A 57,671-nucleotide genomic window follows, 5' to 3' on the forward strand; every position below is an offset into this window, starting at 1 on the left:
ATGTGATGACCGATGAGTTTGCAGGAGGATGTGGTCAACGCAAACCGGAAGATTTTGCTTCGTCTCTTTCTCCGGATATGTTGGATAATCTCTCTTCTTTTGACCTCGAAGCAAAGAAAGTAAGGCCTGTTTGGGTAACAGTGCGTATTCCAGAGGATGCAAAGCCGGGAAACTATACAGCAAAAGTACAAGTGAAAGCGATTGACGTACCTACGCAGGAACTGGATCTTTCTTTACAGGTCATTGACCACGTTCTGCCGAAGCCCTCGGAATGGACTTATCATTTAGATCAATGGCAGCATCCTTCTGCGGTGGCACGTGTAGAAGGACTCGAAATATGGTCTGATGAACATTTTAAGGCACTGAAGCCGCAGATGCAGATGTTAGCTGATATAGGACAAAAGGTAATTACGACAACGCTTAACAAAGATCCTTGGAATGTGCAGACATTCGATCCTTATGCAAATATGATTATTTGGACGAAACAAGAGGACGGCTCTTGGAAATATGATTACAGCGTTTTTGATCGCTGGGTACAATTTATGCTGGATCTCGGTATTAATAAGATGATAAATTGTTATTCTATTATTCCTTGGAATAATGAAATTCATTATCAAGATAAGATAAGTGGCGAATGGGTAAATGTAGAAGCAAAACCAGGTACGCCCGTATTTGAGGAGTTCTGGACACCGTTCTTAAAAGATTTCGTAGAACACCTCCGGGAAAAAGGTTGGTTGGAAAAAACAAATATCGCTATTGACGAACGTACCAAGGAAGAAGTGGATGGAGCTTTGTCTTTGTTGCAAAAAGTATCGCCAGAATTGGGCGTCTCTTATGCGGATAACCAAAAAACTTACCAGCGCTATCCAAATAGTGATGATATTAGCATTGCATTAGGGCATCCGTTCTCGGAAGAGGATCTCAAAGACCGTCAATCACGTGGATTGAATACGACGTTTTATATCTATTGTGGTAATGCATTTCCCAATCAGTTTACTTTTTCTGATCCTGCAGAATCTGTTCTCCTCGCATGGTTTGCGGAAGCCGCACATTTTGACGGTATGTTGCGTTGGGCATTCAATTCTTGGGTAGAAAATCCATTGTTAGATTCCCGTTTCCGTACCTGGCCAGCAGGGGATACTTATATTGTATATCCGAATGCCAGAAGTTCGATTCGTTACGAGCGCTTACTCGAAGGGCTCCAAGATTATGCAAAGATTCAGGTGGTGAAGCAGGCGCTGGAGCACAAGGGAGACCGGACAAACTTGGATCGGTTGGAAACCGCCATCCAGAAATTGAAGATTACGAAGCGCAACGACACGTGGAATCAAGACCTCAATTATGCAAAAGCATTGCTTAACGAACTTTCGGTTCAATTAACACAATAAATATTTTCATAAAATAACTGGGGATCTTATGGCGCATAAGATTCCCTGCTCTATTTTACAGCTTCTCGAAATTTGATTAACCGTAAATAAGCAGGACATTTTTCTAAATCTTTTTTCCAGGCTTCCGCTTCGATAAACTGTATCTTCAGGAAGGTATCTACATCTACTACTACCTGTTCTTGTGAAATCTCTACTCGTTCAGGAAAAGATTTTCCTAAAAGTTCGTTTTTCAATTCCTCTATTGTGATCATAGAGCCAAAAATAGGAAACTTTGGCTATTAATGAACACATTATGTAGTCATTAACGCTTTTTTAATAAAGAAAAAAAATAGCATTAAATTTTTGATTTTTAAAAATGTATTTCGATATTAGTGTCATACTAACGACGTTTATATATTATTTCGGTAACGTAACCGGAGTTTTTGTAGGCCGAAAAATAAAAGAAATTTTAGAAGCAGAGCATAATAAAAAATAACATAACACACGATTAAATTGACGCTTTGTAATTGTTAATCAAAAAAGGTGTATTTCGAGCGATTAAAGATTAACTAAAATAGCATTCATATTGTTCCGGTAACGTAACCGAATATATTAGAACAAGGAAAAAGAGTACCTATTCAGATAAGAAAAATTGCATACTATTAATTTTTATAACCTTGAAAAAATGAATATATATGACTTTAGAAACCAATCCTAAAATTTCTTTTGCCCTAAAAAGAAAGTTGGCGATGATGAGGTGGATAGCCGTTATTGCCCTTAATTTTCTCTTGTTTCATAGTGTGCTAGCACAAACGAGAGTAGTGTCCGGTAAGATTACGGATGCGCAAACGAGAACCGCTATGTCCGGCGTAACCGTTACCGTCAAAGGCGGATCACAGGGAGTCAGCTCTGGCCAAGATGGTACATACAGCCTACAAGGAGTGACTGACCAAACTGTTTTAGTCTTTTCGATTTTAGGCTATAGCACCCACGAGATCAACATTGGCGGACGATCTGTCCTTGATATTTCCTTACAAACTTCGTTTAATGAATTGGAAGAAACGGTGGTAGTGGGTTATGGCCGTCAGAAAAAACGAAATTTAACAGGGTCTATCGTTTCCGTAAATAATGAGGAAATTGAAAAAACAGCGCTACAGGACCCTATATCGATTTTACAAGGGCGTGCTGCAGGTGTGCAAATTACGTCCAATTCCGGTGCACCGGGAGGGGAAATGACCATTCGGGTTCGAGGCAATTCTTCCTTGAATTCGGGGAATAATCCACTCTTCGTAGTCGATGGTATTCCGATAGAATCGGGATCGCTATCCAACCTTAATGGTACAGAAGGCTTTGGATTAAATCCATTGGCGGCCATAAATCCCGGAGATATTGAGTCAATCGAGATATTAAAGGACGCTGCATCCACGGCCATATATGGCTCTCGAGCAGCCAATGGTGTGGTCATGATTACGACCAAAAGAGGAGCTGAAGGTAAAGCCACTGTTGACGTGAATTTTACGACGGGCGTAAGCGAATTGCCACGGAAACTAAGCGTTTTGAATGCCACACAATATCGCCAAGCTATTATAGACTCCTACAATAACATGGATAATCCTGAAGAACCTTTTTGGACAATTCTGGATTCGTTAAGTGCGATGAATAATGGAGATGTAGATTGGCAGCGTGAATTAATGCGTGTGGCACCGCAGTATAAAGTAGATTTATCTGTACGAGGAGGCAGCAAAACAACGCAGTATGCATGGAGTACGTCCTATTTAGATCAAGATGGTATCATTCTGAATTCTAATTTTAAGCGGCTAACTTCCCGATTAAATACCGATTTTAATCTGACAGATAAATTGAAAATTGGACAAAGTATTGCCTACACAAATAGTTTGAATAATAGAATTAATGCTGCAGGCGCGGGCAATCTGAGTGTAATCCGGGAATTATTGATACGTCCGCCCATTATGTCTATGTATTTGCCGGACGGTTCACTAAACGGATATAGTCTGGGAAGACGAAATCCGGTAGGAATTGCAAAATATGCTACCAATTTAAACAAAAGTAACCGGATAATAGGTAGTCAATACCTGGAGTACGAAATTATACCCGAGTTAACGTTTAGAAGTAATTTAAACTTCGATTTCACCTCCATGAAAGAAGAGGAATTCATGCCGACAATACTGGATTATAGAGAAGGTTACAACACAGGTGCGGTCCGGAGTATCACGAACATGACCTGGAGTAGTGAAAGTTTCTTGCGTTATGCAAAGACATTCAATCAAGATCATAATTTCGGGGCTTTATTGGGCTTTAGTTTACAAAACTGGCGCTATGACCGTACGGGATTGAACGGATCGTTTTTCCCAAGTGATAATATCAGAACACTGAATGCCGCAGGAACAATTTCCAATAAGGATTCGGATGGCGTAGATATCAATGTGGCTTCTGAACACGCGATGATGTCTTATTTTGGTCGTGCGTCATACGATTATCAAGGAAAATATCTGGCGGAAGTCAACCTCCGTGCTGACGGTTCTTCTAGATTTGGTAGGCAAAAACGTTTTGGTTACTTTCCTTCGGCATCAGTTGGCTGGCGCTTCTCTCAAGAAGATTTCTTTACTATCGGTGCAGTTAATGATGGTAAAATACGTTTCAGTATGGGTAAAACAGGTAATGAAGCCATCGGAGACTATACTTCTCAGGGAGAATTTATGGTGGGAGCCAATTATTTGGATTTCTCGGGAGCCGCTCCGACAGTAATGCCTAACGAGGGACTGACCTGGGAAACGACAACGCAATATAACGCTGGTTTGGATTTAGCATTTCTGGGAGATAAGATTACGTTTACAACCGATCTCTATATTAAGAATACAGACGATTTATTATATAACGTTCCTATTCCTACCACGACAGGATTTAGCAGCTTTATGCAGAATATCGGTAGTATACAAAATCGTGGTGTTGAGTTTTTATTGACCACAAAAAATATTTCCCGTGATGTGTTTTCTTGGGGAACAAACTTGAACATCAGTTTGAACAGAAATAAGGTCTTATCGCTTCCAGAGGAACTTTTGACAAATGGATATATCCAAAATGGAAGCTACCATATTTTACAGGAGGGGCTGCCTATCGGCGTTTTCTATGGATGGCGATTTGATGGCGTATACGCCCGTGATGTACATAATGTGAATGCGATCACGCATGGTGCATTAGGGCCGGTATTTAAAGGTGGTGATCCTATTTGGCACGATTTGAACGGTGACAATATTATTAATCCGGACGACCGCCAGATCATTGGTACAGCAGAGCCGAAGTTTTTTGGAGGTTTTGGTAATGACTTCACTTACAAAAACTTTTCATTGAATGTGTTTTTTCAATTTTCTTACGGCAATGATATTTACAGTTCCATTAATCAAGAACGAAATTCAATTGTACGTTACAACAACTTGTCGGCCGATGCACTAAATAGATGGCGGGAACAGGGTGATATTACAAATTATCCGAAACCGGTTCGGGACGATCCTATGCAGACCGATAGTCGGGTGTCCAGTCGGTGGGTTGAAGATGGTTCTTATATCAAATTAAAGAATGTTAATTTAAGATATACATTCCCCAACAGCTGGATTAACCGGATCGGTTTGCGCAAGGTTGATGCATTTGTGACGGGGACTAATTTGATCACTTGGACAAAGTATACCGGATTTGATCCCGATGTTAATTCATTCTCCGGGCTGCGTGTTGGTGTGGATCAAGGTTCTTATCCACAAAATAGGATGTTCATTTTTGGGTTAAATATTGGACTTTAATAGATGATATTATGAAAAATACGAATATAAAATTTCTGCTGTGCACACTGATTGTTCTAATTAGTTCATGTGCAGACTCGTTTTTAGATAAAGAACCGATCAGCGGTTTTTCGGCGAAAGGGTTCTACAAAAATCCAAGTGACGCGCAGGCGGGTGTATATGGCATCTATAATTCCATGCAATCGGCCTTCCGTCAGAATTTCGCGCTATGGGGTGAAGGGAGAGCAGATGCGGTGGCAACGAATCATGCTGAAGATCCATTTGCGTTGACGCAAAACAGACTTACACCAGTCATTCAATCCGCTCGTTGGGATAATCTGTATACCGTTATCAGCAGAGCTAATTATGCGATCAAGTATGTTCCCCAAGTCTTTGAATCGGAAGAAGGAGGATTGCGTAATCAGCTGATAGGACAGGCAAGAGCATTACGTGCTATCGCTTATTTTTATGCTGTACGTGTATGGGGTGATGTCCCACTTATTCTCGAGCCGTTTGAAAGTGTTCAGCAAAATATTTTTTCGGAACGGACAAACCAGGAAACGGTATTGGATATGATTGAGGAGGACCTGCTATATGCATCTACCTATTGTGCCGATAATTATACAGGTGCACGAAACCGGGTGATATTGACCAAAGGAGCTGCTGAAGCATTTTTGACACAGGTGTACATGTGGCGTAAAAAATATACAGAAGCCATCGCGACAGCGGAAAGTGTTATAGAAAGCCCATTTTATTCCCTGGTATCTATGCAGGACTGGAATAAAATATTTACGGACGGAATGAGCAACGAGAGCATTTTTGAAATCGGCTACAATGAAATCCAGACCAATTCTTTACGGGTTATCTATGCATTGGGCTCAGACAGCTATTACTTTCCCAGCTTGAAATTTAGAGATGAATTTGAAGAAGGCGATCTTCGGAAAACCCGTATTTATGATATTACGCAGAATGAACCTCGTAAGATATGGAAGTTTTTTGGGGAAGGATTTAATGATGAAAGCCCTGATCCGTCTTCCAATAACATTGTCATGGTCCGATTGGCTGATATTATTTTGTTGAAAGCGGAAGCCCATGCTCATCTTAACGAACCCGATTTAGCACTCCCTTTATTGAATGAAATAAGAAGACGCGCAGGGCTGCCAAATCTAGACCTGTCAGATGCCAACGGTATGTACGGTGATTTGGTATCTGCCGTTTTACATGAGCGTGCCGTCGAATTATGTTACGAGGGCCATCGCTGGTTTGATTTGGTTAGGAACGGAAAGGTTATTGAAGTCATGGGACCTATTAATTCCATCAGCGATACCCGAAATTTTGTATGGCCTATTCATGAAGACGTCATTAACCGAAACCCAAATATTGTTCAAAATGAGTTTTACAAATAGCCATTTCAATTGGTATAAAAATATGACGAACATGAAAAATATGAAAACAATAAGACATCTTCTTCTGTTCTGCTGTGCGATTTTAGGATTAATGAGCAGCTGTGAAATACAAGAGGATTTTAAATATCAGCCGTCTAATGTTGATGGTAAATTAGATGTGGATGCTTGGACGTATATCCAACAGTATGATTCGCTGTCTTTCTTACGGCAGGCAATTGCTTACGCAGAAGTTCAGTCTTTATTCCAAGGCTCGGACGCTCGGACGTTCATCTTGCCAAACAATGCGGCATTTAGAGCTTACTTAAAAGAAAACCGATATAGCAACGTAGAAGAGATTCCGCTTCCGATATTACGTAATATATTGCGTTATCATGTGGTCAAAGATCGGGTTATTTTTACCGATCCGGCCTTGGCACCAAGTAATAGCCCAATAGCTTACGATACGGAGAATGGCCAGATTATGTATCTTTCACATAATACCAGTTATATAGGGCTTATAAATGAGGGTACTAATGTAGAATGGCAAATTCGTACATCCAATATAGAGCCTACCAATGGGGTGATTCACATCGTGAATTCGGTGGTGTATTATTCGGCACCTACAGGGGATGCCGAGGCACCGAATCCGAACCTTATTCGGGATACGATTTATGCACTTCATGATTCTTACGTGAATGGGCCGCCATCGGCATCACAGAATTTTGGTACTGCTACAACTTTACGGGTTAAAAATGTAACAGGCAATAGTGAAGTAGATCGCCGCGCTTACCTGATGTTTGATTTTAATGATTTCAAGAAAGAAGGGGTAGTTACCGATATGCAATTAAAGATACAGACCGTTTTTACACACGGTAAAGGTATATTTACCTATTTGTATGATATACCTGGATACAACTGGACAGAAACGGCGATCAATTTCAACAATGCCCAAAAACCTCCTGTAGGAAATAGTCCTGTTGCAAGTTATATGGCAGTTGCCGGACAGCCCTTTGTATTTGATATTACAGACTTCTATAAATCAAATGCAGAACAAGGGCGTGTGACATTTATGCTGGATGCCCAAGCGGGTTCGGACGAAACGACAGATCTTGCGTCAAAAGAACACGATACGATGGATCCACCTATGTTGATTTCCATTTTGGCATCAGGCGAGAGTACGTTGACGCTGGACGCCAATACTGGTATCAACGTATCTAATGGAGGTGTGTTTGTGCTGGACAACGAAGTCTTGGAGGTCAGTGGATCGGCCGCAGCCGATATTGTTTACACGGTTGATGCAATATCACCAAACGGATGGCTAATCAAAGGGGCGAATATACTACGAGCGGGAGATCGATTTACACAGTTGGATATTGACTTGAAAAATATTCTCTTCATTCATGACGGAGAAAACAATGCATCGAGCACGCTACTATTATCTGCCAGAGATCGGTCTGGAGGGCTTATTGAAGATATAGAGGTGGCTATCGATATACAATAATAGATAACCGTAAATATTTATGATGTCAAGAAAATTTTATTTCAGTTCGTTATGCTGTATCCTGTTGTGTTCCGGTATGGTATGGTTTAATGCATCCTGTTCTAAAGGTGCTACCAATGAACCAGATCCAGATACCAATCCAATAGACCGGATCATCTCTTTTTCAGGCTTTGATTGGATTGTGCGCACGACTGGGGAGGCAAAGCAAGGGCCTGGGCCAAATTTGTTTTCCGATGCCCAAGAAAATGTATGGGTAGATGAGCAGGGACGGTTACATTTGAAAATTGTACAAAAAGGTGGGTTATGGTATTGTTCCGGTGTGATTTTACGTCGGAGCATGGGGTATGGTAAGTATGTGTTTTATATTTCGAGTGATGTGAGCAAGCTGGATAAACAAGTCGTAGCTGGACTGTTTACCTATAAGAACGATAACGAAGAGATTGATATTGAGTTTTCGCGCTGGGGAGTAGCAGACAATCAGGATTCGCAGTTTGCTGTGCAACCATCTGAAAAAGCGGGAAATAAAGAACGCTATGATCTCCAGCTATTAGGTGTCCAGTCCACACATGCCTTCAATTGGCAACCGAATAAAATTGAATTTATCAGTTTACAAGGGCACGGGCTAACATCCGGTGTTGAAAATATAATACACGAATGGGCATACATTGGAGGAGATATTCCTCCGGAAAACGAAGAACGGTTACGTATGAATTTATGGCTGTTCCGTGGTGTCGCTCCATCGGATCTCAAAGACCAGGAAATAATTATAGAAAAGGTAGAATTTATTAAAAACCCTTCTTAGTTTATACGGATTGATCAAAGAAAGTTTGTGTTTAAGAAAACTAGAAGGTGCTTTTAAAATAAATAAAAAGAAGATGTCAGAATATTTGAAGAATGTCCATGTTTTTTCATCGGTTAAGCAGGCGGGTTATGCTGCAGGGCAGGCGATTGAAAAAAAAATTATACAGTTACAGGAGCAGCAGCAGCATATCCGAATGATATTTGCAGCGGCACCCTCACAAGATTATATGCTGGAATACCTTACCCAGTCTGAAAAAATCCAATGGAACAAGATAACAGCGTTTAATATGGATGAGTATGTTGGTCTTGCTGACAACGCTCCGCAGTTGTTTTCTCAATACCTCGAAAGAAATCTTTTTTCGAAAGTAGCGCTAGCGGAAAAATATACAATATCGACAAATGGAAACGTTCAAGATGAAATAAAGCGTTTTTCTAAATTGATCGAAAATCATCCTATTGATATTGTATGTTTGGGCATCGGCGAAAATGGCCATCTGGCATTTAATGATCCGCCAGTGGCCAATTTTAATGATCCTGATATGATCAAATTGGTAGATCTGGATATTGTATGTCGGCAACAACAGGTGAATGATGGTTGCTTTTCGAGGCTGGGCGATGTGCCGTTAACAGCTTTGACCTTAACCATACCTACCTTACTACGGGGCAATGCCTTATTTTGCGTTGTCGTAGGAGCACATAAAAGGGAAGCTGTCAAGCAGGCGTTATTGGGTGCGATTGATGCTTCTTGGCCGGCAACGATATTGCGCAAACATCCGAACTGTCAGTATTTTTTCGATAAAGAAGCGTATAGTGAGGTCGCTATCGTGAAGGCTTAGTATTATAGTTGTTGTTAATTCGTGTAATATGAAGAGCAATTTATTGATATTTAATGGGAAATTAATTGGTCGGGAGGTTATTCAGGAGAATTCCTATCTCTATGTTAAAGATGGTGTTATATGCGACATAGGTATCGGAAAGCCCACCCATGTAGATGAAGAAATCTTGTCGATCGACGCGACAGGTTTATATATTTCGCCGGGTTTTATTGATATGCACGTGCACGGTGGTGGAGGGCATGATTTTATGGACGGAACTGTGGAAGCCTTTTTGGGTGTAGCAGAGACGCACCTTAGATACGGTACGACTGCTTTATGCCCTACCACGTTGACCAGTACAATGGAAGCGTTGTTTCGGACATTAGATGCTTACAAGACAGCAAAAGAAATCAATACCCAAGGCGCACAATTCATAGGCGTTCATTTGGAGGGGCCATACTTTGCTCTTAGTCAAAAAGGCGCGCAGGATCCCAAATACATTCGTCATCCGGATCCTGCGGAATATGAAAGAATCTTGGCATACTCAGATGATATCGTACGATGGAGCGCCGCGCCTGAATTGCCCGGAGCCATAGCGTTCGGCCGATATGTTAAGTCCAAAAATAAGCTATTAGCTTTAGCACATACAGATGCCATATATGAAGAAGTGCAGACGGCGTTTGATAATGGCTACACGCTGGCTACCCATTTTTATTCTGCGATGTCCGGAATAACGAGGCGAAATGCCTACAGATATGCCGGCGCGATAGAAGCGGGATATTTGATAGACGGGATGGACGTCGAAATTATAGCCGATGGCATTCATGTGCCTTCGCCCTTGCTTCGTCTGGTTTTCAAGATTAAAGGTACGGATCGGATAGCTTTAATAACAGACGCCATGCGCGCCGCAGGCATGCCTGAAGGAGAAAGTATATTAGGGGGCAAACAGGAAGGTACAAGGGTTATCGTCGAGGATGGTGTAGCAAAGTTAATGGACAGATCTGCTTTTGCCGGAAGTGTAGCTACCGCAGATCGCTTGGTGCGAACAATGATGCGGGAAGGAAATGTAGCTCTCTTGGATTCCGTACAAATGATGACATCTACTCCAGCTCGGATTATGGGGCTGGATAAAAAAGGACATTTGGCGATAGGTATGGATGCTGATATTGTGTTATTTGACGAGGATATCCGCGTGATGGCTACGATAGTTGCCGGCAAGCTAAAGTATAAAAAAGAGGATTAAACAGGATATTTTTTAATACGTTTTTAAGTTTTATATGGATGAATAAATATATAAGTCTACTTTTGGGAATAGGATTCCTCATCATATCAATGTCATTGTTCGCGCAGAACAATAAGCTTCAAGATTTTAAGGTAAAGGGTTTTCATTTAGACCTCAGGATTCAGGTGATGACCGTTCCGGCTTTAAAGGACTTCGCTAAAAAGTTGAAAGATAACGGGTTGAATACGTTAATTATGGAGTGGGAGGCGACTTATCCATTTCAAGATCATCCTCTTATTCCCAATAGATTTGCTTATACGAGAGAAGAGGTTGTGGATTTTATTGCTTATTGCGATTCGTTGGGGCTTGATGTGATACCTTTGCAACAGAGCTTTGGTCATGTCGAGTATATCCTTCGGCACTATCGATATAAAGATCTGCGGGAAGATCAAAAAGATTATTCGCAAGTTAATCCACTTCGGGAAGAATTAAACAAAGAACTCTTTACGAGCCTGTATAAGGATTTGATTTCCACACACACGTCCGAATATATTCATATCGGTGGAGATGAAACCTATTTGTTGGGACATTCTGCCGAATCTAAAAAGAAAGTGGAGGCAGTAGGCAAGGGAAGACTCTATGGTGACTATATCAAACTGCTCTGTGATATTGTGGTCGGTCTAGGTAAACGTCCTGTACTCTGGGCAGATATCGCCTTAAAATATCCCGATGCATTGGAGGGTTTACCCAAAGAGACGGTTTTTGTTGATTGGAACTATGGATGGGATATCAATATGTTTGGCAAGCATGACAATTTATTGAAAAGTGGTTTCGAGATATGGGGTGCACCGTCAATAAGAAGTCATCCGGATAATTATTTTTTGACACAATGGGAAAAACATTTTCATAATATACGGGATTTTATTCCATTGGCCCGTGAATTTGGTTACCAGGGTATGATTATGACTTCTTGGTCTACATCGGGATTGTACTCCCCGCTCTGGGAATCCACCCGCGATATTGTAGACTTATATACAATCCGTCGCGTGTATCCAATTTCAGGATTTAACCTATTAATTGATGCTTACTTTCAGGGCGTTAATCATATTGAAGCATTGGATGTTTATACGTTTGTAACGTCTTATGCGAAACAACAATATGGTTTTGATGATCAGCAGGCCATACGGTTTTGGGAAGCATTGCGAGCTATACCATATGAAATTAATCAAGGGAAAATCAGTAAAGAAGGGCTCGATATTAACGTTTTATTAGATAGCGCGCAGATCGTTTCAAAAACTTTTTACGAACTACGGCCGCGTAAAAATCCAGAAGAATTTGAACACTACCGCTTGATGGCTGATATTCGGTTACAATACTTAACATATATGGACATCGAAATAAGGGCCAATGCATCAAATTTCAAACAGGAAGATGTACAGGCGTTATTAAAAGAGCTGGAAGCTATCGATACAGCGTCGTTGGACAGACGATTCGCAGCCCTGAATAGATATTTAATGTATGATGCCGAAATAGCGCAAGAAAATGAATTAAGAAACAATAAGATCCGGGTACTATATGAGCGGTTGGCCCGGTATAAGCAAAACAAATGGCATGTCGTACACAAATAATCAACTGATATCATGGCACAGGGCAAGACGGTAGCAGTATCCTCTTTGAGTAAAAGAGATACGATCATCTCTATTACGATCATCGGGATGCTATTCTTTATTTTCGGTTTTGTAACATGGGTCAATGCTATTTTGATACCCTATTTTAAAATAGCTTGTGAACTCAATCATTTTCAGTCATATCTTGTCGCTTTTGCTTTTTATATCGCCTATTTAGTCATGTCGTTGCCAGCCGGTTATCTCTTGAAAAAGATAGGGTTTAAAAAAGGAATGATGGTGGGCTTTTTTATTATGGCGCTGGGTGCAGGGCTTTTTGTTCCTGCAGGATTTTCGCGCGCTTATCCGATTTTCTTGACAGGTCTTTTTACGTTGGGCGTTGGATTGTCTATTTTGCAGACCGCTGCAAATCCCTATATTACGATTTTAGGCGATAAAGAGCGGGCAGCACAGCGATTTAGTATTATGGGGATATGCAACAAACTGGCCGGGATTGTCGCCCCGTTGTTGTTTGCTGCTGTAATTCTGCGTTCTTCCGATAACGCGTTATTTGAACAGATTAGTTCAATGCAAGGTGCTGAAAAAGAGCAGGTGTTGGATGAATTGATTGCCCGTGTAATTGTGCCTTATGCTGTAGTCGCAACGGTTCTGTTGTTGCTTGGTCTCTTCGTCCGTTATTCGCCTTTACCCGAAATCGATACAGAAACGGAAGATGAACAGATGGCGATATCAAATGCGAGCAAGAATAGTATTCTTGAATTTCCCCATCTCGTATTAGGTGCTTTTGCGATTTTTTTCCATGTCGGATCACAGGTAATTGCCGTGGACAGTATCATTAACTATGTTGCCAGTACAGGAATTCCTTTTTTGGAAGCCAAAGTGTTTCCTTCCTATACATTGACGGCCACTATTATTGGATATCTGTTGGGAATAGCGTTTATCCCAAAACTTATGAGCCAATTGACGGCCTTGAGGGTCTGTACTGTCTCTGGATTGATCTTGAGTATGCTGGTTATATTGGTGGAGGGCAAGATACATTTATTAGGGCACGATACCGATGTTTCTGTTTGGTTCATCGTGTTATTGGGGTTTGCCAATTCGATGATCTGGGCCGGGGTCTGGCCTTTGGCGCTGGATAATTTGGGTCGGTTCATCAAGATAGGAGCCTCTCTATTGATTATGGGGCTGTGTGGAAATGCAATTATGCCTTTAATATACGGGTATCTGGCGGATACGCATGGATTGAAAGAGGCCTATTGGGTGTTGGTTCCCTGCTATCTGTATTTGATATTCTATGCCTATCGCGGATTTAAATTGAAAACCTGGAAAAAATAATAAAATTGAATTTAATAACAAGATATTATATGAAAAAACACGCGGTCTTAGCCATTATTGTTCTGTTTGGTATGATGGCAGGAAATCTATCTTATGCGCAGTCACAAATAAATATCATACCTTATCCGAACACTGTTTTACGACAAGAGGGATTCGTTGATTTAAATATAGTGGTCAATATCAGGGGTAATTCAAGCCAAAATGGTTATTTACAAAAGCTACTTGCTGAACGAGGAATTAGTGTAAAGAAGGATAAAAAGAGCTATCCGATTTACTTGCAATTAACAAACGATACATCGGAAAATAGCGAATCATATGCATTATCGGTGACCAAAGATAAAATAGAAATAAAAGCGCCGACGGAGACTGGTCTATTTTATGGAATGCAAAGTTTAAACCAGTTGTTATTGGAGTCTATTCAACTCCCGCTTTTAACGATTAAGGATACGCCTGCATTTAAATGGCGTGCTTTTATGTTGGACGAATCCCGTCACTTTCATGGCGCACAGGCCGTGAAGGATATTTTGGATGAAATGGCTCTTTTGAAACTGAATACGTTTCATTGGCATTTGACGAACGATCAGGGCTGGCGCATTGAAATCAAGAAGTATCCATTATTGACTGAAATTGGTTCGAAGAGAGATTCTACGCAGATCGGTACATGGCCGACCGGGACGAAAAGTACAGTGTATGATAGGAAGCCTTATGCGGGATTTTATACACAGGAACAAATAAAGGATATCATACAATATGCGGCAGAACGGCATATTACAATTGTGCCGGAAATAGCGATGCCGGGACATGCGAGCGCAGCCATTGCCGCATATCCGTGGTTGGGTGTCAAGAAAGACACGATCATTAGCGTCCCGGCAAAATTTGGTGTCATGTATGATATCTTTGATGTGAGTGATGAGCGGGTCAGAAACTTTTTAAAGGACGTACTCGAAGAAACCATGGCTCTATTTCCGTCAAAAGTTATTCATATTGGTGGGGATGAAGTTCGTCATAACCAATGGAAGGAATCGAAGCAGGTAAATGACTTTATGAAAGAAAACGATATTGCCTCTTACGCCGAGCTTCAGGTTTGGTTTACAAATGAGATTTCAAGGTTTGTAGAGCGTAAAGGAAAGCGCGTAATGGGCTGGAATGAAATTATGGGCGTTAAGCTACATGATTATGTTAATAGTGATGATGTTTTGGTTAAACAGCCGTTAGCTAAGAATGCAATTGTACACTTTTGGAAAGGGGATGTTGACTTAATTACGGACGCCGTAAAAAAGGGACACGATGTCGTGAATTCCTATCATAATTATACTTATCTAGATTACGATTATAACAAAATACCGCTTTCGAAGTCGTATAGCTTCGAACCGATACCAGCAGGGCTTCCGCTGGAATATCAGGATAGGATATTGGGTTTAGGATGCCAGATGTGGAGTGAATGGACCCCCACGGTAACAGCTATTAATAAGCATATTTATCCGAGATTGGCTGCATATGCCGAGGTGGGGTGGACTCGTCTTGAAAACAAGGATTTTCAACGCTTTGAAAAAAATATACAAACGCTAGTTACCTATTGGAATGCTAAGGGCTTATACCAGATTAGCGAATCTACCGGCTCCAGATGAAAACAGCTGAGCCACGCTTATGATGACACATCCAAATGAATGTGAGATATTCACTATATTTGATTTTCCGTATTAGCATAATACACTATAATATGAAAAAGGGTGAAAAAGAACTTGTTGGTGTAAAAGAAATTGCACGTAGGGCAAACGTTTCTATTGCAACCGTGGATAGGGTGTTAAATAATAGATCAGGTGTATCGGAGAAAACCAAACAAAAGATCAATGAGATTATTAAAGAGCTGGATTATAAACCCAATATTCTAGCTAGAAGATTGGCATCGTCCAAAACGATGAATCTGTATACGCTTATTCCAGAAGTTTCTGAGGAAACAGATTATTGGGCGGTGCCATTACAGGGAATAATACAGGCAGAAAATGAGATTATGCTTTATAATGTCAAAATTGAAAAATTGTTTTATGACATGAACGATAAAGACTCGTTCGTGAAACAAACAGAAGTAATCTTGAAATCCGAATCTGTAGATGGTGTTTTAATCGCCCCGGCATTTATAGAAGAAGCTATAACGTTTACAGATGCGTGTCAAAAAAGGAAGATTCCGTTTGTATTTATGAACTCAAATATTCCGAACAGGAAGAATATCAGCTATTTCGGGCCAGATCTTTTTTATAGTGGGTATACGGCGGCGCATTTGGTAGATTACCTCGTAGGCGAGTCGGATCAGATATTGTTAATGAACATAGCCAAAGATATTGAATCAGATTATCATATCCTTAAAAAAGAAGAAGGTTTTACAAAATATTTTACCGCAAATAACCCGAACAGAATCATAAAACGAAACCTGTATGATACCGATTATCAATCAGTAAAGAAGTCTGTTGCGGCCGCATTAAAAGGTTATCCAGACATACGGTTGATCTTTGTGACGAACTCGCGGGTTTCATTAGTAGCAAGATACCTGTTGGAAATGAAAAAAGAAGATATTCTGTTGGTAGGCTACGATTTTCTGCAACGCAATATTGATTTTCTCAATAAAGGTGTGATTGATTTCTTAATCTGTGAAAAACCACAGGAACAAGCTTATCGTGGGGTAAAAGCGCTATATCGATACCTTATGTTTGAAGAAAAACAGGAAAAGGAATATTTTATGCCTATCGATATCATTCATCGAGAGAATCAACGATTCTATCGTAACTAATTGTTTCCTTTAAACGCAAAATACTTTCTGTTATCTTCACAGTATGAAATTTACCTTGCTCTTTTCCGAAGATTCAAACTTTAGAAAAGAGCAAGATTCTCATTAAAGTACTACACGACCTGGATATTCTTCTAAGGCTTTTTCGAGACAGGCCAACGCATGGCGTAAATCTTCCTGTTTAAGTACATAGGCCAAACGTACTTGGTCAGTTCCGACATTTGGTGTGCTGTAAAATCCAGTCGCCGGGGCCATCATGACGGTTTCATTGTTATACGAAAATTCTTCTAATATCCATTGACAAAACCTATCTGCATTATCAATGGGGAGTTGAGCTACTACATAAAATGCCCCTCCTGGAACTGGACAAAAAACACCTTCTATCTTGTTTAATCCCTCAACAAGGGTGTTGCGACGGGCTGTATATTCTTTAGATACAGCTTCGAAATAGCTGTCCGGTGTATCTACTGCTGCTTCAGCAGCAATCTGTCCTTCCAAAGACGGACTTAAACGTGTTTGAGCAAATTTAAGAGCCGTCTGATACAATTCTTTGTTTTTGGTGATTAAGCAGCCTATTCTTGCGCCACATGCCGAATATCGCTTGGATACCGTGTCGATAATGACCACATGCTGTTCAAGACCCTCCAAGTGCATGGGTGAAATAAATGTATTTCCATCATAGCAAAACTCGCGATAAGCTTCGTCTGCAAATAGATACAGATCATATTTTAGACACAATGCTTTCAGAGATTCTAATTCTTCGCGTGAGTAGAGATAACCTGTAGGATTATTGGGGTTACAGATTGCAATTGCACGCGTCTTATTGGTAATTAATTTTTCAAATTCCGCAATCGGTGGTAAAGCAAAGCCCGTTTCTATATAAGATAGAATAGGTTTTACTACAGCGTCTGCCGCACAGGCAAATCCATTATAATTCGCGTAAAATGGTTCGGGAATGATAATTTCATCGCCGGAACTAAGGCAGCTTTGCATCGCTATAGTAAGCGCCTCCGATCCACCGTTGGTTACTAAAATATCTGTCGGTGAGATGTTGTAACCCAATTTGTTGTAATACGTCGCCAATTTCTCCCGATAGGAAGCAATACCTTCTGATGCGGTGTACGCCCATATCGTGAAATTGATGTCTTTTAAAGCATTTATCATGACTTCCGGCGTTTCGATATCGGGTTGTCCTATATTTAAATGATATACTTTCTTCCCTTCTTTTTTGGCTTGTTCTGCAAAAGGCGTAAGCTTTCTAATGGGAGAAGCGGGCATATCCAAACCCCTTTTTGATATTTCTGGCATTACCTTGTACGTTTTTAAGTATACTGCAAAACTAATAAAAAAAGCCGTCAATTGACGGCTTTGCTTAATCTATAATCTTCTCCCTAGAGGGAATAAGAGTTATTCCACATTCCCTTTAATTGTTAATGTTTTTATAGGAGTCTTTGTGTTGGACTTAATGGTGAATTGCTTCGTGAAAGGTCCGGTGGCTGCAGCATTATAGGTTACCGTTACGGTACCTCCCTCTCCAGGCTTAACTGGAGTTTTCGTAAATTCGGCCACAGAGCACCCACAAGAAGGTTTTACTTCGTTGATAATAATAGGGGCGTCACCGGTATTCGAAAACTTAAAATTATATGATGCTGGCTTATTTTGGGGAATAGTCCCAAAATCATGGGTTTCATTTTCAAATTTGAATTCACCAATAGCCGTAGTCATGGACATAAAACCAATGATAGCTATAAACGTTGCCAATATTCCTAATGTTCTTTTCTTCATCTTATTAATACTTTAACCTCACATGATAATTATCAAAAGATACGCCAAAGTTACAAATAGCACAAAGTATATAGGCTTATTTTAAAGAAATAAACAAAAATATTACAGAAATAACTAAATAATGCCCTCTTTCAATAGATCCTGTATATGGATAATACCGGCGTAATGGTTCTCTTGAATAACAAGCAGTTGTGATATATTGTGTTGTCGCATACTATGGAGGGCATCTGCTGCTAGTGCTTCTCTTTTTATGACTTTTGGGTTTCGTGTCATCATGTCATTTGCCGTTAAATGTGCTAGATCTTCATATTTTTCGAGCATTCTACGGATGTCGCCATCGGTGATAATGCCTACAACCTTGTCTGCATCGATGACAGCAGTCGCGCCTAAACGATACTTCGTAATCGTAATGAGTACTTCCCGTACGCTTGCCAACGGAGAAACTTCGGGTTTGCCATTATGGTCGGACAGGTCGCTGACTTTTAAATATAACTGTTTTCCGAGAGCACCTCCAGGGTGATATTTAGCAAAATCACGATCTGAAAACTGGCGGCATGTTTGTAGGCAAACTGCTAAGGCATCTCCCATGGCTAATTGTGCTGTCGTGCTTGTCGTGGGAGCCAAGTTATTCGGACAAGCTTCTCGTTCGACAGAAGTGTTCAAAATAAAATTTGCGTGATGTGACAAAAAAGAATCCATATTACCTACCATAGCAACTAGCGTATTGCCCGTCTGCTTCAAAAATGGTACTAAAACTTTAATTTCAGGCGTATTTCCACTTTTAGAGAGGGCAATAATAAGGTCGTGCTTTTGGATAATACCTAGGTCGCCATGAATGGCGTCAGCTGCGTGCATGAAAATGGCAGGTGTACCGGTAGAATTAAAGGTGGCTACTATTTTTTGTGCAATGATAGCACTCTTACCAATGCCTGTTACAATAATTCTACCCTGTAGATCTAATATTTGATTAACAACCTTAATGAAATCGTCATCAATGAATTGTGCAAGGTTATGAATTGCCGCGGCTTCTAGTTCTAATGTGTCTATTGCAGTCTTTTTGATATCGATGTTGTGTATCACAGAAAAAATAGTTAATTTTATTTTAATTAACTACAAAAGTAGGTTATTTAGCGCTCAAATGAGCCACGGATCCATCTAATTTTTGTCTTGAGGTCAATGGAAATAGAAAAATCACTATTTGACAATTTACAGGAGTTTTTCGGCTTTGATACCTTTAAGGGGGATCAAGAAGCTATAATAACGAATATATTGAATAAAAAAGATACGTTTGTTATTATGCCTACGGGAGGAGGGAAATCCATCTGTTATCAATTGCCGGCGCTGATGAGCGAGGGTACGGCCATTGTCATCTCTCCGCTTATTGCACTTATGAAGAATCAAGTAGATCAACTACGGGCGTTCGGTGGGAATGATAGCATTGCACATTTTTTAAACTCCTCACTTAATAAGGGAGAGATTACAAAAGTTAAAAAAGATGTAACGGAGGGTAAAACGAAGTTGCTCTATGTAGCACCGGAATCGTTAGCAAAAGAAGAAAATGCACTTTTTTTACGGCAGATTAAGGTTTCTTTCGTCGCTGTAGACGAAGCCCATTGTATATCAGAATGGGGACACGATTTTCGTCCAGAATACCGCAAAATAAGACAAGTTATTAATGCTCTAGGAGAAAATATTCCTATCATCGCTTTAACGGCAACCGCTACACCGAAGGTGCAATCGGATATTCGTAAAAATTTACAGATGAATAACGCGACGCTGTTTAAATCTTCTTTTAATCGGTCAAACTTATATTACGAGGTCAGACCTAAAAAGAATGTCGTAAAAGAAATTGTGAAGTTTATTCGGAACAATGCTGGGAAAACGGGTATTATATACTGCCTCAGTCGCAAAAAAGTGGAAGAGGTCGCAGAAGTTCTTAATATCAATGGAATAAAGGCATTACCATATCATGCTGGATTGGATGCGAAAACCAGAGCAGATACACAAGACAAGTTTCTGATGGAAGATGTCGAAGTTATTGTAGCAACTATAGCGTTTGGGATGGGGATAGACAAACCGGATGTTCGATATGTCATTCATCATGATATCCCCAAATCAATGGAAGGGTATTATCAGGAAACCGGCCGTGCTGGGCGTGATGGGGGCGAAGGTATTTGTTTAGCATTCTATTCTGAAAAGGATATAGAGAAGCTAACTAAATTCATGAAAGACAAGCCTGTTTCGGAACGAGAGATCGGTACGCAAATATTAAAAGAAGTTATAGATTATTCAGAATCGTCCGTATGTCGTCGAAAACAGATTTTACATTATTTTGGTGAACAGTTTGATGAGACAGGTTGCAATAACATGTGCGACAACTGTCGTACACCGAAAACCTATTTTGATGCCGAGGAAAATTTACTGGAAATACTGCGTTTTATAGAGAAAGAAGGAGAGAAGTTTGATGATCATCATATCATTAATGTAATGATTGGACAAAATAATCAACCGGTATCTTCTTATAAACATGATCTACACCCTCTGTTCGGAAAAGGTAAAAGTTTAGGTGTAAATTATTGGAAATCACTGATTCGACAAGCCGAATTAAATAATTTCTTGAAAAAGGATATTGATCATTACGGTTTGCTAACCCTTACTGAGCATGGTAAGAGATATTTAGCTAATCCTTATAGCATTAAATTTATTCTAAATAGAATAATGGAAAAGGCAGATGAGGATGGTACGGAGGAACTTGTACAGGGATCTGGAACATTGGACACGGAATTGTTGAAAATGTTGAAAGATCTAAGGAAGAAAATAGCAAAGCAGAAATCCCTGCCGCCCTTTGTGATATTTCAAGACCCATCACTGGACGAAATGTGTACACACTATCCGGTTAGTTTGGATGAGCTGAAGCAAATGCATGGTGTGGGGGCAGGCAAAGCCCTTAAGTTTGGAAAACCATTTGTCGAGTTGATTAAGCAATATGTGGATGACAACGATATCGACCGACCGTTGGATCTTGTCATTAAGAGCACAGCAAATAAATCGGCATTAAAAGTTTCCATTATACAAAATATAGATCGAAAGATTGGTTTAGAAGACATAGCCTCCGCTAAGGGAATCAGTTATGAAGATTTGCTTAAAGAAGTGGAGTCTATTGTCAACTCTGGTACAAAGCTTAATATTGGATATTTTGTGGATGAAATGATTGATAGTGATCGTCAAGAAGAAGTATATGATTACTTCCGCACGGCCGAGGTCGATTCTATCCAGGAGGCGTTGAAAGAACTTGGTGAAGATGATTATACGTATGAAGATATCCAATTAATGCGGATTAAATTTATGTCTGAATTAGGAAATTAATAACCAAATATATGATTCAACAATATTTACCTACCATTAAACACGGGGAGTCTGCCTGTTTTTTTCTAATGGCGGGACCTTGTGCTATTGAAGGAGAGGAAATAGCTTTGCGCATTGCAGAACGGATTGTACAGATTACCGATAAATATCAGATTCCATACATCTTCAAAGGATCTTATCGAAAAGCCAATCGTTCACGTTCAGATTCTTTTACAGGAATAGGAGACGAGAAAGCGTTAAAAATACTGGAAAAGGTCGGGCAAACATTTGGCGTTCCGACAGTAACGGATATACATGAGAGCCAAGAGGCGGCTATTGCTGCGGCTTATGTTGATGTGCTACAAATACCGGCATTTCTATGCAGACAAACGGAATTGCTGGTTGCTGCAGCAGATACTGGTAAGGTCATTAATATTAAAAAAGGACAGTTTTTATCTGCAGCGTCGATGAAATTTGCTGTCGATAAAGTAAAAGACGCCGGCAACGAAAAGGTGTTTCTGACCGATAGGGGAAATACATTTGGATATCAAGATTTGATTGTAGATTTTCGCGGAATGCCGGAAATGCGTGCTTTTGGTGTCCCAACGGTAATGGATTGTACACATTCGCTACAACAACCTAATCAAACATCGGGTGTTACCGGTGGAAAACCGGAGCTTATTGAAACGATCGCTAAAGCTGCCATTGCTGTAGGGGCAGATGGATTATTTATAGAGACACATCCAGATCCAGCAAATGCGAAATCGGATGGAGCAAATATGCTGCATTTGGATTTGCTGGAAGGGTTACTCGAGAAATTAGTTCGGATCCGCGAAGCGGTTTTGTGAAATGTAGAAAAAAATTAGAGCGTCAAGGTATTAGAAAGGTCTAACTTTCCAATACCTTGACGCTCTAACAAATTATAAATTAATTTTTTATAATAAACTTATTGTCGCCTTCGACAACAATGTTAACCAGGTTTTTTTGGCGTAGGCTTTTTGTCGCCGTATCCCATTTTTTTCCACTCAATCCGGTTGCCTGCTTCACGTCTGCCAAGATATTACGTTCTTCCGTAAGTTGTGCCAATAATAGCTTTTCATCCTCCGTCAATTCTATAATGACTTCTTTTTTCTCTGGGCGCATCTGTGGGAAAAAGAGGACTTCCTGAATAGAAGCGTTATTGGTTAGGAACATAATTAAACGATCCATACCGATGCCAAGTCCCGAAGTAGGCGGCATACCATATTCCAACGCGCGTAAGAAATCTTGATCGATGAACATCGCTTCATCGTCTCCTTTTTCGGAAAGACGAAGTTGATCTTCAAAACGTTCGCGCTGATCTATCGGGTCATTCAATTCCGAATAAGCATTAGCAATTTCCTTTCCACATACCATGAGTTCAAAACGTTCCGTCAACTCTGGATTGTCGCGATGTTTTTTTGTCAACGGCGACATTTCGATAGGGTAATCTGTGATAAATGTAGGCTGAATATAATTACCTTCGCATTTCTCTCCGAAAATTTCATCAATCAGTTTACCTTTTCCCATCGTATCATCAACCGCTATACCCATGTTTTTTGCAGCTTCACGAATTTCTTCTTCTGTTTTTCCTAAGATATCAAAGCCTGTGAATTCTTTGATGGCATCTGCCATGGTTATGTGTTTGTAGGGCGCTTTAAAATCGATTTCGTGATTTCCGAAAGTAGCTTTGGTTGTTCCATTGACAGCAAGCGCACAATGTTCGAGTAAGCGTTCCGTAAAGCTCATCATCCAGTTGTAGTCCTTGTACGCTACGTATATCTCCATCGCGGTAAATTCCGGATTGTGCGTGCGATCCATTCCCTCATTACGAAAGTTTTTCGAAAACTCATATACCCCGTCGTAGCCGCCTACAATAAGACGCTTTAAATAAAGTTCGTTTGCAATACGTAAATATAGTGGAATGTCTAATGCATTGTGATGTGTCATAAATGGGCGTGCTGCGGCACCACCCGGGATGGATTGAAGAATAGGCGTCTCCACCTCCATATAGCCTGCATCGTTGAAGAACGTCCGCATGGCATTAAATAATTTAGTTCGTTTGACAAATATTTCCCGGTTTTGTGGGTTAACGATTAAGTCGACATAACGCATGCGGTAACGTTGCTCCGGATCAGTAAAGGCATCATACGTTTTACCATCTGCTTCTTTCACAATAGGCAAAGGACGCAAAGATTTCGTCAATATGGTGAGCTTTTCGACATGGATGGAGATTTCACCAGTTTGAGTTGTGAAAACATATCCGTCAATGCCTACGATATCACCGATATCCAATAGCTTCTTAAAAACGGTATTATATAAGGTTTTGTCTTCACCAGGACATATGTCGTCACGTTTTACGTAAGCCTGAATACGTCCCGTAGCATCCTGTAATTCCATAAACGATGCGCTCCCCATAATACGACGGCTCATCATTCGTCCGGCAAAACGGATGTTTTTATAATTTAATTTATCTCTTTCGTAATTTTCCAGAATATCTGCAGCAGAGACATTTACTTTAAACTCATCCGCTGGATAAGGGTTAACACCTAAGTCGATAAGGGCTTGAAGGTTTAGTCTACGCTGTTGTTCCTGTTCTGATAATACAGTGCTCATGTTGATGATTCAAAGTGCTAAATGAGAACGCAAAAATAGGAAAAAAAGTGGAAAAGAGGTTAGATAATTTGTACATTAGCGACATAACTAATGCGTAATTGTCAATCTTAAATGCGACTTCTGTATAAATTTTGTTTATGCTGTTTTATATTAGGGATGAATGTCTCTATAGCTGAATCCCAAATTCAGCCTTCCTATTATTTTCACAATCTGAATATCAATAATGGTCTCTCTCAAAATACCGTAAATGCTATTATCCAAGATGAGAGTGGATTTATGTGGTTTGGAACAAAAGACGGTCTGAATCGATACGACGGAATATCTTTTAAAACTTATAGAGATCATAAAGACAGTAATAACGGGCTGAAACATGGTTTCATAACGACTCTATATGAGGGACAGAATCATTCGATTTGGGTTGGTACTGATTTAGGTGTTTATATTTATCATCCCAATGAAGAATATTTTGACCATTTTTCGATTCCAGCACAGAATGGGCGGATAATGGATAAGACTATAAATAAAATTGGTCGGGGTATAAATGGTTCTACGCTGTTTGCGGTAGATGGGCTTGGTCTCTTTGTGTATGATGAGCAACAAAAAAAACTTCGTAACTATCCATTTTCCACCTTGGGTTCCGTACGGGAGTTTCAACTTGATAGAAGCGGTCGAATCTGGATTACCTTTTACAAAGGTTTATATTATACAGATGATAATTTCAAAACGGTGGAACCTTATCGATGGAAAGACGGTACAGAACCATTTAAGGACGAATCAATTACGACACTTTATTTGGGGAAATCAGGTTTTGTTTTCATGGGGTCGGAAAAAAATGGTCTCATCGAATTAAACCTAAAGGCACAGGCAATGCGTAGATTACCGCTTTCACTACGTGCTTACGATCCTATTTTTGTGCGCTGCTTGCAACCTTATTCAGAGGACGAATTGTGGGTTGGAACAGAAACAGGTGTTTATATCTATAATCTATCAAATAAAACCTCTCGACAATTACAGTATACACCATCGGATCCCTTTTCCTTATCAGATAATGCGATATACTCCTTATACAAGGATAGAGAAGGAGGAATGTGGATAGGTTCGTATTTCGGTGGTGTAAATTACTATCCTAAACAGACAACCTATTTTGAGAAATATTACCCTACCAATGATAGTAAGACCCTACAGGGCCAGCGCGTGCGGGAGATTTGCAAAGGTAATGGACAGGATCTCTGGATTGGAACAGAGGATGCCGGACTTTTTCGTTTTAATACACAGACTAAAGAATTCAAACATTTTAATGCGAGTGCTAGTTTTTCTAACATACATGGGCTGTGCATGGATGGTGATGAACTGTGGGTTGGAACATTTTCAAAAGGTGTGCGTGTTATCAATACAGTCACAGGGCAAGTAAAATCGTTTACCGTTGAGGACAACCCTGGTACGATTGCGGACAATTATGTGTTCTCTATATGTAAAGTTTCTGATGGAGATATTTATCTCGGGACGTCTTTGAACCTGATGAGATATGATAAAAAGAGAGAAACATTTGAAAAGATACCAGAATTGGAACAGAATCTGGTGTATGATATAAAAGAAGACTTTTATGGGAATATATGGGTGGCAACATATAGTAATGGACTCTATCGACGTGATCATATAAGTAAGAAATGGGAACATTTTCAACAATCCGAAAAAAAAGGGGGTCTTCCTTATAATAAAATTTTGAGCATATTCGAAGATAGTAAAAGGCAAATATGGGTTACTACGCAAGGAAAAGGTTTTTGTAAGTACGATGATGCTACCAAAACTTTCGTTCAGTATCAAGACCAGACTAACCTGAATTATGGCGTCGTCTACCAGATAATAGAAGACGATCAGGGCTTCTTTTGGTTAACGACGAATAATGGCTTAATTCGGTTTCAGCCAGCGGATGGAACTACCAAAACGTATACTGTAGCCAGCGGACTCTTGAGCGATCAATTCAATTACAAATCCGGTTATAAAACAGCAGAAGGAAATATTTTATTTGGATGTATCAGTGGTCTTATATCCTTTAACCCCAATACTTTTAGCGAAAACACGTATGTTCCTCCTGTATACATTACCGATTTTTTCTTGTTTGGAAAGGCTGTTAATGTCGCCGACGAAAAATCTCCTCTAGAACAGAGTATTCTATATGCAGATTCGATAACGCTTCGGCATGACCAGAATCACTTTTCCCTTCGGATTGCGGCACTGAGTTACCAGGCACCCAAAGTGAATGCTATACAGTATAAATTGGTAGGGATTGGGGAAGAATGGCAAAATGTGACCGAGTCTTCGTTGATCAGCTATTCGAACCTGAGTAGTGGTAAATATCTTTTTAAGCTACGTGGTTCAAACAATGATAAGCTGTGGAATCCGGTAGAAAAAGTGCTTTATATTGAGATTTTACCTCCCTTTTACTTAACATCTTGGGCTTATACGATTTATTTTGTGCTTCTCGTTGGTATAATTCTATTCTTTTTTCAGTTTTTCAGGAATCGCCAGCAGCTTAAGCAAAAATGGTTTATGCAGAAACTGGAACAGAATAAGGAACGTGAATTGCACGATGCTAAAATTAGCTTTTTTACTAATATAACGCATGAGATACGGACGCCACTCACGCTTATAAAAGGCCCCCTGGAACATATTATCATAAAAAATAATATCGAAGATCCTGATGTCTTGGAAGATTTGCATATTATGAAGAATAATGCCGATAGATTACTGGACTTAACCAACCAACTGCTCGATTTTAGGAAATCCGAGCGAGAAGGATTCTTATTAAGATTATCGGCATATGATATACCAACTATTCTAAAAGAAATACAGCAAAGTTTTTCTCCTTTAATTAAAGAATATGATCGTGAGTTTACCCTGAATGTGGAGCAGGAGACGTTCTCAGCTTTTATAGATAAGGAGGCATTTGTTAAAATCATCTCTAATCTTTTTAGTAATGCTATCAAATATGCAGATCGATATATTCATGTGCGTTTACAAATCGATAAACAGACAGACCTCTTTGAGATTCATGTAGAAAGCGATGGTATGGTGATACCAGATGAACAACATGAAGAAATATTTAAACCTTTTATACGGCTTCATGAATGGAGCCAAACGAATGTACCCGGAACAGGTATAGGTATGTATTTGGCGCGGACCTTAGCGGAATTACATAATGGGAAATTGCTGTTGCTGACCACGGCAAATAAAAATATATTCTCTTTAGTTATTCCAATATATCATCAATCTAATGCGGTAGAAATAAAAGACGAAGTACATGAATTTAGCGAAACCAATATAGACACCTCTGCCAAGTCCCACACCATATTGATTGTGGAAGACAGCTTAGAGATGCAACGTTTTATCAAAAAGGTATTACCCGAAAAATATAAAATACAGGTTGCGTCGAACGGAGAAGAGGCTTTGGCGTTATTAAAGACAAGTTTTGTTACCTTGGTTATTAGCGATGTCATGATGCCTGGAATGAGTGGTGTTGAATTGTGCCGACTTATTAAATCAGATGTTAATTATAGCCATACTCCAGTAGTATTGCTAACGGCTAAGACAGCCTTACAGTCAAAAATAGAGGGAATCGATGTTGGGGCAGATGCATATGTAGAAAAGCCATTTTCACCAGATTACCTTTTAGCGATTATAGCTAATTTAATTAATAACAGAGAGAAGCTTCGTGAAGCATTTATGAAGAATCCGTTGACGGTCTCCAATACCATGGTAAATAATGAAGCGGATATTGTTTTTTTGAATACATTACGAGACGAGATTCATCGAAATATAGGTAACGCTGACCTTACAATAGAGGAAATAGCGGAAGCGTTGAATATGAGCAGAGCTAGTTTTTATAGAAAGATCAAAGGTCTGTTGGATATGAAACCCAACGAATATATTCGGTTAGAACGATTGAAAATGGCTGCACATTTGATAAAAGAGAATAAATACCCCATTGGAGAGATTTGCTATATCGTTGGTTTTAACTCGCCATCCTATTTTGCCAAGTGCTTTTGTGAACAATTTGGGGTATTACCTAAGGATTACAATTAATTTACTGTTAATAAGTTTTTTATGTATTTTTCTTATGCAAGAATGATACGAATCTTCCATTTATTGAGACTTTTTTTCTAACAAGAAAAGTGTTCGCACACTACATTTGCCAATGCAATTGATACATTGATTAGTATCGATTGCACACCAGGTACTATTATAAACTTTAATTTAAATCTAATGGAAAATTCTCGAATGAAGATTTTTGTAAACCGGATTGGCTTGTTCGCGTTGCTGGTCTCGGTTTACCTCGCCGGATGTCGTCAAGACACCAAAGTTGAACCCGTAAAAGATCCGGTAGTTACCAGTTATACTCCGGAAGCTGGGCGCGCCGGAACGGAGATTGTTATACAAGGAGAGAACTTTGGAAATGAAATAACCGATGTGAAAGTATGGGTTAACAGCTTACAGGCACAGGTTGTCAGTGTAGTTCCAACACGGATATACGCTGTTGTTCCCACTGCGGCTGGAAGTGGGGCTGTCAAAGTATCCATTCGCGAAAAGGAGTTTGAGTTGTCTAGTCAGTTTACATTTCAGTTTACCCGTAACGTATCCACCTATAGCGGCAGTGGTACCGCGGTCAGTGTTGATGGAGCACTTCGGCAGGCTAGCTTCAACAGACCTTATTGGTTGGCGTATGATAAAAAAGATGATGCATTATTTGTTTTGGAAGAAGGACGACGTGTTAGACGGATTAAAGATGGAATGGTGAAAACTGTTGCTTCCCTTTCAGGATCGATTAATAACCCAAGAAATATCACGATGTCGATAACATGTGATACCCTATTCATTGGTAATGATAATGCTGGAAATGCGAATAATGTTTCGGTCGCCATCCTTACCAGAGACACTGATTTTAGCACCCAGCAGAATTACGTGATGTCGGCTCCATCAAACCATGTTAATTTCGCTGGAGTACATCCGCTTGATGGTACACTTATTTTTTATTGTTGGCCAAGAAAACTGTACAAATGGAATAAGTCTACTAATCGCGCAGAATTATTATATGATCTAGCGACGGTTCCTGGCATCAATGGTGATTTTTATGCAAATTTTGCCTTTTCGCCCGATGGAACATCAATGTATGTTGTCGCTAAATATCCCTTTATTGGCATACTTCGCGCAGCATATAGCCCATTCACAAATGAAATTGTAGGCAATTTCCAGCGATTTGCAGGTACCGGATCCTGGGGCCAGTCTGATGGCAATGGTACAAATGCAAGTTTTGATCAACCTGCGCAGGTTATGGTAGATACAAAGGGTACATTATATATTGCGGAAAAGTTTAATCATTGGATACGCACGGTGTCTCCTTCAGGAGATGTGTTGCGATATGTAGGAGACGGAGGGCCAGGAAACCAAGGGTTTGCGGATGGACAAGGAGGCAATGCTAAATTCAATGAACCAGAAGGTATCGCGATGGATAAAGACGGGAATATATACGTGGCCGATTTGGTCAATTCAAGGATTAGAGTGATAAAAGACGAATAAATTATATCGATGAATAAAAAACAAAATAATATCTATTGTCTGTTGTTATCCGGATTGCTGCTGCTGTCATGCCATAACAACCAGAACTCGGCCAATGGTCAAGGTAACAAAGAAAACATATATTCCGTCGCAAAGGAAGAAGAAATGTTGAATGCTATACCCTTAGCAGATCCATTTATCCTTTATCATGATCATGTATATTATGCATACGGTACGAGTTCAGATAAAGGGTTTGAGGTGTTTTTGTCTGATGACTTGCATGAATGGAAAAAACATCCAGAGATGTTGTTAAAAAAAGAGGACTCTTTTGGTGGGAAATGGTTTTGGGCACCGGAAGTTTACTACAACGAAGCAAAAGGCAAATTTTATTTATTTTATTCTGCTGAAGAACATATCTGTGTGGCAACTTCTAATTCGCCATTAGGGCCATTTCGCCAAGAAATTAAAAAACCGATGTTGGCGGAAAAAGGGATAGATTCTTCGCTCTTTATAGATGATGACGGTACGCCATACCTATATTTCGTCCGGTTTACCAATGGGAATGTAATTTGGGTGGCTGAATTGGAAGATGACTGGGAAACCATCAAAGAAGAAACACTTACCATGTGCATAGAGGCTTCGACTGAAGGATGGGAAGCCACTTTGGGACGTGTAACCGAAGGTGCCTCTGTACTTAAGCGTGACGGTTTATATTATATGTTGTATTCCGGTAATGATTTCAGAAGTTCCGATTACGGCGTGGGATATGCTACGTCTTCATCACCAAGAGGCCCTTGGCAAAAATCGGATAAGAATCCCATTCTTCAGAATCCACAAAAAGGTTTAACCGGCACCGGACACGGAGCGTATTTTCAAGATCAAGAAGGAGCATATAAATATGTATTCCATGCTCATCATGATACGACGACGGTGCATCCTCGATTTATGCATATCGCCAATCTCTCGATAGAAGACAAGGCCATAACAATAGATGAAAACTCCATATGGAGTCCTAAAACCAACAAGGAATAGGGAGGGGAACAAATTAATGATATAAAAACATATAATTATGATAAGGATATTTTTGATAATAACGCTTGTTGTCACGTCGATGATGACTTATGGACAACAAGCACAGGTAAAAGGACGTGTCGTTGATGAGGATAGACAAGGTGTTTCCGAAGTTACTGTTCGGATAAAAGGTGAGCAACGTGTTACCTCTACCAATACAAAAGGTGATTTTGTAATTAGTGCTGCGATCGGTGATGTGCTGCTATTTTCTAAAATAGGGATGGTTGGACAGGAGATGGTGTTCAGTGGACAAACTACAATAGATATAATCATGATGGCCGAAGATCAACAATTGGATGAAGTGGTCGTCATCGGTTATCAGACAATTAGAAAGGCAGATCTTACAGGAGCTGTTTCGGTATTCAAACCAGATGAAATGAAGAATACGACTGTTACAGGTACCGTAGGCGATGCATTGGTGACGGTGCCGGGTGTAAACGTCCGGACAGCAGGTGCACCGGGACGGGAAGGAAAGGTCGAAATCCGGGGAACCGGCACATTTGGGAATAGTAATCCGCTGTATGTTGTAGATGGTGTGATCTCTGGTGCAAATAGAGACTTCAATTTTAATGATATCGAAAGTATTCAAGTTCTAAAAGACGCTTCGGCGGCAGCAATTTATGGCTCCCGAGCAGGAAATGGGGTTATTATTATCACGACTAAACAAGGAGCGGAAGGAAAGATGAAAATTGATCTTTCTTCTAGACGCTCTTTACAATGGTTGCCGAAATATAACTTAACTGATCGGGCGCAATGGATCAAGTTAAATGATTTGGCGTTCATGAATACAATTGCAGATGGAAACCCTAATATCAATGGGCTGGCAAATCATTTCGAAGGGGATACAGATTGGCAAAGTGAAGTGTTCAAGACAGGAATTGTGGATGATCACAATGTCTCGTTTTCAGGAGGAGGCCGTGAAAGTCGCTATTTTATTTCTGGAAACTATCAATCGAATTCGGGAACAGTTATCGGTACGCAAAGTAAACGTTATACACTCCGTTCAAATGCATCTGCCAGTCGAGATTTTGGAGAACATGTTAAATTTACCATAGGCGAGAATATTGTCTTAAGTCATTACGGTATTGACGAAATGGATACGAATCCTATTGTTGATGTTTACCGTATGTTGCCGACGATATCGATCTATGATCCTAGAAACCATGGAGGGTATGGATATGGGAGTGGACCATATAATATTACGTTTGGTACTAATCCATTCGCAAAAGAAGATTTTACAGATACTAGAAATAGTAATTTGAGGGTTCGCGGAAATGCTTTTGCCTCTTTAGATCTTTTCAGCTTATTCAAATACAAATTTAGCTTTGGATTTGACTTTAGTAATGACAATCATCGTTATTTGCGTAAGGTTGGCTCCTGGCAAGTTAACCAACCTATTGATCCGTCGACATTAACGAGACGTCAAGCACAGTATAGCGAATTTGTTTTTGACCATACGTTGGAGTTCAACAAACAATTCGATAAGCATTCCATATCTTCCGTAGTCGGTGCTAGTTACCAACCATATAGCTATCAGCAAGTTTGGGGAGCAAAAAATGATGTTTTAGTAAACAGTCAAACCGACGCATATTTTGAACATCTGGATGCTGCACTGAGAGACCCAAGGACTGGTGGTTTTCAAAACTTAGCAAAGCTATTTTCGGTATTCGGACGAGTTAACTACAATTATGCGGACAAATACCTGCTAAGCGGTACTATACGCAGGGATGAATCTTCACGCTTCTCGCCACAATATAATGTCGGTTATTTTCCATCAGGATCATTAGGCTGGCGTGTAAGTGAAGAATCTTTTTTTAATGCGTCTTGGATAGATGATCTAAAAATAAGAGCGAATTATGGTATTTTAGGAACCTCTAATATCGGGTTTTGGGATTGGGTCGCGTTGATCAATACTTTTCCACAAGCATCTTTTGGAGATAATAGCAGCTCCGTTCCCGGTATGACACAAATTCAATTGTCCAACGCCGACCTGCGATGGGAAAAGTTATCGCAAATGAATGCGGGCTTTGATGCTGTTTTTCTAAAAAACCGTTTTAATGTGACGTTTGAATATTTTATTAAAACGACAAAAGATGTGCTTACTCCTATGCAAATCTTGTTGTCTACGGGGAATAATGGCGGGAATCCTTTTGTTAACGCAGCTACCCTCGAAAATAGAGGGGTAGAATTGGCATTAAATTGGAAAGATAAGATCGGTAGTGATTTTAGATATAGTTTGGACGTCAACGGTTCTTATTTGAAAAACAAGATTGTTGAATTGGGATACGGACGTCAGGAATTTAACCAATGGGACACAAAATCTGTTGTAGGTAGCCCAATAGGAGAGTGGTATTTGATTAAAACCGACGGACTGTTTCGCTCCATGGAGGAAGTCATGTCACACCGGAATAGTGAAGGTGCACTGATTCAACCTAATGCTAAGCCCGGTGATGTAAGATACCTGGATTATAATGATGACGGGCAGATTACCGATGCCGATAGACAATATCTCGGATCGACTATTCCAAAATATTATTTAGGAATGAATATGTCTTTTGAATACAAGGGTTTTGATATGCAAATCCAATCGACCGGTGCTTTTGGCCATATGGCTTTCAACGGTCCGCGATCTGCATTTGACCGTTTTGATGATAACTCGAACTATAGGGCTGATTATGATCCTTGGACTCCGGAAAACACTAATGCAGCAGATCCAAGGCCGATTTTTGCAGACTCCAGAAATGCGCGTCCCGATCAGGATAGATGGTTAGAAAATGGAAATTATTTACGGATTAAGCAGATAGCAATAGGATACAACTTACCCAAGTCTTTGCTTGGTCAACATATTAGAGGCGCACGGGTTTACGTGAATGCGCAAAATTTGGTCACATTTACATCCTACAGAGGGCTTGATCCGGAGTTTTTGAATACCAATATTTGGGATCGCTCATATGATGGTGGAGCATTTCCTAATCCAAAAGGTTTTACGTTTGGTGCACAGTTATCATTCTAAATTATAAATAAATGAAAAAGCTATTTTATATATTTTTAAGTATATGTATGCTTAGTGCATGCAAGGTGGAGGTAGAGAATCCAAATTCGATCACTTTGGAAAGTTTCTGGAATACAGAATTGGATGCAGAATACGGTGTCAATGCCATATATAATATGTTCTACAAACCCGGCACGTATGCCCGGTGGATGTGGTTTAGGTTTGACCTGACTTCAGATGAAGGGTTTAGCCAAAGTCCATGGGCAGAATTGCGCGAATGGACGCAATTTATTTATAATAACTACAATTTTTCAGAAGGCAATGGGATGACCTATGCCGAATGCTATCAAGCCATTTTCAGAGCCAACCAAGCCCTATTTCACATTCCTGATATTGCGTTTGAAGATGAAGAAAAGAAGTCTCGTCTCCTTGGGCAAGCCTATTTTCTGAGAGGTCTTTATTATTATAATTTAGCGGTATTATGGGGTAGCGAGAATAAGAGCGTACCTATTGTGCTCGAACCTTCTACACCGGGTATGCAACCTAATGGAAATACAGAAACTGAAATCTATCAGCAAGCTATCGACGATCTTACCGAAGCTCAAAATTTGCTTCCGGAGGCTTGGACAGGTCAAAATAAAGGTAGGGCAACCAAGGGCGCTGCTTTAGCGCTTCGTGCGAAATGTTATATGCAAATACATCAATGGCAGGAAGCCCAATCTGATTTGCATTGGCTGGTAGAAGGAGAAGGAAGAAGTTATTATGATCTGGTGTCAAATTATGCAGATAATTTTACGTCGGCGACGGAAAATAATATCGAATCGGTGTTCGAAATACAATACTCGGATGTAAACAAAGCTCCGGCAGGAGATGGCCCGAATTCAATAGACCCTAATCTAGGTCTCCATAGAGGACAGTTTTTCGCACCTCCAGGCATCGGATGGACAGACGGTGAGCTGCGTCCTTGGCTTGTTACCGAACTTAAAAAAGAACGTAACCTCACCAATGGATTTGATATTCGACTGAAGTATACCGCTTTCTATCAAGGAATGGAAAACGATTTTCCAGATAATAATCGAATTTATTCGTTGACCAGTAACAATGCGCTTTGGCAACAAGGTAATTGGCAGGGAAGGGTATTCTTCCGCAAATATTCTTCCACAGACAGAGGTTTTGACGATTATTACAACCCGACTAATGTAAGGGTTATCCGTTTTGCCGATGTGTTATTAATGTATGCAGAATGTATTGCGGAAGGGGGGGGAAGCTTAGCTGACGCCGTGCTACACGTAGATCGGGTTAGAGCTCGCGCAAATATGCCGCCACTTGCTACAAACCATTTCGTAGCGACGACCGATCGGGCGCGGTTTCTCAAAAGGCTACAAACAGAGAGGGTATTGGAATTGGCGAGCGAGGGACACCGTTGGGCCGACATCAAGCGTTGGGAGCTGTTGGATACACAGGAGGGAATTGAAGAGTTGAAGCAACGGGATCCCGATTTCAATAATTTTGTGATAGGACGTCATAGAAGCTTACCGATTCCGTCCGATGAAGCCAATAATAATCCTAATGTGGATCAAAACCCGAGATATTAATAAATAGAACAGTTAAAATTTATTCATATGAAAAGATTAGTTTATCTATCACTGGTTCTTATTCTTACAAGCTTTTCGTCTTGTGAGAAAAACAGCGTAAGTGATTTCCAATATACTACGCCGGTATTATTGGGTGATCCGAATATTTTGTATCATGACAATACCTACTATGCTTACGGTACGAATGCCTCTGACGGCATTGAGGTATATACTTCTGAAGATCTTCATACCTGGCATAAATCTCCTCATTTAGCCCTACATAAGGACAGCACTTGGGCAGAGCGATGGTTTTGGGCACCTGAAGTGTACTATGTTCCTGAAAAAAACAAATTCTTTATGTATTTTACAGCTGATGAGCATATAGGTGTCGCCACAGCAGACAGTCCACTCGGTCCATTTACCCAAGAAATGAAAGAACCGATGTGGATAGATGGAAAAGCCATCGACAATTCCTTATTTATCGACGATGATGGTACGCCTTATTTGTACTTTGTCCGTTTCACCGATGGATCGGTAGTTTGGGTCGCAGAATTGGAAGATGATTTGAAGACCGTAAAAAATGAAACGCTGGCTCCATGTATCCATGTATCACAAAATTGGGAAAGGATCCAAGGCCGAATTAACGAAGGACCATTTATCGTTAAACATGGAGAGCTCTATTATATGACCTATTCAGCTAATCATTTTGAAAGCCCTTACTATGGTGTTGGATATGCTACTGCAAATTCACCCTACGGACCTTGGACGAAATACGAAGGAAATCCTATCTTGCAAAAACCAAAAGACTATATTGGTGTCGGACATCATTCACTTTTCAATGATAAACACGGACAATTAAAAATAGTCTTCCACGCCCATTATGCTCCCGGTAAGGTGTTACCTCGTATTATGTTGATGGCAGATGTGGATTTTTCAGATGATGCAGTGCCCGTTATGAAAATTGGGGAAGAAGTGTTGGCTCCCGTTGTCAGCAGATAGACGTATGGCCAAATCGCTATGAATTACGTAAATGATATTAGAGATAATGAGATACATGGTTAACAAATTCTTTTTGATAATTGTACTGACTTTAGTATATAGTGTAGGTTATGGGCATATTATGCCCGAATCAACTTGGCGGATTTCCTTAAAAAAACCTGGCAATCCGGCGGTGGATTATAAGTTGAAAGCGGATGATTCTGGCATGTTGGGGGCAGATCAAAATCTCCCTATAACTATCAAACGTCAAGTAAGCGAAACAACAGCCGGCATGAGTATCGTCGTCGAGTTGACAGCTACAGAGACCGTTTTCTATAATTTTGAGGAACTTTACGAATTGCCTGCCGTGGAGCACGACGATTGTCAGTTTTTGATGCCCGGATTTTGGTATCGTCGCAATTTACGTTCTCCACAGGAAGCACCTTCCTTTGCAACCAGTGATAGCTGGCAAGTACGTGAGGATCGTTTGAGTATACCCTTGACGGGTATATACAGCGAGAAAACAGGCGATTATTATACTGTCATGCGCTTAGATGAATTTGCTCATGAAAGTCTGACGGCGCTTAGCGAAGGAGAAGTGATTCTTTCTGGAAAAACCTCACTTGGTTTTACCGGCTTTCGTAATAGGGGAGGAACCGCTTCCCTTGTTTTTGGCTTTCCTTATAACGAATTTCCTAATACGTATATACGTAAACTTATTCTTGCCCCTGCGGTACGCGCATTCGAGAGATTGGAAAAAGGTGAAGTTCGCCGGTTGACTTGGGAAATTCGAAAAGGTAGAGCCATAAACTATTCCGCTTTTGTTGCTGATGTGTGGACTTATTCTTATGATTCGTTAAAGCCACCCGTTTATGCGGATGCTATGAGCACGAGACAAGCGAAAGAGGCCCTGTCTAATTTTTTTAGAGAAAGTTATGTAGACAAATTTGATTTGAAATACTTTTCCGGTGTACATATGCGTACTGATGATTGCGAAAGTACAGACGCGACTGAAGTCGGTTTTATCGGACGGGTTTTATTGAATGCATTCAATGCGTTGGAGTATGGAGAAGAAACGGCAGATAACGATCTTATAAACAAGGCTCGTCATACATTTGATTCCTATCTTCTGCACGGGTTTTCTGAAAACGGGTTCTTCCATGAATATGTTGATTACCAGAAGGACAGCGTGACGCTGGAATACAGTCTCCGTCGCCAATCAGAAGGACTCTTTGCCATATTAAACTATCTTAAATATGAACGAGACAAAGGGAGAAAACATCCTGAATGGGAAAATAAAGTAAAAACACTTTTTACAAATCTACAACAGTTACAGGAGGAAGATGGAAGCTTCCCCAGAAAGTTTGACGGAGCATTTCATATTACGGATCCTTCTGGAGGTAGTACACCTTCTGCGGTGCTGCCACTAACTATGGGCTATGCTTATTTTAAAAATAAGTCTTATCTGGAAAGTGCCAAACGTGCGGGGAAATACCTGGAGGAAGAACTGATAACGAAAGCTGACTATTTTTCTTCTACGTTGGACGCTAATTGTGAAGATAAAGAAGCGTCGTTGTATGCCTCTACCGCCATGCATTACCTAGCGATGGTAACAACCGGAAAAGAAAGGCAACATTATGTTGATTTGTGTCAGCAAGCAGCCTATTTTTGCCTTTCTTGGTATTATTTGTGGGATGTTCCTTTTGCACAGGGACAGATGTTAGGTGATGTGAATTTTAAATCTAGAGGCTGGGGAAATGTTTCGGTCGAGAACAATCACATAGATGTTTTTATTTTTGAATTTGCGACAGTGCTCGATTGGTTAGCAAAAGAAAAAAAGGAACCAAGGTTTTCCGAATTTTCTTCGGTGATAAAAACAAGTATGTTGCAACTGATGCCGCAAAAAAATTCTTTGTTCGACATTGGGAAGCCTGGCTATTACCCAGAAGTTGTACAGCATACCAACTGGGATTATGGCAAAAATGGGAAAGGCTTTTATAACGATATATTTGCACCCGGATGGACGGTTGCGTCGCTCTGGCAAATGTTGAGCCCCGATCGTGTTACTTCATTTTTTGAAGCAAGAAAATAAATAGCGAAAAGACGATATGTATTTTTTTGTTTTATTTATAGAAATAGATTATCTTTGCACCTCGAATTGTTGAAGATATAATAATCATAGGAAAAAAATAAAATAAAATATAATGAAAAAAGATCTGCATCCATCAAACTACAGATTAGTTGTTTTCAAAGATATGTCTAACGACTATTCTTTTGTAACTAAATCATGTGTAGACACAAAAGAGACTATTACTTGGGAAGATGGTAACGAGTATCCATTGGTGAAATTGGAGATTTCGCACACATCACACCCTTTTTATACAGGTAAGATGAAATTAGTTGATACAGCAGGACGTATCGACAAATTCCGTAGCCGTTACCAGAAGTAATTTAAATTACCGGTTTCGGTCAAAAATAACTTTCATCCCGATAGGTTCTTCTTGTCGGGATTTTTTTATGTAAATTTATCGGACTATGCTGTTAGAAGTCGTATTACATGATCGAGCCCCATGGCGAGAACATTTATTGCCTATGGCTTTCACAAGACCAGTGGGAGCTTTTCGAGTAGGAATTTTGACAATCCAGGAGAAATGGCAATTGTTATTGGGTGTTTCGGTTAGCTTCTATACAGAACTCTATCTTCAAGAGAAATTTCATAGTCCGTCACCTTCTGCAACCTATTTGGTCGTGCGCGCCGACCTATGTCCGACTATCGACTTGGTCAATGCTTTATCTATTTTGCAGGAAGGATGTGTGTTGGAAAAAGATGGTGATTGGATTGCCTATAAGGTCAATAAGTGGTGTCCAGAACCTACGGGAGATACATTAAACGTACATCCTTATGAGGGGGAACTGCACCGTATTCAATTTTTAGAGGATATTTATCTTCATAATGCTACGCAAATTTCTTTTGATTTTGAGTTGCTCACAAAAGGAAAAACTTCGGCTATCTTACATGATTCTAATACGGTGATAGGTGATAACCTCTATGTGGGGACAAATGTGACGGCATTTAGTTGTACGTTTAATACGTTGGATGGTCCTATTTATATCGCCGACGATGCTTTGCTGGAACAGGGAAGTCATTTAAAAGGTCCGATTGCTATCGGTAAAGGTGGGAGAGTAAAGATGGGAAGCCGTTTGTATCCGAATGTAAGTGTAGGACCGAACGCTACTATTGGAGGAGAAGTCAATAACACCGTGATGTGGGAAAATAGTGCAAAAGGGCATGACGGCTATCTCGGTTGTGCGGTAATTGGCGAAGGGTGCAATTTGGGGGCAGGTACAAGCAATTCTAACCTTCAAAACAATTGGAAGCCTATTAAGTTGTATGATTATAAACTTGGTGATTGGCGGAAAACAGTACGGAATAAAATAGGGGTTTTTATGGGCGATTTCGCTATGTGTGGTATCAACTCGTCTATTACGACCGGTGCGGTGATTGGGGTAGGCGTACAGGTGTCTATGTCAAATATTATTCCGAAGTTTGTTCCGGACTTTTCCTGGATGACAGATGAAAAGAAGGAAAGATATGTGTGGCATAAATTTGAGGATATGTTGAAAGAGCGGGGGAGAATAGTAAATAAACGTGTACAGGAAAAAGATCTTCGCCTATTGTGGGAGGTCTATTGTATGACGAGACAGGAAGAATTTAATATATAAAATAGATAACAATTTAAAAACGATGAGAAAAAAAATTGTAGCAGGAAACTGGAAGATGAATCTGGATTACGAGAAAGGTGTAAGCTTATTCTCGGAAATTGTAAATATGGTAAAGGATGAGGTCGTGGGCGACCAGGAAGTTATCGTATGTAGCCCCGCTATTCATTTGCACAGTATTGCAAAGCTAGCGGAGCCCGTAAGTAACGTTGCTGTCGGTGCGCAGAATATCCACCAAGCAGAATCTGGAGCATATACAGGTGAAATATCCGGAGCGCAGGTAAAATCGACAGGTGCAGGTTATGTTATTTTAGGCCATTCGGAGCGTAGAGCATATTTTGAGGAGACCGATGCTTTATTGGCGCAGAAAGTTGATGCTGCATTAACGAACGGTTTAAAGCCAATTTTCTGTATTGGAGAAACAAAAGACGAACGTGAAGGAGGGAAGGTTTTTGATGTTATCAAAGCACAACTGGAAAAGGGCATATTCCATTTGTCTAGTGAAGATTTTGAAAAAGTAATATTGGCTTACGAACCTGTGTGGGCTATTGGAACGGGGTTAACGGCGTCTCCAGAGCAGGCGCAGGAAGTACATGCGTTTATACGTGAAACGATTGCAAATCAATATACACAAAAAATTGCCGATGAAACGACTATCCTATACGGGGGAAGCTGTAATCCTGCAAATGCAAATGAGTTGTTTTCACAGCCGGATATCGACGGTGGATTGATCGGTGGTGCATCCTTGAAATCACGAGACTTTTTAGAAATTGTAAAGGTTTTTAATACGAAATAATGAAGTATTCCTCGGTTGCGTTTACTTCTTCCTCCATAGAAGATTGGCAGCGGGATCTGCTCATTGATTCTTTGGGAACGATTGGCTACGATACTTTTGAGCAGCTAGAGCAGGGATTTATAGCCTACATCCCCACAGTTTCTCTCGATGTACAGGCATTGGAAACAATGTTGTTGCAGGAAGCTGTAGGTTTTGATATCCATTATACTATCAAAGAAATAGAAGATCAGAACTGGAATGAGCTATGGGAGAGTAATTTTCAGCCGATTATGGTGGATGATATATGTTACGTACGGGCCACCTTTCATGCACCGAAACCGGATGTGCCTTACGAAATTATCATCGACCCTAAAATGTCATTTGGAACAGGGCATCATCAAACAACCTCGATGATGCTCTCCTATATTTTAGAGAATGACTTCAAGGATAAAGAAGTATTGGATATGGGATGCGGTACGGGCATTCTTGCCATATTGGCCGTCAAATGTGGTGCAAGACAGGTTCTGGCGGTGGACTATGATGAAGTTTGTGTAGAAAGTGTCGCAGAAAATAAGGTACGGAATAATATTGTGCCTATCGATGCAGAATTAGGGTCAGACGAACGTATAAAAGATAGGATGTTTAATGTTATTCTTGCCAATATCAATCGTAATATCTTAATGGATCAATTCGAACAATACGGGCGAAGTACAAGGCCAGGCGGAGAATTGTATATTAGTGGTTTCTATGATGGGGAAGATCTGGAGATATTGACGCAAAGAGCCCAATCTGTGGGCTTTATTTATCAGCATAAAAAGGTGCAGGATAGATGGTGTGCAGCAAAGTTCGTGAGATGTTGACTTTTTATTTGTAAGAAGTATGCGAGTTCATTTTATAGCCATTGGCGGTGCGGTGATGCACAATTTGGCCATTTCGTTGGCGGAGCAAGGGCACCAAGTGAGTGGATCGGATGATCAGGTTGTGGAGCCATCCAAGTCCAGGCTGAAAAATGCAGGACTTTTGCCTAAAACGATGGGTTGGTTTCCAGAGAAAATAACGGAGGATATTGATGCCGTAATTTTGGGTATGCACGCAGAAAGTGATAACCCGGAGTTGCTTCAGGCACAAGCGTTAAATATTAAGATTTACTCTTTTCCCGAATTTATCTATGAACAAAGCATGGATAAAACCCGGGTGGTTATTGCAGGGACGTACGGTAAAACCACAATCATGAGCATGGTGATGCATGTACTCAAAAAATTGAGACGTGATTTTGATTATCTCGTAGGTGCACAGTTGGAGGGGTTTGATTCGCTAGTAAAACTGACCGCCCATAATAAAATTATTTTATTGGAAGGAGACGAATATTATGCTTCTCCAATAGATCATCGTTCTAAGTTTCATCTTTTTCATCCCAATATTGCGTTAATCAGTGGGGTAGAGTGGAACGAAAGCAGGGCAAATATGGGGCAGGACGAGTATATTAAACAATTCGAAACATTTATTGATACTATCGTCTCTAAAGGTACGCTAATTTACAACAAAGATAACCTGAATTTGGTGAAGATTGTGGAAGCGACTTCCGACTGTCCGATTAACCGACATGGTTATAAGCTGCCTGAATACTCTATTAACAAGGGCGTAACGTATCTTCATTTAGGGGAAAAACGTATTCCCTTACAAGTGTTCGGGAAATTAAACTTATCGAATATAGCCGGCGCATATACAGTCTGTGAATGGCTGGGTATAAAGCGAGTTGATTTTTACGACGCAATCAAAGATTTTAGAAGCTCCATCCGCTATCTAGAGTTTGTAGCGAGCGATAACGAAAGTGTGGTATATCAAGACTTTCTATATTCCCCTTATAAGCTCCGAACGAGTATTCATGCGGTTAAAGAGCAATTTCCCGGTCAGGAACTGGTAACTATTATTGAACTAAATGCCTATGATGTCATCAATCGAAGTTTTCTAGACACTTATCGAGAATCCATGAACGAGTCCGATTATGCAGTGATCTTGATCAATAAAGACGTTATAAAGGAGAAAAATATATTAATAAGTAATTTAGAGTCGGAAATTCAACAGGTCTTTAATCATAAAAATCTTGTATTCTTGACAGAAGTTTCTTCGTTAGAAATCTATTTAGATAAATTTAAGTCACTGGGTTTTAATCTTTTATTTATGATTTCGCCCGACCATAATAGTATGGATATTGTCAGTTTTGCAGATAAATTCCTTAAAAATTATTAATTATTCTGTAAAATGCTGTCTTTTTATTATTTTTGGAAGAGAGAGAGAATTATCCGATTGAAAAAGATAGCAACTACCAGAAATGAATGCACTAGGAAAGAAAATTCGTCTGTTAAGACATCAAAAAGGATGGAGTCAAGAAGATGTAGCAAAACGTTTGGACATTTCAATTCCTGCCTTTTCGAAAATTGAAACAGGTATTACTGACGTAAACTTATCCAGATTGAACCAGATTTCCAAACTATTTGGTATGTCATTGGTTCAGTTATTGTCTACATCGGATTCGGAAGAAGATCGACAGGCACAAGATGAAATTGAGGAGCTGAATAGCAAACTGCAAGTTCGGGAGGCTGAAGTAATAGAGTTACAAAAGAAGGTTATTGAACTATACGAACAGCTTCATAAAAAGTAATTTAGGAATTTTGGTTTATTAAAAAAGAGAGCACAACACTATGCTCTCTTTTTTTGATTCATATAAGAATCTTCATCCATTAAAAATCATCGTCATCATCGTCAAAATCGCCAAATTCTTCGATAGAATCCATCTCATCTAATTCGAAATCGTCATCATAGACATCATCCGCATCATCTTCCGGACCGTTAAAATTGATAATTTCTTCAACCAAAACCTCATTTTCTGCCGCTACCATCATAGTCTTGTCGTGTTAATAAATGATAAATCTATTGTTTGTTACCGAGCGTAAAAATAATCAAGAATCTTCTAACTTGAAATTTTTTTTGTTTTTTTATCGCTTGTCAGCCAGTGAGTTAAAATGAGAATACGTGATTAAGCTATTTTGCCGCTTCGCCTATGCTATTATCCTCTGTAATAATGTCTTTTAGCTGTGGTAAATCTTTGACCGACTTGATGCCGAAGTGCTGCATAAATTGCCCACTAGTTGCGTATAGCAGGGGTTTACCAATAGTTTCTGCTTTTCCAATAATTTCGATGAGATTCTTTTCCAACAACCGTTGAATGGAGTAATCACAGTTCACGCCCCGAATTTGCTCCACCTCCAATTTGGTGATAGGCTGTCGATAGGCAATGATAGACAATGTTTCCAAAGCTGCTTGGCTAAGTTTCTTTTTGTCCTTATGTGCTTGAAGTTGGTTGACAGCTTCGTGGTATTTTTCTTTCGTCAAAAACTGGTAATGTTTATCAAAAATTTGAAGGCTGAAGATTTGGTCTTCATCATCGTATTTTTCTGCAATTTTCTTTAATAGATCTAATACCTCCTGTTTATTGATGTCGATGGCTAATGCATCTTTAAGTACCTGCTTCAGATCATTGGCATTAATGCCCTCTTCGGATGCGAAAATAATAGCCTCTATATTTAACAATATATCCTTCATCCTTCTTCTCGTTTGTCTCTATAACTATTTAGTAATTAATGACTTGTTCTTCCATCTGCGGCAATTCCCGGAAATCATATTTCTGTGTACGTAATTGTGGTTCGAACCCAGCTTCCCGAATAGCTTCCTGTATAGATGTAGATGTGAACCGATGTGGTGCCCCTGCAGCGGAAACCACATTTTCCTCTATCATAATGGAACCGAAATCATTTGCCCCTGCATGTAAACACAGCTGTGCCGTTTTCTTTCCTACGGTGAGCCAAGAAGCTTGTATGTTCTTGATATTGGGAAGCATAATACGGCTCAATGCAATCATCCGAATATATTCTTCGCCGCTCACATTGTTGGTGATGCCCCGTAGTCGTTTTAACAAGGTGCCATCATCTTGGAAAGGCCAAGGTATAAAGGCGATGAATCCATAGGCGTCCACAGGTTTTTCGTGTTGAACTTCGCGAATCCACACTAGATGTTCAAAACGTTCTTCTATGGTTTCAATATGACCGAACATCATGGTAGCAGATGTGGGTAGGTGGACTTGATGCGCAGCACGCATCACGTCTAACCATTCTTGTCCACCGCATTTGCCTTTTGAAATTAATCTTCGTACTCGATCGTTCAGTATTTCCGCGCCAGCTCCCGGCAACGAGTCCAATCCCGATGCTTTCAATGCCCGAAGTACTTCAATATGGGATAATCCTTCTAATTTTGCGATATGTGCAACCTCCGGAGGACCGAGGGAATGTAGCTTGAGGGTTGGGTAGAGTTCTTTGAGTTGCTTGAACAATGTCGTGTAAAACTCCAGACCCAAATCAGGATGGTGTCCGCCTTGTAAAAGTAGTTGGTCGCCGCCATAGCGAAATGTTTCTTCGATTTTCTGCTTGTAAGTTTCGATATCCGTGATATAGCTATCTTCATGGCCCGGACGACGAAAGAAATTACAAAATTTGCAGTTTGCAATACAAACATTAGTCGTATTGACATTGCGGTCAATCTGCCAAGTAACCTTGTTATGCGGAACCTGTATTTTTCGCAACGCATTAGCCACATAGGTCAAATCTGCCGTCGCAGCATTCCGGTATAAATACATACCTTCTTCCTTGGATAGGAATTCAAAATTAAGCGCGCGCTCAAGTAATTTGTCTACATTCATTATCAACAAAGATACATAGGATTTTTATTTTTTTAACGAAAGGTTTATACCGCTGATAAACTATTCTTACAAAATATTGTTATATTTATTTGAAAAACGAATTTAAAATCTTAAAACATCTATAATATGGAACTAACACATGTAGCAGATAGCGGACGATGGCTTGCTGTAAATGATGAAATACAGATTGGGGAGCTGATATATCAAGTAGAGGATAATGTTATGACGATTTCTCATGCGGAGGTTGAACCTTTCTATCGTGGAAATAAAATTGCGGAGGAGCTTGTGTTGGCAGCGATTCGTCAAGCACGGGAGAATGCCTGGAAAGTAGTTCCGGCTTGTTCCTTCGCAAAAACGGTATTTGAACGATACCCCGGCGAACAGGATGTGTTAGCGTAGTGAGTGATGAGAAAGTTAGAGCGGTGTTTTCAAAATCACAAAACAATCAATAATATCGCCGAAATAACGACTAATGTCATAATGAGCATGCGAAATTTCTTCTCTGGAAGGATCTTGACAATTTTTATACCGATGTAACCGCCCAGCAGAATGAAAGGGATAGCGAATAAGTTGAGATAAAGTCCCGCCCAGGTAAGGTTATGCCAAACGAAAGCCTGCAATGGGATTTTCGTGAAATTCAAAAGCATAATGAACCAAGCAGAAGTCGCCGCAAAGCTGATTTTGTTTAGCCGTTTAGAAAGCATATAAACGGATAGCGCCGGGCCAGCAGCATTACCTATCATCGTCGAAAAACCGAGGATAAAACCAAACACAGGGGAATACCATCGGTTTTTCGTCAGTTTATCCTGTTTCTGTTGGGATGTTTTTCCCAGCCAGATCATAATGCCTACCCCCACGATAATACAGATACCAATAAGCAGTTTAAATACTTTATCATTGATGTAATTACCGAGAAGTAACCCAACAATCAGCCCAAAGAGGGAAGCAGGCAATAGTTTTTTTACTTCTCCCCAAAGAAATTCTTTCCGGTAATAAATAACAGCGACGAGATCGGCGATACAAAGTAGAATTAATATGATGCCAGTCGAATACTTTGCGCCGAATAAGAAAGCAAATAACGGTACAGCTAATGTTCCAATATTTTGGATGCCTGTTTTCGACATACCTATTAGCACGGCACATACAAAATACAAAGCCCACCCGACTGGTGAGGAAAGGAGTTGCAGTGCTTCGTTCATGGAACTAGCTTTTCAATAAATCCAATACGCGTTCGGCGTCGATTTCACTATAATCGTGAATATAAAGAGAACAAGGCGGCAATTCTTCTTTCCGGTGGGAGCTCAATACGCCGACCACCTTCATTCCCGCATTTCGTGCAGCGGTGACACCTGAAAAAGAATCTTCAAAAACAACACAAGCACCCGGCGGTACGCCTAGTTTATCAGCAGATTTTAAATAGACCTCCGGATGTGGTTTATGCTGCGTGACATTTTCACTAGCTAATAACGACTCCATTTTAGTTTCAATCTTTAATTCATCAACAATCAATTTTAGATTGGCAAAGGGAGCGGAAGTAGCCACTGCCGTTTTAAATTCTTTTGATTTTAAATCGTCCAGAAATGTTAAATAATGGGGTAACGGATCTATTTCTTGTTTATAGATTTCCCGAAAAAGGGATTCTTTTTCATTTTCCAATTGCGCTAATTCTTCCCCTGTGATCGTTCTTTTGAAGAAATGGGTCATAATATAACTATTATGTTTCCCATACATGTGCTCTTCAAATTCCTTTTCGGTATAAGGAATTTTATATTTATCAAAAAAATGTTCGAATGCTTTCGCATGGAAAGGATTTGTATGACAAATTACCCCATCCATGTCAAATATCACGGCAAATGATTCCATGCAGCAAAGATACAGTTTTATTGACTAAAAAACTTCCTTTTGATAAGCGCAATATCTTCGGGGTGATCAACAGCTATCGTATCGAATTCGGTTTCTGCTATTTTGATTCTATAACCATTTTCCAACCACCGTAATTGTTCCAATCCTTCTGCCTTCTCGTAAGACGATACGGGTAGTTTCGTGATCTCCTTTAGGATGTCGACTTGATAACCATATATACCAATATGTTTGAAATAAGTATAATCCTTTAGCCAGTCTTCTCGTTGCGTGTCTCGTTGAAAGGGGATAGTCTGCCGCGAAAAATACAAAGCTTCTTTTTTGGCGTTCACGACTACCTTGGGCGTACTCTCATTAAACAGATCATCGGGATTATCTATTTTCTTGATCAAGGTTCCGATTTCGGTTGATGCATCTTGAAAAAGGTTACTCAGCAGCTCAATCTGCAAAGGGCTTATAAAAGGTTCATCACCTTGGATATTAATGGCCACATCGAAGCCACTTATTTTCGAAACCACCTCAGCACAGCGATCGGTTCCAGATTGATGCGTCGAAGATGTCATGATTACATTTCCGGCAAATGAGCGGACATGCTCCTCAATTCTGGTGTCGTCCGTGGCAACAATGACCTCTGAAAGACCAGCGCAACCCTTTACCTGTTCGTAAACACGTTGTATCATGGATTTACCACCAATATCAACTAATGGCTTCCCCGGAAAGCGGGACGATTCATACCTTGCTGGGATAATTCCGATTGTTCTCATATCCAAAGTAAGTCATTACTTTGTTTACCTCAAAAAAAATAATCAAAATTTCCTTCACACCAACGCACAGTTTGTGGCGGAAGAAAGGACTATAATACACGATCGTAATAAACATGATTAAACTTTCTTTCAAAAAAAATGTTTAACAAAGTAATGACCATAACACAATTATTTAAGAAAATACTGCCCTTTACCAAACCCTATAAGAATTTAATAGCTTATACGCTCTTGTTGACACTGGTTGGATCTTTCGCCGCCCAGGTGAATGCCTTTATATTGAAATATACGGTAGATACCATTAGTGAGCTTCTGGTCGACAACCAACCGCTATCCCAAGGTTTCTACCTGCTGGGTATTATAGCGGCGGTGTTGCTTGGAAAGGAAATCTTGTATGCTGCCGTGCAATTCGGACAAAAATTTTATGGAGAGAAGCTGAGAATTGAGATTGCCCGTGATTTTTCGCAAGCCATTATCGAAAAAATATTAACGTATCGAATGGCTTTCTTTACGTCACCCGAGAATGAATCGGGTAAGCTACAAACGCGTATTGATGCTGGGATAAGCAGTTTGACCAGATTGGTGCAGAACTTTTTTATCGATATTCTTCCGTTATTCAGTAATGCGATCGTGGCATTGATATGTATGTTTCTGGCGAATTTTTATGTGGGCTTAGTCGGACTGTTATTGGTGCCCGTCTATTTTTATGTTTCCCAACGCCAAGCAAGTCGATTGTCTGGTTTTCGGAGAAGTATGCGGAAGTATCGTGAAAACAAAAGCAACCAAATTATCAATCTGATTGAATCTATTCTGGTGATAAAGTCATTCGGTAGGGAAAAAATTGAGGCCGAACGGCATCAGAAAATTCAATACGATATGACAGAAAACCAGATGGCGACCCGTAAAACAAGCTATCTGTTTGAAAGTGTGAAGAGTTTTATCGAACAGATCGGGGTTGTACTGGTCATTATGCTGACGGCTTATTTTGTGTTGAACGAACAAATGAGCCTGGGTGCCATCATGTTTCATATTCTGCTTTTCAATAATGTGTCTGCACCTATTCGTCAACTTCATCGTATCTATGATGAAGTAAATGATGCACTAATCTATTCGGAAGGCTTCTTTAGTATTTTGGAAGAGGAAGAACAGCGTGAACCTACCGGAACCTATCGGCCGCATAAAATTAAAGGATTAATTGAAATAAGAAATGTCGATTTTCATTATCCTAACGGATTGCAGGCGTTAAAAAATGTGAGTATGGTAGTCCAGCCTAATCAGAATACAGCTTTGGTCGGGTTGTCTGGTGCGGGGAAAAGTACGGTTATCAATTTGTTGGATAAGTTTTATAGCCCTACGAAAGGGCAGATTTTGTTGGATGGTGTAGATCTGGCAGATTATGACACAGCCTATTTGCGCGAACATGTAGGCTTGGTGTTGCAGAAGAATCATATTTTTAAGGGTAGTATTGCTGAGAATATCCGGTACGGAAAAACAGATGCTTCTATGAATGAAATTAAAGTAGCCGCTAAAAAAGCATATATACATGAGCAGATTTTGGATTTACCGAATGGATATGATTCGGATGCGCATTTGCTATCCGGTGGGCAACAACAGCGGATCGCTATCGCGCGTCTCTTCTTGAAAGACCCACCCATTATTTTCTTGGACGAACCGACGGCAAATCTAGATGCAATAGCTACGGAACAGATAAAAAATAGTCTGGATGCGATTAAAACAGGACGGACGGTGATTATTGTTTCGCATAGTATTTCGCAGATTATCGATGCTGAACATATTGTCGTGATGGAAAAAGGACAGGTCGTGGAAGACGGTACGCACGAAGACTTGTATCCCAACCACAGCGTGTATCATCGTATCTTTACCGCGATGGCCAATAGTTTGAACATAGAGAAGATTACAAGATCCATGCAGAAGCAGTGATTTTTAGGTCTATTTTTTGCTGTAAAACGAAACAGGTGATTACGTAAGTATTGTTCAACTATATGTTTTATTCTTTATTAAGATGGTTTGTGCGCTTGGGATTAAAATGGTATGCGCCGGGGCTGACAGTTAAACATTTGCAGTTAGCTCCATATTCCTATCCCGCTATTGTCATCGCTAATCATCCAAATTCTTTTTTCGATGCTTTGGTAATTGCAGCTTTTGCTCCGGTAAAGATTTGTTTTCTTGCCCGGGGAGATGCTTTTAAACATCCGGTAGCCAATATTGTTTTACGCGGATTATATATGTTGCCCGTCTATAAACGAAGAGATGATGAGGAATCCGGGATCAAAAACGATTTTACATTTGATGAGTGCATACGACGACTGGTAGCAGGGCAACATATCCTTCTGTTTCCGGAGGGAAAATCCCGGAATATCTGGGAACTGCAGCCATTTATGAACGGCGGATTGACATCGCTGCTGGAGCGTTCTTATAAGGCAGGATTGCCTGTGCAGATTCAAGCGTATACGTTAAATTATAATTCTTTCCAACATGTACCCAAAGCGATCGAATTGCGTGCATTATCTCCTTTAGATACGACGGATTATATCGCTGGTCATCAGATGCGAACAGGTGATGTTATCCAAGATGTACGGAATGATCTTTTGGAAACGATGGTTATGACACCATTGGTTGCAAAGCCCCGTTCAAGTAAAGAAATCTATTGGTGGCGTATTCCTGCCAAAATCGGATATTACACACAATTTTGGTTTTACCGGCTGTGGCGGAATTATGTGAAAAAGAAAACAGTGGGAACCATCTTTTACGATTCTCTCCTGTTTGTCGCTCTTTTATTTTCGTATCCGTTATTGGTTTTGTTTTGTAGTATCCTTGTTGGTAAGCTGCTCGGTTTTGGGGCGGGAGTGTTCCTCTTTATTTTTTTGCCCGGAACAGCATATGCAATGGCTAGATATCAAGGTGCGGTAACCGAAACGGAAACGAACATCCCTAAGCGAAATTCTTGGAACAACCAAGGAGAGGCCGGCGAGAAAGTTCAATAAGAATCCGCGATTTGTGTAATAAACTTATCCCAGTTTACCTTACTTGTTTTTTCCCCTAGTCGGACGATAATAAGATGTTTATGAGGATCAACAAAAATATATTGTCCTAATATACCCTTTGCATAGAATTGTTTTGCATTTTTGGTGAGCCACCACTGATATTGGTAAAAAGGCGCACTATGATCAGCTGTGTCTAAGCGGATAGATTCTTTTACCCATTGTTCTGGAACGATTTGTTTGCCATTCCAATTTCCGTTGTGTAGATACAGCCGTCCTAATTTAGCAAAATCTCTTGCGCGGGCATTGAGGCAACAAAATGTTTTTTCCAGTCCGTCTTTTTTTCTGTCGAGGCTCCATGTGGCCTCATATTCCATCCCCAGTGGTTTCCAAATCTTTTCTTCTAGATAAGAACTAATGGTTTGATTTTCTAAAGCTCTTTCCAATACCAGTCCGAGAAGTTGGGTTGTTCCACTAGTATAGTTGAACTTTTCACCTGGTATATCTTTCAATTTCAGCTTATTAATGGCTTTACGTAAATTCGTGCCATAGTAAAAAGTAGCTGCATGTCCAAAAGGATTGGTATAGCTTTCGTTGAAATCAAGACCAGAAGTCATTTGCAATAAGTGTTTTATGGTGACAGCGTCAAATCCATTTCGTTTTAATTCAGGGATATAGTTGGTGATAGGGTCATCTGCAGATTGAATTTTTCCATCTTTAATAGCAATGCCGATGAGCATCGATAGAACGGACTTTGCCATGGAAAAAGAGGCTACTATAGATTCATCATCATATTTGTTGAAATATTTTTCATATTGAATACTATCATTTTGTATAACCAAAAACGCTACAGTTTTGGTGTGCTCCAAATACGTGTCAAAATATACATTTCCTTCCGCTGTTTCGATACCTTTAAGCGGTTTAGGCTGTTGAGCTGCAGGAAAGGTGAAAGGAGACGATGTGGTTTCTATCGTGCGGTAAGGGAATATTTTGTGATCGGTGATATTAGCGAAGTTATAGAACACAAATCTTCCTAGCTTGCACGATTGAAAAAGTAGTACGCATAAAAGCATAAAACAGATGATTTTGGCTGTACTTTTCATAAAATCTATTGTACGAGGTTTACGTTTTATATTCTTCTAATATACAAAAAAAGACCCGCCAATTGGCGGGTCGCATGTATTATTTGTTTTTTTCACACCACTTACGTGCATTCACGAAAGCTTCTAACCACGGGGTAACCTCATCCTGTCTTTCAGCAGGATAGTATGCCCAATTCCATTGGAAGATAGAACGTTCGATATGCGGCATCGTTACGAGGTGACGCCCCGTCTTATCACAAAGCATAGCGGTGTTAAAATCTGATCCATTTGGATTATGCGGGTATTGGTCGTAAGCATATTTAGCCACGATGTTGTATTGGTCTTCGCTGTGCGGGAGGTTAAACTTACCTTCACCGTGTGAAATCCATACACCCAATGTACTCCCTGCCAAAGTAGATAACATAATGGAGTTGTTATCTTGTATTTTTACCGAAGCAAAACTAGATTCGTGTTTTTGCGATGTATTGTGGAGCATTTTTCCATGCACGTTGTGATCCGGATTAATGAGTTCCAATTCCATGAACAACTGGCAACCGTTACAGATGCCGACCGACATTGTGTCTGGACGCGCAAAGAAGTTTTCTAAAGCCTTTTTCGCCTTCTCATTATAAAGAAAAGCTCCGGCCCAACCTTTTGCTGAACCCAATACATCTGAATTAGAGAAACCGCCTACCGTACCGATAAATTGAATGTCTTCTAGTGTTTCGCGACCTGAAATCAAGTCAGTCATATGAACATCCTTTACGTCAAAACCGGCTAGATACATCGCGTTGGCCATTTCTCTTTCGGAATTTGAACCTTTTTCCCGGATGATAGCTGCTTTTGGTCTTGTCTTCCCATCTGCTGTACGTACAGGCTTTTTACCATCAAATTGCGATGGGAAAACCACCTTTATAGGTTGATTTTTATAGTTGTTATAGCGCTCCTGCGCCATGCCGTTTTTAGATTGTTTGCTATCCAATAAAAACGAAGTTTTGAACCATATATCGCGGGTTTCCACAACGTCAAATGTAAATTCCTCTGCACTGTTTTTGAAAGATACAGCTGTTCCGTTGATCGCCTTTCCGATTTTCACCGCTTGTACGCCTGCTTGGGATAATGCCGTTTCAAGAGCAGTGTCATCTTTTGCCTGCAATACGACAGCAATATTTTCGTTGAACAATGCTTTAACCGTATCCGCTTCGCCTAATTCACTTAAATCGTATTGTGCCGCTAAATTAACATCCGCGAACGTCATCTCCAATAAGGTGGTAATTAACCCGCCCGATCCTACATCATGCCCTGCAGCTACATAGCCTGATAGGATGGCTTCCTGTATAGCGTTGAATGCCTTTTTAAAATAATCCGCATCTTGAATGGTTGGTGCTTCCTTACCGATCCTATTGCTTATCTGTGCAAAAGAAGAACCACCTAACTTGAATGTGTCCTGCGATAGATTGATATAATAAATAGAACCTGCATTTTTTGATAATACCGGCTCAATTACCTTATGGATGTTGGTACAGTTACCTGCTGCCGAGATAATCAATGTACCTGGCGCAATGACGTTTTCGCCATTTGGGTATTTTTGTTTCATTGATAGCGAATCCTTCCCTGTAGGAATGTTGATACCCAAAGCGATAGCAAAATCCGAACAACCTTTTACAGCTTCGTACAAACGCGCATCTTCACCCTCGTTGTTACATGGCCACATCCAGTTTGCCGAAAGTGATACACCAGCCAAACCATTTTTGATAGGTGCGAATACCAAGTTAGAGAGCGCTTCAGCAATAGCATTGCGAGAACCTGCAACAGGATCAACTAGTGCTGTCAATGGAGAATGGCCTATGGAAGTTGCGATACCTTCTGTCGAAGTGTAATCCAATGCCATAACACCCACATTGTTTAATGGAAGTTGTAAAGGACCGGCACATTGTTGTTTGGCAACACGACCGCCAACACAACGATCCACTTTATTTGTCAACCAGTCTTTAGAAGCGACCGCTTCCAATTGCAATAGTTGTCTCAAATAGGTAGGCACCTCATTAACATCGTAAGAAAGGTCCGCATATTGACGATAGATTTTGCTGTCGTGCATCACTGTTTTTGGTGAAGAACCAAAAAAGTCTGCTAAATCGTAATCCATTGGTTTTTCTCCCGTGGATTTAGATTGGAACGTAAAACGATGATCTCCCGTCACATCCCCTACGGCATACATCGGGGCACGTTCACGATCCGCTACCTTTTTCAGCGTTTCTATATCTTTATCCGCGATGATCAAGCCCATACGCTCCTGGGATTCATTACCGATAATTTCTTTTGCAGATAGTGTAGGGTCACCAACAGGCAATTTATCCATATCGATTAATCCACCAGTTTCTTCCACCAGTTCCGACAAACAATTAAGGTGTCCGCCAGCACCATGGTCATGAATCGAAACAATGGGGTTGTTGTCCGACTCTACAAACGCACGGATCGCATTTGCCGCGCGTTTTTGCATTTCCGGGTTGGAACGTTGGATGGCATTCAGTTCGATACCCGAACCAAAAGCACCTGTTTCGGCAGAGGATACCGCTGCTCCCCCCATTCCGATACGATAGTTTTCACCCCCGAGAATAACAATTTTATCACCTGTTTTGGGGGTATGTTTTTTCGCTTGGTCGGCTTTACCATAACCTATACCACCGGCTTGCATAATGACTTTGTCATAGCCTAATTTTCTACCTTCTTCTTCATGCTCAAAAGTTAGTACGGAGCCAGCGATCAAAGGCTGTCCGAATTTATTACCAAAATCCGACGCACCGTTAGACGCTTTAATTAGGATATCCATTGGCGTTTGGTACAACCATTGACGTTCCTCCATGCCATTTTCCCAAGGTTTGTCTTGGGGTGATCCGAAGAATCTGTCCTGCGCGATATCCGTTTCAAGGCGCGAATATGCAGTCATATAGACAGCGGTACCAGCCAAAGGTAAGGCTCCTTGGCCGCCAGCCAATCGGTCGCGAATTTCACCACCCGAGCCGGTAGCGGCACCGGCAAATGGCTCTACAGTCGTCGGAAAGTTATGGGTTTCAGCTTTAAGTGAAAGTACCGATTCATATGCCTTTTCTTCGTAGAAGTCCGGTTTATCTGCCGATTTTGGGGCGAACTGGGTCACTTTAGGTCCTTTGACGAACGCTACGTTATCTTTATAGGCCGAAACAATTTCGTTCGGATGGGTTTCGGAAGTTTTTCTGATCAGCTTGAATAGGGAGGTAGGTTGCTCGTCACCATCAATGATAAAGCTTCCGTTAAATATCTTGTGCCGGCAATGTTCTGAATTTGCCTGTGAAAAAGCAAAAACTTCAGAATCCGTCAGTTTACGTCCGATTTTCCCGGAAAGGTTATTCAAATAATCTACTTCTTCCGGGTTCAAAGCTAAACCTTCTGATTTATTGTAAGCATCAATATCGTCAATTTCCAAAATAGGTTCTGGCTGAATATTGATAGTATACATATCTTGTGTTAATACGGCATATTTCTGCGAAATCATCGGGTCGAAATCCGTAAAGTTTTCATCCACCGGATAAAATTCTTCGATGCGGATAATCCCTTGAATCCCCATGTTTTGTGTGATTTCAACGGCATTGGTACTCCACGGGGTCACCATCGCAGCGCGAGGCCCAACATAATAGTTGTTTAACGTCTGCTGGTCAAGCTTTTCAGCCTTTCCAAAGAGCCAGTTTAATCTGGAAATATCTTCTGTCGATAAGTCGTTTTGGGTTTGCACACCATACACGGTGCGGCTTGGGTTCACAAAGAAATGAATCATTACTAATGGTGTATTTTGAGCGTTCTTCAAATCAAAGTACAAATATACGGAGTATTTTAGTAATGTAGCATATCTTTACTGCTATTTCCAATAACACGTATATTTTACTATTTTTGCTGAAACCATCGGTTAAAACATGTCTAATATCACCATGAATATAAACAGTGATTTTGAAACGTCGAAAATCAGTTTTGACGATTTTCGCGAAATCATTTTAAACGATTATAGATTAGCGGTTGAAAGCCGCATTGCAAGTCTGTCGGGTCGCAAGGAGGTGTTAACTGGAAAAGCAAAATTCGGGGTGTTTGGTGATGGTAAAGAGATCGCGCAAATTGCGCTCGCTAAAGTATTCCAACCTGGCGACTGGCGTTCGGGATATTACCGAGATCAAACATTTGCCTTCGCCTCAGGTATATCTAATGTTTATCATTTCTTCTCACAATTATATGCTAACCCTAACTTAGAAGCGGATATATCGTCTGGCGGACGGCAGATGAACTGTCATTTTTCTACACAGCTGCTTGACGGGGACGGGAACTGGTTAAACCAAACAGAACAAAAGAACTCAGCTTCTGACATTTCGACCACAGGCGGACAAATGTCGCGTATCATGGGCTTAGGCTTAGCGTCTAAATTGTACAAAGAAAATCGAAGTCTGGATCATTTAACCTACTTTTCTCACGGGGGAAAAGAAATTGTTTTTTGTACCGTTGGTAATGCCTCTACATCGGAAGGTGTATTTTGGGAGACAGTTAATGCGGCTGCCGTAAAGCAGATTCCAGTTGTTATTTCCGTTTGGGATGATGGATATGGTATATCGGTCCCGAATGAAGTACAAACAACGAAAGCCGACATCTCTGAAGCATTGAAGGGTTTTCAACGTGACAGCGATGGAAATGGTATAGAAATATTTAAAGTACGTGGTTGGGATTATCCGGCTTTATGCGAGGTTTATGAGCAGGCAGCGCGCTATGCGCGAGAGGAACATGTGCCGTGTCTTGTTCATGTGACGGAATTGACACAACCGCAAGGACATTCTACGTCCGGCTCGCATGAACGCTACAAATCCGACGAACGGCTAACGTGGGAAGAAGCGTTCGATTGTAACCTGAAAATGCGCGAGTGGTTATTGCAATCCGGTATTGCCCAAGAAGAAGAATTGATGGAACTGGAAAAAGAAGCCAAAGATTTTGTGCGTCGAGAACAGCGGCGTGCGTGGGCTGATTATCATAAAACACTGCAAGTCGATCTGGATGAAGCGATAACGTTATTGTCCGCGATTGAAAACCCCGTGGTAGATGTGCCGTTAAAAACCCTGCAATCGTTAGCAGAACCGTCGTTAAAAGAAATT

At 40.4% G+C, this 57,671-nt stretch carries 43 protein-coding genes (2 of these 43 cut by a window edge); 30 read left to right on the plus strand and 13 right to left on the minus strand.

The genetic code is table 11. From position 1 onward, the window contains the following. Positions 1 to 1,388: the 3' portion of a DUF4091 domain-containing protein gene (locus tag EWE74_RS01490; RefSeq protein WP_206365109.1), read on the plus strand. 400 nt of this gene lie to the left of the window's left edge; only the last 1,388 of its 1,788 coding nucleotides appear in the window; the start codon falls outside the window, past its left edge; it ends in the stop codon at positions 1,386 to 1,388. A 50-nt stretch (positions 1,389 to 1,438) separates the two neighbouring features. On the opposite strand, the gene EWE74_RS01495 is transcribed toward EWE74_RS01490, so the two are convergent. Next, entirely contained in the window at positions 1,439 to 1,639 is a 201-nt protein-coding gene (locus tag EWE74_RS01495; RefSeq protein WP_130139774.1) for a DUF6965 family protein, read from the minus strand. Between the two features lie 423 nt (positions 1,640 to 2,062). Between EWE74_RS01495 and EWE74_RS01500 the strand changes: the two genes are divergently transcribed. From EWE74_RS01500 to EWE74_RS01545, 10 genes are all read left to right on the plus strand, one after another. Continuing rightward, positions 2,063 to 5,179 carry a SusC/RagA family TonB-linked outer membrane protein gene (locus EWE74_RS01500; RefSeq protein ID WP_239018515.1) on the plus strand — a complete coding sequence of 1,039 codons (3,117 nt, stop codon included), beginning with the start codon at positions 2,063 to 2,065 and terminating at the stop codon, positions 5,177 to 5,179. A gap of 11 nt (positions 5,180 to 5,190) precedes the next feature. Further along, a complete protein-coding gene (locus tag EWE74_RS01505) occupies positions 5,191 to 6,564 on the plus strand; it encodes a RagB/SusD family nutrient uptake outer membrane protein (protein WP_130139775.1) in 1,374 nt (457 codons plus the stop codon). A 40-nt stretch (positions 6,565 to 6,604) separates the two neighbouring features. Beyond that, a complete protein-coding gene (locus EWE74_RS01510; protein WP_239018516.1) occupies positions 6,605 to 8,044 on the plus strand; it encodes a CBM96 family carbohydrate-binding protein in 1,440 nt (479 codons plus the stop codon). Between the two features lie 19 nt (positions 8,045 to 8,063). Further along, positions 8,064 to 8,846 carry a glycoside hydrolase family 16 protein gene (locus tag EWE74_RS01515; protein ID WP_239018517.1) on the plus strand — a complete coding sequence of 261 codons (783 nt, stop codon included), beginning with the start codon at positions 8,064 to 8,066 and terminating at the stop codon, positions 8,844 to 8,846. 73 nt (positions 8,847 to 8,919) lie between these two features. Further along, positions 8,920 to 9,681, plus strand: coding sequence for a 6-phosphogluconolactonase (locus EWE74_RS01520; RefSeq protein WP_130139777.1), 762 nt, complete (start codon positions 8,920 to 8,922; stop codon positions 9,679 to 9,681). Between the two features lie 28 nt (positions 9,682 to 9,709). Beyond that, the gene (gene nagA, locus EWE74_RS01525; protein ID WP_130139778.1) at positions 9,710 to 10,903 is read left to right on the plus strand and encodes an N-acetylglucosamine-6-phosphate deacetylase; all 1,194 of its coding nucleotides are present in this window, start codon (positions 9,710 to 9,712) and stop codon (positions 10,901 to 10,903) included. 38 nt (positions 10,904 to 10,941) lie between these two features. Then, the gene (locus EWE74_RS01530) at positions 10,942 to 12,510 is read left to right on the plus strand and encodes a beta-N-acetylhexosaminidase (RefSeq protein ID WP_239018518.1); all 1,569 of its coding nucleotides are present in this window, start codon (positions 10,942 to 10,944) and stop codon (positions 12,508 to 12,510) included. 12 nt (positions 12,511 to 12,522) lie between these two features. Beyond that, entirely contained in the window at positions 12,523 to 13,842 is a 1,320-nt protein-coding gene (locus EWE74_RS01535) for a sugar MFS transporter (protein WP_206365110.1), read from the plus strand. A gap of 29 nt (positions 13,843 to 13,871) precedes the next feature. Continuing rightward, positions 13,872 to 15,470, plus strand: coding sequence for a beta-N-acetylhexosaminidase (locus EWE74_RS01540; RefSeq protein ID WP_130139780.1), 1,599 nt, complete (start codon positions 13,872 to 13,874; stop codon positions 15,468 to 15,470). Between the two features lie 92 nt (positions 15,471 to 15,562). After that, a complete protein-coding gene (locus EWE74_RS01545) occupies positions 15,563 to 16,627 on the plus strand; it encodes a LacI family DNA-binding transcriptional regulator (protein ID WP_130139781.1) in 1,065 nt (354 codons plus the stop codon). Positions 16,628 to 16,729: 102 nt separating this feature from the next. Here the strand turns inward: EWE74_RS01545 and EWE74_RS01550 are convergent, their stop codons facing one another. The 3 genes from EWE74_RS01550 to EWE74_RS01560 form a co-directional block, all read right to left on the minus strand. Continuing rightward, a complete protein-coding gene (locus EWE74_RS01550) occupies positions 16,730 to 17,932 on the minus strand; it encodes a pyridoxal phosphate-dependent aminotransferase (RefSeq protein ID WP_130139782.1) in 1,203 nt (400 codons plus the stop codon). A gap of 99 nt (positions 17,933 to 18,031) precedes the next feature. After that, positions 18,032 to 18,409 (minus strand): DUF1573 domain-containing protein, encoded by a 378-nt coding sequence (locus tag EWE74_RS01555; RefSeq protein ID WP_130139783.1) that lies wholly within the window; start codon positions 18,407 to 18,409, stop codon positions 18,032 to 18,034. A gap of 114 nt (positions 18,410 to 18,523) precedes the next feature. Beyond that, positions 18,524 to 19,486 (minus strand): KpsF/GutQ family sugar-phosphate isomerase, encoded by a 963-nt coding sequence (locus EWE74_RS01560; RefSeq protein WP_394343218.1) that lies wholly within the window; start codon positions 19,484 to 19,486, stop codon positions 18,524 to 18,526. Positions 19,487 to 19,585: 99 nt separating this feature from the next. On the opposite strand from EWE74_RS01560, the gene recQ reads away from it, so the two are divergent. Both recQ and kdsA read left to right on the plus strand, forming a co-directional pair. Next, entirely contained in the window at positions 19,586 to 21,775 is a 2,190-nt protein-coding gene (gene recQ / locus EWE74_RS01565; RefSeq protein WP_130139785.1) for a DNA helicase RecQ, read from the plus strand. An 11-nt stretch (positions 21,776 to 21,786) separates the two neighbouring features. Continuing rightward, positions 21,787 to 22,602: a 3-deoxy-8-phosphooctulonate synthase gene (kdsA, locus tag EWE74_RS01570; RefSeq protein WP_130139786.1), complete on the plus strand. Its 816-nt coding sequence runs from the start codon at positions 21,787 to 21,789 to the stop codon at positions 22,600 to 22,602. Positions 22,603 to 22,681: 79 nt separating this feature from the next. Here the strand turns inward: kdsA and lysS are convergent, their stop codons facing one another. Next, positions 22,682 to 24,388 (minus strand): lysine--tRNA ligase, encoded by a 1,707-nt coding sequence (gene lysS, locus EWE74_RS01575; protein WP_130139787.1) that lies wholly within the window; start codon positions 24,386 to 24,388, stop codon positions 22,682 to 22,684. Positions 24,389 to 24,544: 156 nt separating this feature from the next. Between lysS and EWE74_RS01580 the strand changes: the two genes are divergently transcribed. The 13 genes from EWE74_RS01580 (at position 24,545) to EWE74_RS01640 (ending at position 43,713) form a co-directional block, all read left to right on the plus strand. Next, a complete protein-coding gene (locus EWE74_RS01580) occupies positions 24,545 to 28,471 on the plus strand; it encodes a hybrid sensor histidine kinase/response regulator (RefSeq protein ID WP_206365111.1) in 3,927 nt (1,308 codons plus the stop codon). Positions 28,472 to 28,666: 195 nt separating this feature from the next. Beyond that, positions 28,667 to 29,962, plus strand: a complete 1,296-nt coding sequence (locus EWE74_RS01585; RefSeq protein ID WP_165384623.1) for an IPT/TIG domain-containing protein — start codon at positions 28,667 to 28,669, stop codon at positions 29,960 to 29,962. 9 nt (positions 29,963 to 29,971) lie between these two features. Continuing rightward, positions 29,972 to 30,973: a glycoside hydrolase family 43 protein gene (locus tag EWE74_RS01590; protein ID WP_130139790.1), complete on the plus strand. Its 1,002-nt coding sequence runs from the start codon at positions 29,972 to 29,974 to the stop codon at positions 30,971 to 30,973. 37 nt (positions 30,974 to 31,010) lie between these two features. Beyond that, a complete protein-coding gene (locus tag EWE74_RS01595) occupies positions 31,011 to 34,025 on the plus strand; it encodes a SusC/RagA family TonB-linked outer membrane protein (RefSeq protein WP_130139791.1) in 3,015 nt (1,004 codons plus the stop codon). An 11-nt stretch (positions 34,026 to 34,036) separates the two neighbouring features. Further along, on the plus strand, positions 34,037 to 35,599 hold the full coding sequence (locus EWE74_RS01600) for a RagB/SusD family nutrient uptake outer membrane protein (RefSeq protein WP_130139792.1): 1,563 nt from the start codon (positions 34,037 to 34,039) through the stop codon (positions 35,597 to 35,599). Positions 35,600 to 35,626: 27 nt separating this feature from the next. Then, positions 35,627 to 36,577 carry a glycoside hydrolase family 43 protein gene (locus tag EWE74_RS01605; RefSeq protein ID WP_130139793.1) on the plus strand — a complete coding sequence of 317 codons (951 nt, stop codon included), beginning with the start codon at positions 35,627 to 35,629 and terminating at the stop codon, positions 36,575 to 36,577. 55 nt (positions 36,578 to 36,632) lie between these two features. Next, positions 36,633 to 38,648 carry a hypothetical protein gene (locus EWE74_RS01610; protein WP_206365112.1) on the plus strand — a complete coding sequence of 672 codons (2,016 nt, stop codon included), beginning with the start codon at positions 36,633 to 36,635 and terminating at the stop codon, positions 38,646 to 38,648. A gap of 112 nt (positions 38,649 to 38,760) precedes the next feature. Then, positions 38,761 to 39,006: a type B 50S ribosomal protein L31 gene (locus tag EWE74_RS01615; RefSeq protein WP_130139794.1), complete on the plus strand. Its 246-nt coding sequence runs from the start codon at positions 38,761 to 38,763 to the stop codon at positions 39,004 to 39,006. A gap of 85 nt (positions 39,007 to 39,091) precedes the next feature. Next, positions 39,092 to 40,279 carry a putative sugar nucleotidyl transferase gene (locus EWE74_RS01620; protein ID WP_130139795.1) on the plus strand — a complete coding sequence of 396 codons (1,188 nt, stop codon included), beginning with the start codon at positions 39,092 to 39,094 and terminating at the stop codon, positions 40,277 to 40,279. A gap of 22 nt (positions 40,280 to 40,301) precedes the next feature. Next, a complete protein-coding gene (gene tpiA / locus EWE74_RS01625) occupies positions 40,302 to 41,072 on the plus strand; it encodes a triose-phosphate isomerase (protein WP_130139796.1) in 771 nt (256 codons plus the stop codon). After that, the gene (prmA, locus tag EWE74_RS01630) at positions 41,072 to 41,911 is read left to right on the plus strand and encodes a 50S ribosomal protein L11 methyltransferase (RefSeq protein WP_130139797.1); all 840 of its coding nucleotides are present in this window, start codon (positions 41,072 to 41,074) and stop codon (positions 41,909 to 41,911) included. Before tpiA ends, prmA begins: the two co-directional genes overlap by 1 nt. A 19-nt stretch (positions 41,912 to 41,930) precedes the next feature. Next, positions 41,931 to 43,301 (plus strand): Mur ligase domain-containing protein, encoded by a 1,371-nt coding sequence (locus EWE74_RS01635; RefSeq protein ID WP_130139798.1) that lies wholly within the window; start codon positions 41,931 to 41,933, stop codon positions 43,299 to 43,301. 82 nt (positions 43,302 to 43,383) lie between these two features. After that, positions 43,384 to 43,713: a helix-turn-helix domain-containing protein gene (locus EWE74_RS01640; protein WP_130139799.1), complete on the plus strand. Its 330-nt coding sequence runs from the start codon at positions 43,384 to 43,386 to the stop codon at positions 43,711 to 43,713. Between the two features lie 79 nt (positions 43,714 to 43,792). Here EWE74_RS01640 and EWE74_RS21055 read toward each other — a convergent pair whose 3' ends face one another. The 3 genes from EWE74_RS21055 to mqnC all read right to left on the minus strand — a co-directional run bounded on the left by EWE74_RS21055 (position 43,793) and on the right by mqnC (position 45,804). After that, positions 43,793 to 43,954 carry a hypothetical protein gene (locus EWE74_RS21055; protein ID WP_165384625.1) on the minus strand — a complete coding sequence of 54 codons (162 nt, stop codon included), beginning with the start codon at positions 43,952 to 43,954 and terminating at the stop codon, positions 43,793 to 43,795. Between the two features lie 139 nt (positions 43,955 to 44,093). Continuing rightward, positions 44,094 to 44,654 (minus strand): SMC-Scp complex subunit ScpB, encoded by a 561-nt coding sequence (gene scpB / locus EWE74_RS01645; protein WP_130139800.1) that lies wholly within the window; start codon positions 44,652 to 44,654, stop codon positions 44,094 to 44,096. A 28-nt stretch (positions 44,655 to 44,682) separates the two neighbouring features. After that, positions 44,683 to 45,804: a cyclic dehypoxanthinyl futalosine synthase gene (mqnC, locus tag EWE74_RS01650; protein WP_130139801.1), complete on the minus strand. Its 1,122-nt coding sequence runs from the start codon at positions 45,802 to 45,804 to the stop codon at positions 44,683 to 44,685. A 126-nt stretch (positions 45,805 to 45,930) separates the two neighbouring features. Between mqnC and EWE74_RS01655 the strand changes: the two genes are divergently transcribed. Beyond that, the gene (locus EWE74_RS01655; RefSeq protein WP_130139802.1) at positions 45,931 to 46,203 is read left to right on the plus strand and encodes a GNAT family N-acetyltransferase; all 273 of its coding nucleotides are present in this window, start codon (positions 45,931 to 45,933) and stop codon (positions 46,201 to 46,203) included. 35 nt (positions 46,204 to 46,238) lie between these two features. On the opposite strand, the gene EWE74_RS01660 is transcribed toward EWE74_RS01655, so the two are convergent. From EWE74_RS01660 to kdsB, 3 genes are read right to left on the minus strand one after another with little or no spacing between them, the layout of a single operon-like run. Next, a complete protein-coding gene (locus EWE74_RS01660; protein WP_130139803.1) occupies positions 46,239 to 47,003 on the minus strand; it encodes a sulfite exporter TauE/SafE family protein in 765 nt (254 codons plus the stop codon). Positions 47,004 to 47,007: 4 nt separating this feature from the next. Then, on the minus strand, positions 47,008 to 47,667 hold the full coding sequence (locus EWE74_RS01665) for an HAD family hydrolase (RefSeq protein WP_130139804.1): 660 nt from the start codon (positions 47,665 to 47,667) through the stop codon (positions 47,008 to 47,010). 17 nt (positions 47,668 to 47,684) lie between these two features. Continuing rightward, the gene (gene kdsB, locus EWE74_RS01670; protein WP_130139805.1) at positions 47,685 to 48,428 is read right to left on the minus strand and encodes a 3-deoxy-manno-octulosonate cytidylyltransferase; all 744 of its coding nucleotides are present in this window, start codon (positions 48,426 to 48,428) and stop codon (positions 47,685 to 47,687) included. A gap of 138 nt (positions 48,429 to 48,566) precedes the next feature. Here kdsB and EWE74_RS01675 point away from each other — a divergent pair, with 138 nt between their 5' ends. Together EWE74_RS01675 and EWE74_RS01680 are read left to right on the plus strand one after the other, a co-directional pair. Further along, positions 48,567 to 50,366 carry an ABC transporter ATP-binding protein gene (locus EWE74_RS01675; protein WP_239018519.1) on the plus strand — a complete coding sequence of 600 codons (1,800 nt, stop codon included), beginning with the start codon at positions 48,567 to 48,569 and terminating at the stop codon, positions 50,364 to 50,366. A 62-nt stretch (positions 50,367 to 50,428) separates the two neighbouring features. Then, positions 50,429 to 51,430, plus strand: coding sequence for a 1-acyl-sn-glycerol-3-phosphate acyltransferase (locus EWE74_RS01680; RefSeq protein ID WP_130139806.1), 1,002 nt, complete (start codon positions 50,429 to 50,431; stop codon positions 51,428 to 51,430). Here the strand turns inward: EWE74_RS01680 and EWE74_RS01685 are convergent. Both EWE74_RS01685 and purL read right to left on the minus strand, forming a co-directional pair. Further along, the gene (locus EWE74_RS01685; RefSeq protein ID WP_130139807.1) at positions 51,424 to 52,530 is read right to left on the minus strand and encodes a serine hydrolase domain-containing protein; all 1,107 of its coding nucleotides are present in this window, start codon (positions 52,528 to 52,530) and stop codon (positions 51,424 to 51,426) included. The genes EWE74_RS01680 and EWE74_RS01685 overlap by 7 nt on opposite strands. A gap of 79 nt (positions 52,531 to 52,609) precedes the next feature. Then, the gene (gene purL, locus EWE74_RS01690) at positions 52,610 to 56,320 is read right to left on the minus strand and encodes a phosphoribosylformylglycinamidine synthase (protein ID WP_130139808.1); all 3,711 of its coding nucleotides are present in this window, start codon (positions 56,318 to 56,320) and stop codon (positions 52,610 to 52,612) included. 151 nt (positions 56,321 to 56,471) lie between these two features. On the opposite strand from purL, the gene EWE74_RS01695 reads away from it, so the two are divergent. Then, on the plus strand, positions 56,472 to 57,671 hold the start of the coding sequence (locus tag EWE74_RS01695; RefSeq protein WP_239018520.1) for an alpha-ketoacid dehydrogenase subunit alpha/beta. It continues 1,203 nt past the right edge of the window; 1,200 of the gene's 2,403 nt are visible here — the first part of the coding sequence; it begins with the start codon at positions 56,472 to 56,474; its stop codon lies off the right edge, out of view.

This window comes from Sphingobacterium corticibacterium (assembly GCF_004208525.1).
GTDB lineage: Bacteria > Bacteroidota > Bacteroidia > Sphingobacteriales > Sphingobacteriaceae > Sphingobacterium > Sphingobacterium corticibacterium.

Excerpts from the sequence above, each read along its gene's own strand:
- EWE74_RS01495 (WP_130139774.1), bottom strand. The coding sequence starts at position 1,639 with ATGATCACAATAGAGGAATTGAAAAACGAACTTTTAGGAAAATCTTTT.
- EWE74_RS01500 (WP_239018515.1), top strand. The coding sequence starts at position 2,063 with ATGACTTTAGAAACCAATCCTAAAATTTCTTTTGCCCTAAAAAGAAAG.
- EWE74_RS01505 (WP_130139775.1), top strand. The coding sequence starts at position 5,191 with ATGAAAAATACGAATATAAAATTTCTGCTGTGCACACTGATTGTTCTA.
- EWE74_RS01510 (WP_239018516.1), top strand. The coding sequence starts at position 6,605 with ATGAAAACAATAAGACATCTTCTTCTGTTCTGCTGTGCGATTTTAGGA.
- EWE74_RS01515 (WP_239018517.1), top strand. The coding sequence starts at position 8,064 with ATGATGTCAAGAAAATTTTATTTCAGTTCGTTATGCTGTATCCTGTTG.
- EWE74_RS01520 (WP_130139777.1), top strand. The coding sequence starts at position 8,920 with ATGTCAGAATATTTGAAGAATGTCCATGTTTTTTCATCGGTTAAGCAG.
- nagA (WP_130139778.1), top strand. The coding sequence starts at position 9,710 with ATGAAGAGCAATTTATTGATATTTAATGGGAAATTAATTGGTCGGGAG.
- EWE74_RS01530 (WP_239018518.1), top strand. The coding sequence starts at position 10,942 with ATGAATAAATATATAAGTCTACTTTTGGGAATAGGATTCCTCATCATA.
- EWE74_RS01535 (WP_206365110.1), top strand. The coding sequence starts at position 12,523 with ATGGCACAGGGCAAGACGGTAGCAGTATCCTCTTTGAGTAAAAGAGAT.
- EWE74_RS01540 (WP_130139780.1), top strand. The coding sequence starts at position 13,872 with ATGAAAAAACACGCGGTCTTAGCCATTATTGTTCTGTTTGGTATGATG.
- EWE74_RS01545 (WP_130139781.1), top strand. The coding sequence starts at position 15,563 with ATGAAAAAGGGTGAAAAAGAACTTGTTGGTGTAAAAGAAATTGCACGT.
- EWE74_RS01550 (WP_130139782.1), bottom strand. The coding sequence starts at position 17,932 with ATGCCAGAAATATCAAAAAGGGGTTTGGATATGCCCGCTTCTCCCATT.
- EWE74_RS01555 (WP_130139783.1), bottom strand. The coding sequence starts at position 18,409 with ATGAAGAAAAGAACATTAGGAATATTGGCAACGTTTATAGCTATCATT.
- recQ (WP_130139785.1), top strand. The coding sequence starts at position 19,586 with ATGGAAATAGAAAAATCACTATTTGACAATTTACAGGAGTTTTTCGGC.
- kdsA (WP_130139786.1), top strand. The coding sequence starts at position 21,787 with ATGATTCAACAATATTTACCTACCATTAAACACGGGGAGTCTGCCTGT.
- lysS (WP_130139787.1), bottom strand. The coding sequence starts at position 24,388 with ATGAGCACTGTATTATCAGAACAGGAACAACAGCGTAGACTAAACCTT.
- EWE74_RS01580 (WP_206365111.1), top strand. The coding sequence starts at position 24,545 with ATGAATGTCTCTATAGCTGAATCCCAAATTCAGCCTTCCTATTATTTT.
- EWE74_RS01585 (WP_165384623.1), top strand. The coding sequence starts at position 28,667 with ATGAAGATTTTTGTAAACCGGATTGGCTTGTTCGCGTTGCTGGTCTCG.
- EWE74_RS01590 (WP_130139790.1), top strand. The coding sequence starts at position 29,972 with ATGAATAAAAAACAAAATAATATCTATTGTCTGTTGTTATCCGGATTG.
- EWE74_RS01595 (WP_130139791.1), top strand. The coding sequence starts at position 31,011 with ATGATAAGGATATTTTTGATAATAACGCTTGTTGTCACGTCGATGATG.
- EWE74_RS01600 (WP_130139792.1), top strand. The coding sequence starts at position 34,037 with ATGAAAAAGCTATTTTATATATTTTTAAGTATATGTATGCTTAGTGCA.
- EWE74_RS01605 (WP_130139793.1), top strand. The coding sequence starts at position 35,627 with ATGAAAAGATTAGTTTATCTATCACTGGTTCTTATTCTTACAAGCTTT.
- EWE74_RS01610 (WP_206365112.1), top strand. The coding sequence starts at position 36,633 with ATGGTTAACAAATTCTTTTTGATAATTGTACTGACTTTAGTATATAGT.
- EWE74_RS01615 (WP_130139794.1), top strand. The coding sequence starts at position 38,761 with ATGAAAAAAGATCTGCATCCATCAAACTACAGATTAGTTGTTTTCAAA.
- EWE74_RS01620 (WP_130139795.1), top strand. The coding sequence starts at position 39,092 with ATGCTGTTAGAAGTCGTATTACATGATCGAGCCCCATGGCGAGAACAT.
- tpiA (WP_130139796.1), top strand. The coding sequence starts at position 40,302 with ATGAGAAAAAAAATTGTAGCAGGAAACTGGAAGATGAATCTGGATTAC.
- prmA (WP_130139797.1), top strand. The coding sequence starts at position 41,072 with ATGAAGTATTCCTCGGTTGCGTTTACTTCTTCCTCCATAGAAGATTGG.
- EWE74_RS01635 (WP_130139798.1), top strand. The coding sequence starts at position 41,931 with ATGCGAGTTCATTTTATAGCCATTGGCGGTGCGGTGATGCACAATTTG.
- EWE74_RS01640 (WP_130139799.1), top strand. The coding sequence starts at position 43,384 with ATGAATGCACTAGGAAAGAAAATTCGTCTGTTAAGACATCAAAAAGGA.
- EWE74_RS21055 (WP_165384625.1), bottom strand. The coding sequence starts at position 43,954 with ATGATGGTAGCGGCAGAAAATGAGGTTTTGGTTGAAGAAATTATCAAT.
- scpB (WP_130139800.1), bottom strand. The coding sequence starts at position 44,654 with ATGAAGGATATATTGTTAAATATAGAGGCTATTATTTTCGCATCCGAA.
- mqnC (WP_130139801.1), bottom strand. The coding sequence starts at position 45,804 with ATGAATGTAGACAAATTACTTGAGCGCGCGCTTAATTTTGAATTCCTA.
- EWE74_RS01655 (WP_130139802.1), top strand. The coding sequence starts at position 45,931 with ATGGAACTAACACATGTAGCAGATAGCGGACGATGGCTTGCTGTAAAT.
- EWE74_RS01660 (WP_130139803.1), bottom strand. The coding sequence starts at position 47,003 with ATGAACGAAGCACTGCAACTCCTTTCCTCACCAGTCGGGTGGGCTTTG.
- EWE74_RS01665 (WP_130139804.1), bottom strand. The coding sequence starts at position 47,667 with ATGGAATCATTTGCCGTGATATTTGACATGGATGGGGTAATTTGTCAT.
- kdsB (WP_130139805.1), bottom strand. The coding sequence starts at position 48,428 with ATGAGAACAATCGGAATTATCCCAGCAAGGTATGAATCGTCCCGCTTT.
- EWE74_RS01675 (WP_239018519.1), top strand. The coding sequence starts at position 48,567 with ATGTTTAACAAAGTAATGACCATAACACAATTATTTAAGAAAATACTG.
- EWE74_RS01680 (WP_130139806.1), top strand. The coding sequence starts at position 50,429 with ATGTTTTATTCTTTATTAAGATGGTTTGTGCGCTTGGGATTAAAATGG.
- EWE74_RS01685 (WP_130139807.1), bottom strand. The coding sequence starts at position 52,530 with ATGAAAAGTACAGCCAAAATCATCTGTTTTATGCTTTTATGCGTACTA.
- purL (WP_130139808.1), bottom strand. The coding sequence starts at position 56,320 with ATGATTCATTTCTTTGTGAACCCAAGCCGCACCGTGTATGGTGTGCAA.